Annotated in this window: 40 protein-coding genes, 3 pseudogenes and 1 riboswitch (2 of these 44 only partly in view); of the genes and pseudogenes, 15 read left to right on the plus strand and 28 right to left on the minus strand. The window is 60.1% G+C overall.

What is annotated here, in order from left to right:
• On the minus strand, nt 1–674 hold the start of the coding sequence (gene thiC, locus J3P82_RS23435; protein ID WP_434558923.1) for a phosphomethylpyrimidine synthase ThiC. 1,216 nt of this gene lie to the left of the window's left edge; the window shows 674 of its 1,890 coding nt (coding positions 1–674); its start codon is at nt 672–674; the stop codon falls past the left edge of the window.
• Between the two features lie 174 nt (nt 675–848).
• Nucleotides 849–954, minus strand: a riboswitch (TPP riboswitch).
• A 172-nt stretch (nt 955–1,126) separates the two neighbouring features.
• On the opposite strand from thiC, the gene J3P82_RS23440 reads away from it, so the two are divergent.
• Nucleotides 1,127–2,566 (plus strand): TolC family outer membrane protein, encoded by a 1,440-nt coding sequence (locus J3P82_RS23440; protein ID WP_434558925.1) that lies wholly within the window; start codon nt 1,127–1,129, stop codon nt 2,564–2,566.
• Nucleotides 2,567–2,741: 175 nt separating this feature from the next.
• Here the strand turns inward: J3P82_RS23440 and waaA are convergent, their stop codons facing one another.
• Both waaA and J3P82_RS23450 read right to left on the minus strand, forming a co-directional pair.
• Entirely contained in the window at nt 2,742–4,022 is a 1,281-nt protein-coding gene (gene waaA, locus J3P82_RS23445) for a lipid IV(A) 3-deoxy-D-manno-octulosonic acid transferase (protein ID WP_434558927.1), read from the minus strand.
• A 22-nt stretch (nt 4,023–4,044) separates the two neighbouring features.
• Entirely contained in the window at nt 4,045–4,935 is an 891-nt protein-coding gene (locus J3P82_RS23450; RefSeq protein ID WP_434558929.1) for a LysR family transcriptional regulator, read from the minus strand.
• A gap of 101 nt (nt 4,936–5,036) precedes the next feature.
• On the opposite strand from J3P82_RS23450, the gene J3P82_RS23455 reads away from it, so the two are divergent.
• From J3P82_RS23455 to J3P82_RS23470, 4 genes are all read left to right on the plus strand, one after another.
• The gene (locus tag J3P82_RS23455) at nt 5,037–5,369 is read left to right on the plus strand and encodes a DMT family transporter (protein WP_186611848.1); all 333 of its coding nucleotides are present in this window, start codon (nt 5,037–5,039) and stop codon (nt 5,367–5,369) included.
• Between the two features lie 131 nt (nt 5,370–5,500).
• Nucleotides 5,501–6,676, plus strand: a complete 1,176-nt coding sequence (locus J3P82_RS23460; RefSeq protein ID WP_434558931.1) for an NAD(P)/FAD-dependent oxidoreductase — start codon at nt 5,501–5,503, stop codon at nt 6,674–6,676.
• Nucleotides 6,673–7,485, plus strand: coding sequence for an aldo/keto reductase (locus J3P82_RS23465; RefSeq protein ID WP_434558933.1), 813 nt, complete (start codon nt 6,673–6,675; stop codon nt 7,483–7,485). Before J3P82_RS23460 ends, J3P82_RS23465 begins: the two co-directional genes overlap by 4 nt.
• Nucleotides 7,486–7,519: 34 nt before the next feature.
• Entirely contained in the window at nt 7,520–8,485 is a 966-nt protein-coding gene (locus tag J3P82_RS23470; RefSeq protein ID WP_434558935.1) for a metal ABC transporter ATPase, read from the plus strand.
• A 1-nt stretch (nt 8,486) separates the two neighbouring features.
• Here J3P82_RS23470 and J3P82_RS23475 read toward each other — a convergent pair whose 3' ends face one another.
• The 4 genes and pseudogenes from J3P82_RS23475 to J3P82_RS23490 form a co-directional block, all read right to left on the minus strand.
• Nucleotides 8,487–9,293: a hypothetical protein gene (locus J3P82_RS23475; RefSeq protein ID WP_434558937.1), complete on the minus strand. Its 807-nt coding sequence runs from the start codon at nt 9,291–9,293 to the stop codon at nt 8,487–8,489.
• Between the two features lie 210 nt (nt 9,294–9,503).
• Nucleotides 9,504–10,925 (minus strand): bifunctional D-glycero-beta-D-manno-heptose-7-phosphate kinase/D-glycero-beta-D-manno-heptose 1-phosphate adenylyltransferase HldE, encoded by a 1,422-nt coding sequence (gene hldE / locus J3P82_RS23480; RefSeq protein ID WP_434558939.1) that lies wholly within the window; start codon nt 10,923–10,925, stop codon nt 9,504–9,506.
• 175 nt (nt 10,926–11,100) lie between these two features.
• Nucleotides 11,101–12,906 carry a lipid A export permease/ATP-binding protein MsbA gene (gene msbA, locus J3P82_RS23485; protein WP_434558941.1) on the minus strand — a complete coding sequence of 602 codons (1,806 nt, stop codon included), beginning with the start codon at nt 12,904–12,906 and terminating at the stop codon, nt 11,101–11,103.
• Nucleotides 12,907–12,920: 14 nt separating this feature from the next.
• Nucleotides 12,921–14,092 (minus strand): annotated as a pseudogene (locus J3P82_RS23490) (O-antigen ligase family protein).
• A gap of 105 nt (nt 14,093–14,197) precedes the next feature.
• On the opposite strand from J3P82_RS23490, the gene J3P82_RS23495 reads away from it, so the two are divergent.
• On the plus strand, nt 14,198–14,809 hold the full coding sequence (locus J3P82_RS23495; protein ID WP_434563941.1) for a toluene tolerance protein: 612 nt from the start codon (nt 14,198–14,200) through the stop codon (nt 14,807–14,809).
• Here the strand turns inward: J3P82_RS23495 and J3P82_RS23500 are convergent.
• From J3P82_RS23500 to glnE, 12 genes are all read right to left on the minus strand, one after another.
• Complete coding sequence (locus tag J3P82_RS23500; RefSeq protein WP_434558943.1) at nt 14,789–15,892, minus strand: glycosyltransferase; 1,104 nt, start codon at nt 15,890–15,892, stop codon at nt 14,789–14,791. The two genes, J3P82_RS23495 and J3P82_RS23500, sit on opposite strands and share 21 nt — an antisense overlap.
• A 182-nt stretch (nt 15,893–16,074) precedes the next feature.
• Nucleotides 16,075–17,031 (minus strand): glycosyltransferase family protein, encoded by a 957-nt coding sequence (locus J3P82_RS23505; protein WP_434558945.1) that lies wholly within the window; start codon nt 17,029–17,031, stop codon nt 16,075–16,077.
• A 94-nt stretch (nt 17,032–17,125) separates the two neighbouring features.
• Nucleotides 17,126–18,010 carry a DUF6625 family protein gene (locus J3P82_RS23510; RefSeq protein WP_434558947.1) on the minus strand — a complete coding sequence of 295 codons (885 nt, stop codon included), beginning with the start codon at nt 18,008–18,010 and terminating at the stop codon, nt 17,126–17,128.
• Between the two features lie 200 nt (nt 18,011–18,210).
• On the minus strand, nt 18,211–19,341 hold the full coding sequence (locus J3P82_RS23515; RefSeq protein WP_434558949.1) for a glycosyltransferase: 1,131 nt from the start codon (nt 19,339–19,341) through the stop codon (nt 18,211–18,213).
• Nucleotides 19,325–21,082 (minus strand): carbamoyltransferase family protein, encoded by a 1,758-nt coding sequence (locus tag J3P82_RS23520; protein ID WP_434558951.1) that lies wholly within the window; start codon nt 21,080–21,082, stop codon nt 19,325–19,327. Before J3P82_RS23520 ends, J3P82_RS23515 begins: the two co-directional genes overlap by 17 nt.
• A gap of 215 nt (nt 21,083–21,297) precedes the next feature.
• The gene (locus J3P82_RS23525) at nt 21,298–22,758 is read right to left on the minus strand and encodes a lipopolysaccharide kinase InaA family protein (RefSeq protein WP_434558953.1); all 1,461 of its coding nucleotides are present in this window, start codon (nt 22,756–22,758) and stop codon (nt 21,298–21,300) included.
• Nucleotides 22,759–22,849: 91 nt separating this feature from the next.
• Nucleotides 22,850–23,584, minus strand: coding sequence for a lipopolysaccharide kinase InaA family protein (locus J3P82_RS23530; RefSeq protein WP_434558955.1), 735 nt, complete (start codon nt 23,582–23,584; stop codon nt 22,850–22,852).
• Nucleotides 23,584–24,390 (minus strand): lipopolysaccharide core heptose(I) kinase RfaP, encoded by an 807-nt coding sequence (rfaP, locus tag J3P82_RS23535; RefSeq protein WP_434558957.1) that lies wholly within the window; start codon nt 24,388–24,390, stop codon nt 23,584–23,586. Before rfaP ends, J3P82_RS23530 begins: the two co-directional genes overlap by 1 nt.
• The gene (locus J3P82_RS23540) at nt 24,387–25,511 is read right to left on the minus strand and encodes a glycosyltransferase family 4 protein (protein WP_434558959.1); all 1,125 of its coding nucleotides are present in this window, start codon (nt 25,509–25,511) and stop codon (nt 24,387–24,389) included. The genes rfaP and J3P82_RS23540 overlap by 4 nt, the downstream gene beginning before the upstream one ends.
• A complete protein-coding gene (waaC, locus tag J3P82_RS23545; RefSeq protein ID WP_434558961.1) occupies nt 25,511–26,569 on the minus strand; it encodes a lipopolysaccharide heptosyltransferase I in 1,059 nt (352 codons plus the stop codon). The genes J3P82_RS23540 and waaC overlap by 1 nt, the downstream gene beginning before the upstream one ends.
• Nucleotide 26,570: 1 nt before the next feature.
• Nucleotides 26,571–27,605: a lipopolysaccharide heptosyltransferase II gene (waaF, locus tag J3P82_RS23550; protein WP_434558963.1), complete on the minus strand. Its 1,035-nt coding sequence runs from the start codon at nt 27,603–27,605 to the stop codon at nt 26,571–26,573.
• A 164-nt stretch (nt 27,606–27,769) separates the two neighbouring features.
• A complete protein-coding gene (gene glnE / locus J3P82_RS23555) occupies nt 27,770–30,721 on the minus strand; it encodes a bifunctional [glutamate--ammonia ligase]-adenylyl-L-tyrosine phosphorylase/[glutamate--ammonia-ligase] adenylyltransferase (RefSeq protein WP_434558965.1) in 2,952 nt (983 codons plus the stop codon).
• Nucleotides 30,722–31,103: 382 nt separating this feature from the next.
• Here glnE and aceE point away from each other — a divergent pair, with 382 nt between their 5' ends.
• The 5 genes from aceE (at nt 31,104) to msrA (ending at nt 40,716) form a co-directional block, all read left to right on the plus strand.
• Complete coding sequence (gene aceE, locus J3P82_RS23560; protein WP_434558967.1) at nt 31,104–33,749, plus strand: pyruvate dehydrogenase (acetyl-transferring), homodimeric type; 2,646 nt, start codon at nt 31,104–31,106, stop codon at nt 33,747–33,749.
• An 11-nt stretch (nt 33,750–33,760) separates the two neighbouring features.
• Nucleotides 33,761–35,404: a dihydrolipoyllysine-residue acetyltransferase gene (aceF, locus tag J3P82_RS23565; protein ID WP_434558969.1), complete on the plus strand. Its 1,644-nt coding sequence runs from the start codon at nt 33,761–33,763 to the stop codon at nt 35,402–35,404.
• A 292-nt stretch (nt 35,405–35,696) separates the two neighbouring features.
• Nucleotides 35,697–37,091 (plus strand): alkaline phosphatase D family protein, encoded by a 1,395-nt coding sequence (locus J3P82_RS23570; RefSeq protein ID WP_434558971.1) that lies wholly within the window; start codon nt 35,697–35,699, stop codon nt 37,089–37,091.
• Between the two features lie 193 nt (nt 37,092–37,284).
• Nucleotides 37,285–39,969, plus strand: coding sequence for a putative bifunctional diguanylate cyclase/phosphodiesterase (locus tag J3P82_RS23575; protein WP_434558973.1), 2,685 nt, complete (start codon nt 37,285–37,287; stop codon nt 39,967–39,969).
• 99 nt (nt 39,970–40,068) lie between these two features.
• Nucleotides 40,069–40,716 carry a peptide-methionine (S)-S-oxide reductase MsrA gene (gene msrA, locus J3P82_RS23580; RefSeq protein ID WP_434558975.1) on the plus strand — a complete coding sequence of 216 codons (648 nt, stop codon included), beginning with the start codon at nt 40,069–40,071 and terminating at the stop codon, nt 40,714–40,716.
• 50 nt (nt 40,717–40,766) lie between these two features.
• Here the strand turns inward: msrA and J3P82_RS23585 are convergent, their stop codons facing one another.
• From J3P82_RS23585 to putP, 3 genes are all read right to left on the minus strand, one after another.
• Nucleotides 40,767–41,606 carry a 23S rRNA (adenine(2030)-N(6))-methyltransferase RlmJ gene (locus J3P82_RS23585; RefSeq protein ID WP_434558977.1) on the minus strand — a complete coding sequence of 280 codons (840 nt, stop codon included), beginning with the start codon at nt 41,604–41,606 and terminating at the stop codon, nt 40,767–40,769.
• A gap of 102 nt (nt 41,607–41,708) precedes the next feature.
• On the minus strand, nt 41,709–43,727 hold the full coding sequence (locus J3P82_RS23590; protein ID WP_434558979.1) for a type VI secretion system tip protein VgrG: 2,019 nt from the start codon (nt 43,725–43,727) through the stop codon (nt 41,709–41,711).
• A 297-nt stretch (nt 43,728–44,024) separates the two neighbouring features.
• Nucleotides 44,025–45,509, minus strand: a complete 1,485-nt coding sequence (gene putP / locus J3P82_RS23595) for a sodium/proline symporter PutP (RefSeq protein WP_434558981.1) — start codon at nt 45,507–45,509, stop codon at nt 44,025–44,027.
• Nucleotides 45,510–45,970: 461 nt separating this feature from the next.
• On the opposite strand from putP, the gene putA reads away from it, so the two are divergent.
• Together putA and J3P82_RS23605 are read left to right on the plus strand one after the other, a co-directional pair.
• The gene (gene putA, locus J3P82_RS23600; protein WP_434558983.1) at nt 45,971–49,924 is read left to right on the plus strand and encodes a trifunctional transcriptional regulator/proline dehydrogenase/L-glutamate gamma-semialdehyde dehydrogenase; all 3,954 of its coding nucleotides are present in this window, start codon (nt 45,971–45,973) and stop codon (nt 49,922–49,924) included.
• A gap of 233 nt (nt 49,925–50,157) precedes the next feature.
• Nucleotides 50,158–51,960, plus strand: coding sequence for an acyl-CoA dehydrogenase (locus tag J3P82_RS23605; protein ID WP_434558985.1), 1,803 nt, complete (start codon nt 50,158–50,160; stop codon nt 51,958–51,960).
• Nucleotides 51,961–52,014: 54 nt separating this feature from the next.
• Here J3P82_RS23605 and J3P82_RS23610 read toward each other — a convergent pair whose 3' ends face one another.
• Together J3P82_RS23610 and J3P82_RS23615 are read right to left on the minus strand one after the other, a co-directional pair.
• Nucleotides 52,015–52,317: a cell division protein ZapA gene (locus J3P82_RS23610; protein ID WP_434558987.1), complete on the minus strand. Its 303-nt coding sequence runs from the start codon at nt 52,315–52,317 to the stop codon at nt 52,015–52,017.
• Nucleotides 52,314–52,544, minus strand: a complete 231-nt coding sequence (locus tag J3P82_RS23615) for a hypothetical protein (RefSeq protein ID WP_434558989.1) — start codon at nt 52,542–52,544, stop codon at nt 52,314–52,316. Before J3P82_RS23615 ends, J3P82_RS23610 begins: the two co-directional genes overlap by 4 nt.
• A 323-nt stretch (nt 52,545–52,867) precedes the next feature.
• Here J3P82_RS23615 and J3P82_RS23620 point away from each other — a divergent pair.
• Nucleotides 52,868–53,524 (plus strand): annotated as a pseudogene (locus J3P82_RS23620) (MCP four helix bundle domain-containing protein); the annotation flags it as partial.
• A gap of 303 nt (nt 53,525–53,827) precedes the next feature.
• Nucleotides 53,828–54,427: pseudogene (locus tag J3P82_RS23625) on the plus strand (methyl-accepting chemotaxis protein); the annotation flags it as partial.
• A 195-nt stretch (nt 54,428–54,622) separates the two neighbouring features.
• On the opposite strand, the gene J3P82_RS23630 reads toward J3P82_RS23625, so the two are convergent.
• From J3P82_RS23630 to J3P82_RS23645, 4 genes are all read right to left on the minus strand, one after another.
• Nucleotides 54,623–54,961, minus strand: a complete 339-nt coding sequence (locus J3P82_RS23630; RefSeq protein ID WP_434558991.1) for a DUF6124 family protein — start codon at nt 54,959–54,961, stop codon at nt 54,623–54,625.
• Between the two features lie 384 nt (nt 54,962–55,345).
• On the minus strand, nt 55,346–55,789 hold the full coding sequence (locus J3P82_RS23635; protein ID WP_434558993.1) for a hypothetical protein: 444 nt from the start codon (nt 55,787–55,789) through the stop codon (nt 55,346–55,348).
• A 90-nt stretch (nt 55,790–55,879) separates the two neighbouring features.
• A complete protein-coding gene (locus J3P82_RS23640; RefSeq protein WP_186611807.1) occupies nt 55,880–56,350 on the minus strand; it encodes a DUF2247 family protein in 471 nt (156 codons plus the stop codon).
• A gap of 9 nt (nt 56,351–56,359) precedes the next feature.
• A protein-coding gene (locus J3P82_RS23645) for a DUF637 domain-containing protein (protein WP_434558995.1) crosses the window boundary here: on the minus strand, nt 56,360–57,671 show its end. 6,062 nt of this gene lie beyond the right edge of the window; 1,312 of the gene's 7,374 nt are visible here — the last part of the coding sequence; the start codon falls outside the window, past its right edge; its stop codon occupies nt 56,360–56,362.

Below are 57,671 nucleotides of genomic sequence, written 5' to 3' on the forward strand. Positions count from 1 at the left end.
TTACGGCCGATGATCATCGGTTCCAGTTCGGTGTGGTTGATGTTGGCCGGGATGATCGCGCGGCCACGGGCGATTTCATCGCGCACGAATTCCGGGGTGATGACTTTCGGCACGCTGGCGCCGAAGCTGTGGCCGGCGTGTTGCTGATCCAGCAGGCCGGCGGCACGGGCCACTTCCAGCTTCATGTTTTCGCGGATGGCGACGTATTCCATCTCGGCGGTGATGATGCCTTGGCGCGCGTAGTGCATCTGGCTGACGTTGGCGCCCGGCTTGGCGCGGCGCGGGTTATTCACGTGGGCGAAGCGCAGCTTGGTCAGCTCGGGATCGGCCAGGCGTTCCTGGCCGAAGTTGGAACTCAGGCCGGCCAGGCGCTCGGTGTCGCCACGGGCTTCGATCCACGACGAACGCACATCGGCCAAGCCCTTGCGTACGTCAATGATTACGTTCGGGTCGGTGTAGGGGCCCGAGGTGTCGTATACCACCACCGGCGCGTTGATTTCGCCGCCGAAGTCGGTCGGGGTTACGTCGAGGCTGATTTCGCGCATGGGCACGCGAATATCCGGGCGACTGCCCTGGACGTAGATTTTTTGCGAGCGGGTAAACGGTTGGACCGATTGCTGATCGACTTGAGCCGATTCACTGAGGTTGGTCGCGTTTTTTGGTTTTATCGTCATCACGGGCTCTCCAGACACACATCCAGGCAGTGGATTTTTGTCGGAGCGAACCTGTAACGAATGGACGCGTCCTTGCACGAAAGTGCGGACGCTGTGCTTGCTGCTCGAGCATGTTCGAGGATCGAAAGTCGATATCGAACAACATCCCGGACGAAGCACAAGAGGACTCGCCGGGTGACGAGAAATCTTGTTCCCTACGCAGGCGCTAACCTGATCAGGTTCAACGGGATCCGAAATTATTCGATCTCAGCCTCATAGCAAGGCACCCCGACAAGAACGTGACCAGTCTAGACACAACCACGAGAGAACGCCATCGCCAGGGCAAAAGGCGTGATGAATGGCGTATATACAGGATTGTTGCCGTGCCCAGGCGCAACTACACTCGCTACGCCGCGCGGCTTAATAGCGCACTCTCATTGTGAATTCTCATTTTACGAACTAGGGATAGCCTCATGCTGCGCAAACTTTCACTGGCCCTGGCCGTGTCTTGTGCGTCCAACGCAATGGCCTGGGCCGCCGAAGCGCCTTTAACCACCAAAACCGACCTGGTAAGCGTGTATCAGGAAGCGGTGGACAACAACGCCGACCTGGCCGCTGCCCGCGCCCAGTACGGCGCCCAGAAGGAAGTGGTGCCCCAGGCCCGCGCCGGGTTGCTGCCCAATCTGTCCGGCGGAGCTGAAGTCGCCAACGTGCGCACCGATATCGACCAGCCTGCGGCGGTAGCCAATCGCAGCGCCCGCTCATATCAGGCCACCCTCTCGCAACCGCTGTTTCGTGCCGACCGCTGGTTCCAGTTCCAAGCCGCGAAATCGGTGAACGAACAAGCCTCGCTGCAATTGTCGGCGACCGAACAAAACCTGATCCTGCAAAGCGCCGAAAGCTATTTCAATGTGCTGCGCAGCCAGGACAACCTGGCCTCGACCAAGGCCGAGGAAGCGGCGTTCAAGCGCCAGCTCGACCAATCCAACGAACGCTTCGACGTCGGGCTGTCGGACAAGACCGATGTGCTGCAATCCCAGGCCAGCTACGACACGGCACGCGCCAACCGGATCCTGGCGCAGCGCCAGGTCGACGATGCGTTCGAAGCGCTGATCACCTTGACCAATCGCCAGTACAACTCGCTCCAGGGCGTCGTCCACACCCTGCCGATCCTGCCGCCGGCGCCCAATGACGCCAAGGCCTGGGTCGACACCGCCGCCAAGCAAAACCTGAACCTGTTGGCCAGCAACTATGCTGTGACGGCCGCCGAAGACACCTTGCGCCAACGCAAAGCCGGGCATGCGCCGACGCTGGATGCGGTGGCGAGGTACGAAAAAGGTGACAACGACGCCCTGGGCTTCAGCAACCCGAACGCATTAGGTCGGTCATATAGCGGCGACGTCGAACAGCGCACACTGGCCCTGCAATTGAGCATTCCGATCTACAGCGGCGGGTTGACCAGCTCCCAGGTGCGCGAGTCCTACTCGCAGCTCACCCAGACCGAGCAGCAGCGCGAAGGCCTGCGCCGGCAGGTAGTGGAGAACACCCGTAACCTGCACCGTGCGGTGAACACCGATGTGGAGCAGGTCCAGGCCCGGCGCCAGTCGATCATTTCCAACCAGAGCGCGGTGGAAGCCACGGAAATCGGCTACCAGGTCGGCACCCGCAACATCGTCGATGTGCTGGATGCCCAGCGTCAGCTGTACACCTCGGTGCGCAACTACAACAACGCCCGGTATGACTACATCCTGGATAACCTGCGTCTCAAGCAGGCCGCCGGCACCTTGAGCCCGGAAGACCTGCAGGCCCTGTCACGCTACCTCAAGCCCGACTACAACCCGGACAAGGACTTTTTGCCGCCGGACCTGGCACAAGCAGCGGCGGAGCAACTGCGCTCGCGGCCGGCGCAATAACACACCTGCGACGAATCCCGTGGCGAGGGAGCTTGCTCCCGCTGGCCTGCGAAGCAGGCCCAGAACCCGTCACCGCGTTCTGCCAGCCAGAACTGTAGCGCCGATTTGCGGCTGCTTCGCAGCCGAGCGGGAGCAAGCTCCCTCGCCACAAAAGCGCTCGCCGCATGTGCAGCGATCAGCGTCCGTCGAGCAACCGTCCCAACCCGTCCAGCAACCGCTTCAACGCCCCCTGATTCGTGCGCATCACCGTCAACCCCGCCTCGGCCATGCGCTGGGCATCGCGGGGCAGTTCGAACAAGCGCTGTACAGCCAAGGCCAGGCTCTGGTCGTCATCGACTTCCTGCAACGCCCCGGCCGTACGCAGTTGCGTGGCGATTTCAAGAAAGTTGAACAGGTGCGGTCCACTGAGCACCGGTTTTGCCAGCGCCGCCGGTTCGAGCAGATTGTGCCCGCCGTTGGGCACCAGGCTGCCGCCGACAAAAGCGCTGTCGGCCAACGCGTAGAGAAACAGCAGTTCGCCCATGGTGTCGCCCAGCAGCACCGAGGTTTGCGCGGTGACCGGTTGGGCGCTGGAACGCCGGACCGTGGCAAATCCTTCGCGCTCACACAACTGCGCCACCGAATCGAACCGTTCCGGGTGCCGCGGCACCAGGATCAACAACGCATCGGGATAACTGGCCAGCAACCGCCGGTGAGCGTCGAGCACCACTTCATCCTCACCCTCGTGAGTGCTGGCGGCGATCCACACCGGGCGATCTACCGCTTGCCATTGCTGGCGCAAGGTACTGGCGCTTTCCAGCAGTTGCGGGTCGATGGTCAGGTCGAATTTGATGGAACCGGTCACCTCGACGGTGTCCGTACGGGCGCCCAACTGGCGAAACCGCTCGGCCTCGGCTTCGGTCTGCACGGCGAAGAGGCTCATTTCAACAAGCATCGGCCGGGTCAGCTTGGGGAAACGTGCATAGCCACGCGCCGAACGCTCCGACAGCCGTGCGTTGGCCAACGCCACGGGGATGCCGCGACGGGCGCATTGGTGAATGTGGTTGGGCCACAGCTCGGTTTCCATGATCACCGCCAGTTTCGGGCGAACCTGGTCGAGAAAACGCTTGGCCGCGCAAGGCAGATCATAAGGCAGGTAACAGTGCTGGAGCCGCGGTTCATCGGCGAACAGCGCCTGGATCCGCTCCGAACCGGTGGGCGTCATGCACGTCACGGTGATCGGCAACTGGGGATAACGTTGCAATAAGGCGCGGATCATCGGCGCGGCGGCGATGCTCTCGCCCACCGACACCGCGTGGACCCAAATGCCGCCAGGCCTCATCGCCGGCAAGCCCCAAGCGAAGCGCTCGCCGATGCGTCGGGCATACGCCGGCGCCTTGCGCGCCCGCAGCCAGAGCCGAATCGCTACCAGTGGCAGCCCCAGATAAAACAACGCGCTATAGAGAGTTCTGTTCATGGCGACGGAGTTTATCGGTTTTTCAACCGATCGCCTGCAACTGCACGGCAAAACGTTCCGCCAGCCAACGGGCCGCCGGTCCCAAGGGTTCGTCGCGGCGCCAGACCAGTTCCACCACCAACGCCGGCGGGGTCCATTCGCTGCTGAGTTCGACCATCTCCCCCAGGTAGGCCGGGTATTGCACCACATGTCGTGGCAACCACGCCCAGCCCAGGCCACACCTCAGCCATTCGGCCAGCACATAAAAGCTGTCGGCCCGCCAGACCTGCGGGCTGGCCTGCTCACTGCCCGGATAGACACTCGACTGGGTCGCCATCAACAACTGGCGGTGCCGGGCCATTTCCCGGCAGGTGACATAAGCGTGGTGCGCCAGTGGATGATTCCTTCCGCATACGGTGACCATCTCGACGCTGCCGAGTACCCGGCGTTCCAGCGCCTCGGGGATCTGGTCGTGATAGAACAGCAAGCCAAGATCGGCGCGACGTTCCACCAGTTTGCGCGCCACATCGCCTTGGGCGGCGCTGGCCAGTTGCACTTCGAGCGTAGGGAATTGCTTGGCGAGTGCCGCCAGGCTATCGATCACCGGCTGATAGGGCATGGCCTCGTCCTGGGCCAGGCGCAGCGACGCTTCCTGTCCGCGCATCAGAGCCAGGGCACGACCATTCAGGCGTTCACACTGGCGCAAAACTTCCCTGGCCTCTTCCAGCAGCGCCTCGCCAGCATTGGTGAGCCTGGGCTGGCGGCCACTGCTGCGCTCGAACAGGCTCACCCCCAAGTCGACCTCCAACAAGGCAATTGCGCTGCTGATGGCCGACTGGGCTTTGCGCTGGTCCCGAGCCACGGCGGAAAACGAGCGCTTCTCGGCGACCTCGACGAACAACCGCAGCTGCTCAAGATTCCATTGAACGTTCATGGTCGACCTATCTCTATCTCAGATAGGTAATGACTTTACCGCATCTGCACGATCTCTAGAATGGCCGCAACGAAACACGTAACAGTCAAAGAGGACAGCCTATGAACGCCTACTACTACCTGGCCATCGCCATTTGCGCCGAAGTGATCGCCACCGTTTCAATGAAAGCGGTCAAAGGCCTGAGCACCCCGCTGCCCTTGCTGCTGGTCGTCGCCGGTTACGGCATCGCGTTCTGGATGCTGACGCTGGTGGTACGCACCGTACCGGTGGGCGTGGCCTACGCAGTCTGGGCCGGGATGGGCATCGTCATGGTCAGCGTCGCGGCGCTGTTCATCTATGGGCAGAAACTGGACGTGCCGGCCATTCTGGGGATGGCGTTGATTGTGTTGGGAGTGGTGGTGATCCAGCTGTTTTCCAAGACTGCAGGGCACTGAAGCAGTACAAGCTCCAAGCCTTGAGCTGCAAGCCTTGAGCTGCAAGCAGAAGCGCCACCCTCTCGCTTGTAACTTGTAACTTGAAGCTTGAAGCTTGAAACTTGCCGCTTCATTCCCTCCGAGGTCGCTGCATGCCATCCGTTATTTCCACCGACATCCTGATTGTCGGCGCCGGAGTCGCCGGCCTCTGGCTGAACGCGCGCTTGCGCCGCCTGGGGTTTTCAACCGTGCTGGTGGAAAGCGCCAGTCTCGGCGGCGGGCAGAGCGTCAAATCCCAGGGCATCATCCATGGCGGCGCGAAGTACGCACTGCACGGAGCCCTGACCGGTGCCTCGGAAGCCATTGCCGACATGCCGCTGCGCTGGCGCGAGGCCTTGAAGGGCGACGGCGAGCTGGACCTGTCCGGCGTGCGTCTGTTGTCCGACGCCCATTACCTCTGGTCCCCCGGCACCCTCGCTGGCAACCTCACGAGTTTCTTCGCCAGCAAGGCCGTGCGTGGACGCGTCGACCAAGTCAAGGGCGAGCAACTGCCGCCAGCCCTGCAAGACAAGCGCTTCAAGGGCAAGGTCTATCGCCTGGCCGAGCTGGTGGTGGATGTCCCCAGCCTGATCGCTCGCCTGGCGGAGTTGGCCGGCGGTAGCCTGCTGGCCGGACAGCACATCGAGCCGTTGCGCAACGAAAGCCAGTGGGTCGGCCTGAAGGTCGATGATCGCGAGATCCGCGCCCAACGCATCGTGCTTAGCGCTGGCGGTGGCACCGCCAACCTGCTCGCCGCCCTTGGCCTTGACCAGCCAGCCATGCAAACCCGACCGCTGCACATGGTCTTGGCCAAGGGGCCGGGCCTCAAGCCGCTTTATGCCCATTGCCTGGGCGGCGGACCGAAGCCGCGCGTCACCGTGACCACCCATCCGGCCGCCGATGGCCAGTGGGTCTGGTACTTGGGTGGCGATCTCGCTGAAGGCGATGCCGTCGCCCGCGAGCCCGCCGCGCAGATTGCCGTGGCCCAGAAAGAACTCGGCCAGTTGCTGCCGTGGATAGACCTCAGCACCGCGCAATGGGCAACATTGCGGGTCGACCGCGCCGAACCGCTGCAATCGGGCCTGACCCGACCCGACAACGCCTTTCTCGCCGAACAGGATCGCCTGCTGGTGGGCTGGCCGACCAAGCTGGCCCTGGCCCCGGATTTCGCTGATCGGGTGATTACCGCGCTGCAACGCGATGGCATCCAACCCAGCCACCCCGCCCCGCTCCCGGAGCTGCCAAAGCCCCCGATGGGCATACCCGCGTGGGAGCAATTGCTGCCATGAGCCAACCGACACTGCACGACCTGCGTCGTCCGCTGGGCCATAACGGCCCGATGGTTTCGCCCCTGGGCCTGGGCACGGTCAAGCTCGGACGCGACCAAGGCGTCAAATACCCAAATGGCTTCCGAATCCCGGATGACAGCGAAGCGGGCATGTTGCTCAAGCTGGCGCGCGACCTTGGTATCAATCTGATCGATACCGCGCCGGCCTATGGCCGCAGCGAAGAACGTCTTGGGCCGCTGCTGCGCGGCCAGCGTCACGACTGGGTGATCGTCAGCAAGGTCGGCGAAGAGTTCAGCGACGGCCAATCGCACCATGACTTCAGCGCTGCCCATACGCGGTTCTCGGTAGAGCGCAGCCTCAAGCGCCTGGAAACTGAGTATATCGATCTCGTGCTGGTGCACTCGGACGGCAATGACCTGGCGATCCTCAATGACAGCGAAGTCTACCCAACCCTGGCGGCGCTCAAGCGCGAGGGCAAGATCGGCGGCTACGGGTTCTCCGGCAAGACCGTGGACGGTGGTTTGAAAGCGTTGAAGCAAGGCGACTGCGCGATGGTCACCTACAATCTGAACGAACGAAGCGAAAAGGCTGTCATTGACTACGCCAGCGAGCACGGCAAGGCGATCCTGGTGAAAAAAGCCCTAGCCAGCGGTCATGTCTGCCTGAGCCCCGGGGAGGACCCGGTTCGTGCGAGCTTCGAACTGTTGTTTGAGCACCCAGGGGTTGCCAGTGCTATTGTCGGCACGATTGATCCGCTGCACCTGGCCCATAACGTCGCGACCGTAGCCCGCGTCCTGCGTCAAAACTGAAGCCGCCTCGCGCGGCCATAAGGAAGGAGCCGACATGCCGCGTACGCTCATCAGAAAGAACCCGAGCAACTTCAAGACCCTGCCCCTTTTCGTCGAAGCTACGCCTGAAGGCCTGACGTACCAGAGCGTGGGGATGCCGCTCAACTTCGCCCAGACCTTGCAACGCCGCAAACCCGTCACGGTGGACGACGCCGAGCGCTTTTCCCTGGAGCTGGCGAACCTCGGCGTCTCGGTGCGCCTGACCCTGCATTGGCAAAATCGCGATTATTGGGTGCTCGTGCGTCAACGCCGCCAGGATCGCGGCGATGTGGTCCTCAAGTTGATTTCTGGTTACGTCCCGGCCCATGAATTGAACCTGCCGCTGCTTACCGCCATCAACGAAATTGCCGAAGAATGCCTGCTGGAAACCCCTGAGGGCTGGCTCGGCGGACGTTTCAACGACACTTGGTTGCCCGCGCCGTATTCAAGCGCCCTGCATTACCGTGAAGCCTTGCCGTTTCGCCTGGCTCCGCTCTCCGGTTCGGCCCGCCCAGTGCGTTGTGCCAATTTGCAATTGATCGAACGCCCGAGGGCCTACGTGCATTTGCCCACGGCATCGCTGCAGCTGATTTATGACTTGCGCCTGGACGTGCCCAAGGAAGCCAAATCCCTGAGCCTGTTTCATGTCGATGAACGTCTGGAAGGCGATCAACTGGTGGCGCGCCTGGACCGCAAGCGTCCCGACCTTTACCTGATGCCGCTCGAAGACGGAAAGCCGATCGGTGAGCTCTATACGCTTAAACGCGATCGACTGGTAGCAGCCAGCACCCGAGGTTTGCACTTGGCTGAGAGCTTCGCCAGCCAAGAGGGCTGGGTGGTACGCGACGAACGCATCCGCTGGAAAGACTGGCTTGTCAAACAAGGCCTGAAGGCTCCGGCTCCACATCGCCAAGGCTTCAAAGACTTGCACAAGAAAACCATGGGCTTGATGCGCATGGTTCGTGAGACGTTACACAAATAGGTCAGATGGAAGAGCGCTTATCGAGGTAGGTCCGCCACTGCGCGTACAGACGAAAGTAACGATTCTCGCGCTTGCCCATGCCGCGTTTGGAGGAGAACGACTCTTCCGCAAAATCGCCATTGATCCGTACGCGTGATGCCGTGGTTGGCAGGGTGAAGACCTTGATATGCGCCTGCTGCAGCGCAAATTTGAGTAACCGTTCGGAATGCAACTTTCTGCCGGTCATCTCACAAAAATCGAAAATACGCTCGATCCGCGAGCCATAGGCACGGTAGGCGTCACGCCCGCAGATCGAAAATCGGTCATTCAGGCCGTTCCACCATTGCCAGTCCGGAATATAGGCATTCAACCTGCGAGCTTCGGGGCGAGCAAACACATAGCTTGGAAGCGCCGTGTGGAAGAAGATGTCGGGGCGTACGAACACGACGAAATCCGGATCAAACGGCTCCATCATAGCCGTGACGCTGTTAAGGGAGTTGAGTTGATAAATCAGGTTTCTGAGCGACACATGCTGATCCCCCCATGTATCACCAAGCGCCTTGACCCTCTCAAAGTCCCACCGTTCCAGAACACCCTCGATAGAATCGAGTCGACCCATCATCGTACTGAACGGCGAATAGTTGTCCGCATCCAGTTTGCCTTGTTCACCGGAGCGCGGATTGTGAACTTCATCGATTTTGTACAAATGGTAAAAACACTGCACTTCGCTCCCGGCTGGGATTTGTGCAAGAACATTTTTTTCAATGGACGGGAAACAGACTTCCGAATTCCTTGGGATACCAAAAAATGCCAGCGCAACTTTCAACACGCGTCCCGCCCCTACCCTGATAAATAATTCGCGCCAGCAATAACACGCTAGGTTGCCGGACCTCTTCAACGCAACTGTACGTTCACTACCGACAACATGACGCTCGCAAGTGGGTTACTGCCTAACGAACGAAACAATGCTCACGAGCGGGCCAGGCGACGGGAAAGGTGCGTGCCATACCGCGCTTTCCAAAAGCCTCAGCTAAAGACATCACCGGCCACGAATCTTTTCGACGATTGCTGTCGTCGAGCTGTTTTCCACCAGCCCCAGCACTTTCACCGCGCCGCCATAGGCCGCAACGATGTCGGCGCCCACAACTTGGTCGACGCCATAATCGCCACCCTTGACCAACACATCAGGCTTGACCTGGCGAAGCAGACTTTCCGGCGTGCCTTCGCTGAAACTGATGACCCAGTCCACCGCGCCAAGGCCGGCCAGGACCGCCATGCGTCGATCAACGCTGTTGATCGGCCGGCCTGGCCCTTTGAGGCGGCTCACCGACGCGTCGTCATTGACCGCGACGATCAGGCGATCGCCCTGGGCCCTGGCTTGCTCTAGGTAGGTCACATGACCGGCGTGCAGAATGTCGAAGCAACCATTGGTGAAGACGATTCTTTCGTTGTGGGCACGAGCATCGTCGACGGCCAGCAACAGTTGCTCCAGGCCCAGCACACCGCGCTCGGAGCCTTCTTCGCGTTGAATGGCGCGACGCAGCTCCGGCGCACTGATGGCCGCCGTACCCAGCTTGCCTACGACAATACCCGCCGCCAGGTTGGCCAGGGCGACCGCATGGGGCAGCTCTTCGCCGGCGGCAATCGCTGCGGCCAGGGTGGAGATCACCGTATCACCGGCACCTGTCACGTCGAACACTTCACGGGCGCGGGCCGGCAGGTGCAAGGCTGGATGATCAGGACGCAGCAGGGTCATGCCGTGCTCGCCACGGGTGACCAGCAGCGCTCCGAGATCCAGGTCATGCATCAGCTGGGCGCCTTTACTCACCAGCTCGTGCTCATCGGCGCAACCACCGACGATGGTTTCGAATTCGCTGAGGTTCGGGGTAATCAGGCTCGCGCCACGGTAGATGGAAAAATCCTTGCCCTTGGGATCGGCCAATACGGGAATACGGCGGGCACGAGCAGCCTGGATCAGCATCTGATGGTTCTTCAACGCGCCTTTGCCGTAGTCCGACAACACCAGGACCTTGATACCGTCGAGCAGGTTTTCGACCTCGGCGCCAAGGGACAGCGGGTCGGTGGCGAACGGTTCTTCGAAATCGATTCGCAGCAGTTGCTGATGACGGCTGATGACTCGCAGCTTGACGATGGTCGGCTGGTGCGCAATGCGCTGGAAGATCGCCCGCACGCCAGCGCCTTCAAGGCTGTTGGCGAGGCTCTCCGCAGCTTCATCGTCGCCGGTCACGCCTACCAGCGAGGCCGGCGCGCCGAGGGCAGCAATGTTCAGGGCAACGTTGGCGGCGCCGCCGGGACGGTCCTCGATGTGCTCCACCCTGACCACAGGTACCGGCGCCTCGGGGGAAATCCGTGATGTACCGCCATGCCAGTAGCGGTCGAGCATGACATCGCCGACCACCAATACAGGGGCTTGATCGAATCGCGGCATGGACAACTTCATGGAGCATCCCACATACAAAATGAACAGGGGCGCGATATTAGCACAGGGTTGAGATAGGCTCTTCCATGGCTGTAACACGAAGCATTAGCCGCGCCTTCATTATTAGTTTTGCACCAACGCCGTCATGTAGTCACCGGCCAGGGCCAGCTCCAACTCGCTAGCCTTTGGCTCGTATTCAGGCGATGTCCTGGGCGGGGGCATCCAACCCCATAGCGTGAAGACGCGCGTAGTAGCCGTTTTGCGCGAGAAGTTCGCCATGGGTGCCGCGCTCCACGATACGCCCTTGGTCCATGACCAGGATCAGGTCGGCTTTTTCGATCGTGGACAGGCGATGAGCGATGACCAAGGTCGTGCGGCCTTTCATGACTTGGTCCAGCGCGGCCTGGATATGCCGCTCGGATTCAGTGTCCAGCGCTGAAGTCGCCTCATCGAGTATCAGCAGCGGCGCGTTTTTCAACAACGCCCGGGCAATCGCCAGCCGCTGACGCTGGCCACCGGACAACAGCACGCCATTTTCGCCCACCTCGGTATCCAGGCCTTGAGGAAGCTGCTCAATGAAGTCCATGGCGTACGCGTCTCGGGCGGCTTTTTCGATATCGGCCCGTGGCGCACCGGCCAGGTCGCCATAGGCGATATTGTTGGCCACAGTATCATTGAACAATGTGACGTGCTGGGTCACTTGGGCGACATGGCGACGCAAGTTGCGCAGTCGATAGTCTTCAATTTCCACATCGTCGAGTAGGATCTGGCCGACTTCGTGATGATAAAAACGCGGGATAAGGCTGGCGAGCGTCGATTTGCCACTGCCCGAACGCCCCACCAAGGCAATCATCTGCCCAGGCGCTGCCGTGAAGCTGATGTCCTTGAGCACCTCTCGATCGGCACCTGGGTAGGTAAAACTCAGGTTGCGCACATCGAGACGGCCGCTGACGCGCTCCTGCTCTACCGTGCCGGTGTCGACTTCGGGTTCGACATCCAACTGTTCGAAGATGCTTTCCGCGCCCGCCACCCCTCTCTGGATGGTAGAGCTGACTTCTGAGAGCTGCCGAATCGGCTTGGGGAGCAAACCCGCCGCGGTGATGTAGGCCACCAGGTCACCCGCCGTCGCTTCGCCGCGCAGGAACAACACGAGGAACATCAAGGCCGCCATGGCGGTGTAGATCACCAATTGCAACATCGGCGTATAGACCGCGCTTGTGCGAGTCATGCGCAATTGCTTATCCGTATTGCCCTGGCTGGCGCTGGTAAAGCGTTTCTCTTCATACGCCTCACCGCCGAAGCTGCGCACGACGCGGTAGCCCTGGATGGTCTCGGAGGCCACGTGAGTCACGTCCCCCATGGCCACTTGGATCTTTTTGCTCTGTTTGCGAAATTTCTTGCTGGTACTGCTGACCATCACCGCAATGAGCGGCAGGATAGCCAGCATCACGAGCGTCAGCTTCCAGTTCATCCATACCAGGTAGGTAAATAGAAACACCACGGTGAGACCTTCGCGAATCACCACCTTGATGGCGTCGGTGGCCGCACCGGTGACCATGGTCACGTTGAAGGTAATTCGCGAAATGAGATGCCCTGAGTTATGAGTATCGAAGTATCGGTTGGGCAGGACCAACAGCTTGTTGAACAGCTCAACGCGCAAGTCATGCACCAACCCCAGCGAGACCCTGGCCAGGTAGTAGTTACCCAGGAACGACCCCAGGCCCTGCCAGGCAGCGATCAGGATGATCAGCAACGGCACGGCCATCAGCAGTTTCAGGTCCTGCAGATACGGCACACTGGGGAAAAGTACCGCATCGGGATTGCTCAAGCCGTCGACGAAATACTTGAGGATTCCAGCCAGCATGGGTTGGGTGGACGCGAATATCACGAAGCCCACGATACTCAGCGAGAAAATGCCTATGTAGGGTCTGACGTATCCCAGCAGCCGTAGATAGATCTTCAGGCTGGAATCCTGTTCCGCTTTAGGCGGTGCGTCACTCATCGTCGAGCTCACTGTTAGGAAGAGCGCGGGATTTTATCACAGGCATCGGGCTTGGCCGCGCCCAGGTCAAAACGCTGGCCAGGCCAATCGGCAACCAGCTTATAAACCATTCGGCACGCGGGGTTCCCGTCAGGCTCGCAGCGTCGAACTGCATCGCCAGAAGCGAGAATATCCACATGCCCAATACACCTTGCCCCAGCGGGGTCTCCTTGGTAAGCCAAGCTTCACGCAGCACAGCGAACCAGACAAGGCACCATAGCAGCAAGCCTGGCAAGCCCAGTTGAATGGCAACGTGGGCAAACAGATTATGGGCATGGTCGAATAAAATATCGCCAACGGGGACCCGATATTCACTTGCCAAACCAATGCCACCCCAGGGATGGTTGGCAATCATTTGCAGGCTCGACATAAAAATTTCGGGGCGATAGGAAGCACCACGCGCCATCACCAAGGGTTCCAGCAGCCAAAAGGTCAGCATCGCCAGCACCAGTACCGCAGCGGCGATGACGCGGGTGCGCCGGTCCCGGCGGTAAAGCGGCATGGCCAGTACGCTGAGCAACAAGGCCAGCGCCGCGCCGCGGCTTTGGCTCATGACGACAAATATCCCTAACAATGCCAAGGCCACCCCCCAAAGAATTTGCAGCCCTGTTTGACGCGGCATCCAGTGCAACATCCAGATCGCCGCCAGCCCGGCCACGTATGCTCCAAGAATCGGATGGCCCAACTTGCCCAGCCCTTGCAGGCGCCCCGTCCATTGATGCCCTTCGATACCGTAATATTTTACAAGGCTCATCAACGCGATCAGGGCGAGCCCCAGCCCACCCCACTGCATAACGCGGATCACACGCTCCGGACGACCGTCGGCAAAGATCGTAAAGAACGACAGGAACACCATGATATAGAACAGGCGCTTTATCTCGCGGACGGGTTCGGACGCTTCGGCCCAAGCCAGGGTAATCGATGCCCAGACCGCCAGCGCGAGCAAAGGCAGATAGATAAAGCGTTGCGCACGCCACAGCTCCAGCAGGCGATTGCGGGCGGGCCAAGCGAACAGGATCGCCGGCAACCATACAAAAGCAACCAGACCCTGTTGATAGATTTTATTGGTCGGCGCCAGAGCAATGGCGAGAAAAAACCATAACAAGCCAAATGCCATCCACCCCTGAACCCAACGTAACCCTTGCATCTATCGCTCCTAAATGGCGTTCCAACCAAACTGGCATAGTGAAAACAAAAACTTTTGGGCATCATGACCGTCATGGCACCGTTCTTTAGACAAGGTTTTTCTATGATGCAGTCCTCACGGCTTTCCGAAGGCGCTTTGAATCAAATGATCGAAGGCGCCAGTATTCTGGAAACCGACAGTTACGGCCCAAAAGTCTATCTGCTGCGGGATGGAAATATCCTCAAGCTGTTTCGCCGCAAGCGGCTCATTTCTTCGGCTCTTCTACGGCCTTATTCGCAGCGATTCATTGATAATGCGGCGCGCCTGCGGGAGCTCGACGTACCGACGCTTGACGTCCAAGCTTTCTTCAAATTAGAAAAACCTGGAATAACTGCAGTCCTGTACCGACCACTCCCCGGAAAAACCTTGCGTCAATTATCGAATCAGGAAAGCTTCAGCTGGCAGCCCGTCCTTCCTGCATTGGTCGAGCTCATCCGCCAATTGCACACCAGCGGCATTTATTTCCGCTCGCTGCATCTGGGCAACATAATCGTCACACCTGAAAACAGATTGGGACTGATTGATGTGGCTGACATGCGCTTCCTGCGCTCACCGCTGCCACGTTACCTGGCACGCCGCAATTTGCAGCATTTCGCTCGTTATATTGCCCGAGAGAACCTGAACGGAAGCTTTCCAATGCAGGCATTGGAAGACGCTTTATTTCCCATCCGAGATTAATTCCCTGGCGGTCCGGCAGAAGCTCACCCACGCCTCGTCGGGTGCCAATGCTTGGTATTGCGCCGCCGACACCGCCTCGGCCCGATCCAGGGAGGCTCTGATAATCGCCTCGCTCCAGGCGACTTCGTCGCCAGCAGGCACATACCAGCCGACATCGGCCAATTGTTCACGAAACACGGCCAGATCACTGGCGAGCACCGGAATCCCAGCCAGGACCGCCTCTTGAAGAATGAGGCCAAGCCCCTCTTCAAAAGAGGGGATCATCACCCAATCGAACGCTTTGTAAAGCTTAACAACATCCTCTTGATGCCCAGCCAGCAGCACCTTCCCGGCCAAATCCGGCTTGGTCGCTCTCGCTTCCAGCGACTGGCGGGCAGGCCCTTCGCCGACTATCACCAACCGCCAGTCAGGCTGATCCAACGCCGCTATGGCAAAAGCATCCAACAGGCTGGAGAAGCCTTTTTTATCCACCAACCGCCCTATCGCACCGAATATTCGAATCCCCGCCAGAGGCAACCCCAATCGGGCACGCGCCTCTTCGCGGCTGACGAGGCGAGATCGGAATGCGACGGGGTCGAACGCACTACGCAAGGCAGTGACCGGGATGCCCAACTCATCCTGAAGCGAGGATGCCAGTGTTTCGGAGACCGCCGCCAACACCAGACGGGAGGAAGGAAAGTCGCGCAATAGCTGCCTGTTCCTGGCGTTGAATCGCGTCACGCCGTGGAAAACAACCACCACCCGAACATGCGGCAACGACTTCAGAACGGGTAACAGCGTACGAACCACACCGAGACCGTCGAGCAGCACCACCCGGGTTCCGTCATCGAGCAAAGCCCGGCGAAAACGGTGATGCATCCAGGGCTTGAGCAGACGCCAGAAGCGCCTGCCCTTGAGCCGGGCTGAAGTCAGGTTCCATTCCCGTGCCGGGCCCACATCTTCCTGACAAGCGGATGCCGAGCCTTGCAAGAGCCACGTCTTGACGGGCATCGCAGAATCGATCTGTGAAAGTATCTGACAATGGACCTTATGGACCGAAGCAAATGGCAAACCGCCTGCCCACATAACATTAACAATGCTCATTGAGCAGCAATCCTTCTAACTCGGACCGGGATCTACGCTTCGAGATACTCAATCGTTGAAAAGCAACCAACTCGGACTCCGAGCAAAGGGATGACTACAGGCATGATTTGCCCACGCCTCGAACCCGCACTGAAACACCATTTAGTCAAATGTCACCCGGTATCGGACGGCGTCTCGATTTTTTATATACCCAGCTTCTGACGCCATTTCTCAAGCCAACTCAACGGCTCTCGCGGCCGCAGCGGTGGCTCCAATGCCTCCACCACCTTTTCCCCGATACGCGCAAAACTAAACTGCTCCAGCGCAATAGCCTTGCCGTTACGAGCGATACTGTGCGCCAGATCTGGGTCGGCACGCAGTCTTGAAAGTTTTTCCTGGAGTTGCGGGACATCCCGATATAACACAACGTTATGCATATCTTGCAACCCCAGCGCACGTGTTTCTTTAGCACCCTGATCGAACGCCAACAGCACGCAGCCGCAAGCCATGGCCTCGAAATTCTTGATCATGAACTCGCCCATGCCTACATCGGCGCTGACGAAAAAGCGGACACGATTCAAGGTGTCACAGTACTCTTCGCCGGATTGGGTCCGAGTCACGACCAAAGGTTCAACACGTGCCAGTTCATCCAGCAGCAGCTTGCGACCGCTATAGGCAGCGCTTTTGACGCTTCCGACAAAGGCTAACTCGATATCCCGTTCTCGGCCTTGGTCCCGCAATAACGATTGATCGTAGCCCTTGGGCACGAAAACCGCATCGAAACCCTCACCGCGCAGACGCTCAGCAACCATGAAGCCGGAACTGATCACCCGCGCCCAAGGCAAACGACGGTAATGCGCACTGAACTTGCCCGTATATTTGCAGGGAATGTAATTCTGATAGGCATCGTGCTCGAGTATCACCAGATGGGGGATCGTGCGAATAAAGCCAGCCTGACGAATTTCCTGCTTGAAGCGTAGGAAAAATACGATCCGGTCATAGCGTGTGACGTCAACATGGCGCCGGAAATATCCCCGCAGGTTGCGTTGTTCCTTGCTGTCGAGCCAGCGTACGTCGCATTCGCAATGAGCGGCCACGCCTTCGTAGAGTCGGTCCAGGATGGCCCGCTGTTCTTTCTGCACCAGAAACAGAACTTTCATCATTTTCCTTGCGGCACTGAACGACTTGACAAACATCCGGAGGCCGATCCGGTGCGCCCAGTCAGCATGATCATCGGACCGCAGTAGCGCACACTCATAACGCCCCTGGGTGGAAACCCTTCGCGTCGATTTCCCAGGCAGGCGATGCCGCCAATTGCTTTAACCATGCTGGATCCGGCACGGGCAAGGCAGGCCACTCGTTGTGCTTCCAGGTTATGAAATGGAAGTATGGGAACGCACGGTCACCGTCCCTATCATTGGTCAGGCGGCCGTTGCGCCAATACCAGCGCTGGGGGAAGTTCTTCGTACCGTCATGCCATTTTATGCAGCCGCCCGGAGTGCTGAACGCTTCGGTGAATTCGCTGCGTCGACGCCACGGATTGAATTTACCTACCAAGGTAAACAGAGGTTTGGGGAAATTCTTTCGCCACAAGAAAATGCGGCTGAACGCCCCTTCATCCAGCGCATGATGCTGGTCATCGGCGAAGCGTTCTTTCCAATTCTTGATCAGCTTGAAGACTTCGCGTGTGCGTGCAGTGTTGCGCATCAAGCACAAATGCCCGGCGACACGTCGCTCATGCGTTGAGAAGAGATCATGAGCGGCCAGCCGTTGCGCCGTGAAATACTCACGAAGATTGCCGTACAGCAAGTCGATGTCGCCATAACCCCAAAAATCATAGCCTTCGAGACGGTCGACATGGATATAGCCAAGAGCAGGTTTGATATCGCACAGCTTGTAGGCCTGCGCAGGCCTGAAGTCGATCTCGAGTCGCTGGGAAACCAACCGGCAATACGCCTCGAAGGTCATGGTTTCGACGGTCACGTTGGGCGGCAGGTTTTCCGGCACCCCACAATCGCTGAACAAAAGCCAATCAATATCAGCGTTACGTCGGCAGGTTTCCAGGAACAACGGCATCCAGAATGGCCAGCGTCCAAAATAGGGAATGACAAAAAGAATACGCGGGCAAGGATTGATCACAATGAACTCACATTCACTAACGAGAAAGACATAAGCTCCCCTCTAGGTGCTGGTGTGCTCGGCAGATGATAACAGTCAGCAAAGCGCGTGGCGCCTGATTGCCGAGCGAAAAAACAGCCTCACAGTAGACGGACCGTCCGTTTCTGGCCAGCGGGGCACTTGCCTTGGTGCGCTCGCACAAGCCTTGAACCGGGCGACCATCAGCTGTTCGGCGCCAGTTCAAGAACTTGGGGCAAACGCCAAAATGCCTTGCGCACAGCGTGGTCCGAAAAGCGTTCACGCAAACGCTCAAGCATCAGCTCGGTACACTGGCGACGCTGTAGATCATCCATCGCCGCCAAGTGTTGTAGCCCTTGGGCCATATGTTCGGCGTCGCCGAGCGGAAACAGAATACCGACCCCCTCGACTACCTCCTCCGCTCCGCCGCACGCTGTAGCCAGCAACGGAACGCCCGCAGCCATGGCCTCGAGCAGTACCATGCCGAACGGCTCATGATCGGAGCTCAGGACAAACGCATCGAAGGCTCGGAAATAACGGCGCGCGTCAGGCACCTGACCTAGGAATAACACCCGATCGGCAACACCCAGCTCCCGGGAGAGAGCCTTAAGGTTTTGTTCCAGACGCCCCTTCCCCAAGATTGCCAACTGGCTATTGGCCGGCAAGTAGGGCAGCGCGGCGGCAAAACCTCGTAGCAGCGTTGCCTGGTCCTTGTCCGGATGCAGGCGACCGACATTACCGACAATCCAGGCGTCCAGGTCGAGTCCGAGGGTGTGCCGCGCTTCGTCCCTTGGGACTTGGTGGGCTTGCAAAGCATCGGGATCGATGCGGTTGTAGAGGGTCTGGATTCGGCTGGCCGGCCATTTAGGCAAGCAGTGGCGAATGTCGTCACGCACCGCATCGGAGACCGCGAGCAGGCCCAGCCGCTTGCGAAAAACATGGGCGAACAGCCGGCGCGTACGCCGCTGGTAGTCACCGAAGGCATGGTGCACGCCTATTACCGGCAAGCGGCTACCGAGCAGAGCGATATAGACCGGCTTGAAGCGATGGGCGATACAAAAACTGAAGTTACGCGAGGCGACGATCTTGCGCAGATCGGCAATAGCACCCAACTTCAAGCTTCTGATTTCGCTGGAGCTGTACTCCATGAACAACACCTCGTCCGAGGCGCAACCGGCGGCGACCTCAGCGTCGGCGATGCCGGTCAGAAATACCGTGGTCACACGATACCCAGTGCCCTCGAACAGACTGGCGTATTGACGGGCGCAGTCCAGGAACGGCCCGTCATAACCGTGGCAGAACTGCAGCACATGTCGCTCAGCCGAGCGTGTCATAAGCGTCCACGCCGTCTTTGACCACCAGGATGTCTTCCATGATCAGATACTGTAGGTCGGAACCGAAGAACATGTTCAGCGCGTCGGTCGGCGAGCAGATCATCGGTTCGCCGCGACGGTTGAGCGAGGTATTCAGCGACACGCCGTTGCCGGTCAGTACTTCCAGGGCCTTCATCATGTCGTAGTAGCGTGGGTTGTATTCGCGCTTGAGCACCTGGGCTCGCGACGTACCGTCTTCATGGACGACTTCCGGCACGCGGGTTTTCCATTCTTCGGCCACTTCGAAAGTGAACGTCATGAACGGTGCCGGGTGATCGACCTTGATCATCTGCCGCGCCACGGTGTCGAGCATCGACGGGCAGAAAGGCCTCCAGCGCTCGCGGAACTTGATTTGTTCGTTGATCCGGTCAGCTACGCCACTGGCGCTCGGGCAGCCAATGATCGAACGACCGCCCAAGGCACGCGGACCAAACTCCATGCGGCCCTGGAACCAGGCCACCGGGTTGCCGTCGACCATGATCTTGGCGATGCGCTCGGGGGTGTTGTCGATCTTGCGCCACGCAGGCTTGCTTGGATGACGGGCGCACGCGGCGATCACGTCTTCGTTGCTGTAGGCCGGGCCGAGGTAGACGTGTTCCATCTTCTCCACCGGCACGCCGCGGGCATGGGACACATACGCCGCCGCGCCCACCGCGGTACCGGCGTCGCCGGAGGCCGGCTGTACGAATAGCTCCTTGACGTCGTCGCGGGCGATGATTTTCTGGTTCAGCTTGACGTTCAGTGCACAGCCGCCGGCGAAGGCCAGCTTGCCGGTTTCCTTGAGCACGTCGCCCAAGTAGTGGTCGATCATCTGCAGCGCCAGCTTCTCGAACAGCGCTTGCATGCTCGCCGCGTAGTGAATGTACGGCTCGTCGGCGATATCGCCTTCGCGTTTCGGGCCGAGCCATTCGATCAGCTTCGGCGAGAAATAGAAGCCCTTGCCCTTCTCTTTATAGCGACGCAGGCCGATCACGTTGGCGTAGTCGGTGTTGATCACTAGCTCGCCGTTTTCGAACGAGGCCAGGCGCGAGAAGTCGTACTTGCTGGCATCGCCATAAGGCGCCATGCCCATGACCTTGAATTCGCCGTCGAGCATTTCAAAACCGAGGAACTCAGTGATTGCACCGTACAGGCCGCCCAGGGAATCCGGGTCGAAGAATTCCTTGATCTTGTGGATCTTGCCGTTTTCACCGTAGCCAAAGAACGTCGTGGCGTATTCGCCCTTGCCGTCGATGCCCAGGATCGCGGTTTTTTCCTCGAAGCCCGAGCAGTGGTAGGCACTGGAGGCGTGCGCCAAATGGTGCTCGACCGGCTCGATCTTGATCTTTTTCGGATCGAAGCCCAGTTGCTCCAGGCACCAGACGATTTTGCGGCGATAGCGCTTGTAGCGACGGTTGCCCATCAGGATCGCGTCAAGGGCGCGGTCCGGGGCGTACCAGTAACGCTTGGCGTAGTGCCAACGCGCTTCGCCGAACAGGCTGATCGGGGCAAAGGGGATCGCCACCACGTCAACGTCGGACGGCTTGATGCCAGCCTGTTCCAGACAGAACTTCGCCGACTCGTAGGGCATGCGGTTCTTTGCATGTTTATCGCGTACGAAGCGCTCTTCCTCGGCCGCCGCGATCAGCTTGCCGTCGATGTACAGCGCTGCGGAAGGATCATGGCTAAGGGCGCCGGACAGGCCAAGAATCGTCAATGCCACAGGGTCTAGCCTCTTATGTCTGCATACGTGCGACAAGCGCCGCGAAAAATTGATGTGCCACGCATCATGGGGACGGGGCAGCTAAAGGGCGGGATTATATCTTAAAAGCGGCTTTAAGCCTCTAGCGGAGAGCAGGGAGTGTTCGCGGCGGTTATCTGAGGGACCTGAACACCACATCCGTGCGAGGGAGTTTGCCCCCTCGCCACAATTGCCGATTAAGAGACAGGCTGCGCGCTTTCGACATTCTTGGGCAACCTCCCATCGATCACTCGATACAACGCACTCTCTTCAGGCCAGTTACGCATGAACCGCGCCCGATCCCGCGCGTAGGCAGGCGCGAAGCTGGCTTGGGTGCGATGCTGGCACATCGAGTCCAGGTCGATGAGCATCCAGCGGTCGTCCTGCCAGAGCAGGTTGTGCCCCTTGAAGTCACCGTGACTGATACGTTCGCGTATCAGATCGGCGAACAACCGATCCAGCGCCAGCAACTCCGCCTCAGGAATCTCCCCGTTTTCGACGTAGGGGGCCAGGCGCTTGATGATGTCTGGCCCTGACAGGTGCTCAGTCACCAAGTAAGCGCCGCAGCGTAGCCACAGGAAACGCTTTTCCAGCAATGCCAGCGGTCTGGGCGTGGCGATGCCGAGAAAAGTCAGACGATGGGCCTCTCGCCAGGCATGCCAGGCCCGGCTCGGGCGCCAGAAACGCTTGAGCCAGTGGGCAAAATTCTTGATGTTGTAGCGCTTGATCAACAGGGAGCGCCCGCCCACATCCACCTTACCAACGCTCGCCGACCCACCGGTCTTGTACATGTGACCTTGGTCAAGCAGGCTATCAGCCTGATCCAGCACGCTCGTCATGACCGCTTCTTCATCACGACAAATCGCCCGCAGACCGAAGGGACCACGCTGAACACTGAACAGACTGCACTCACGCCCGACTTTCTTGAGAAAATCGTTCAGGCGCCAGGCATGCACCTTGTCGATCTGTTTTTGCAGCGCTTCCATGGGCAACGCATGTTCGGCGTTTCCAAGCAGGTAATGCACCAGCAACTCTTCGTTGAATGGCTCGATGGACTTGGGAAGCTGAGCAAAAAACACTCCTAGGTTCTCCAGCACTTTTTGCCGAGCCAAGGGCTGCCCCGGAGTCTCGGCGCGAATGCCGGCACCATCGATCAGGTAGAGCTTGCCGCCATGGCGCAATAGATTGTCCAGGTGCAGGTCTTCCTGCCACAGGCCTTTGCCGTGCAATTGCGCAATCGCTTCCAAGGCCTCGGCCAGTACCGCCGCTTGCTCATCCGCCAGCATTGGCAAGTGCTCGACCTGCTTCCAGGCATCGCCCAGGCTCTCGGCGCCTTCCAGCAACTCGAACAGCAGCCAGCCGCCTTCGCCTTCCTTCAGGCCATCGGCCAACAGCAGTGGCGTCGTCAGCCCCTGCTCGGCCAGCAGGCGAACGCCTTGCAGCTCTCGCTGAAAATGCCGTGGCGCCTTGCTGCCTACCAACAACTTGGCCAGCACTGGCCGACCACGCCAGATACCGGCACCGACGTAGCGATGCCCTGGTAATACTCTCAGCAGTGAAAGCAATTGCAGTTGCGCCGGGCCGGCCGCGTCCGCCAGCTCCAGGCTCAGGGGCAGGCTCGGGCTGCGTCCGGCGTTTTTCAGTTCGGACAAATACATCAGCGGGCCTCCTTGTGGCTGCGGCGAGCGCTTAGGCGAGTTATCCAGTAGCGCTCCAGCAGCGGCCGGCCTTCAGCGGCCAAGAAATAAGTCATTCCCGCCCCTCGAAAAATCTCACCACGTGACGGATACGTTTTTTGTCGCACGCATTGAGACGGGCGCGCTGGCAATACTGCAAATAAAACCTCAGGCGCTGAGTGGCCGACAAATGATACTTCGCGACTTTATCGAGGCATGCCAAGTCCTTGGTTATGCGGTACTTGAGCCAGAAGCCACGCCAAAAATCACCGTTCGGGCAGTCGATCAGGAACAGCCGCGCCTGATCATCGATCAGCAGATTGCGCCACTTCAGGTCGTTATGGGTAAAACGGTGATCGTGCATGGTACGAGTGTATCCGGCCAGTTGCCGACTAACGCCATCGACCCACGCCCGATTCGCCAGTCTTGGATCGTGACGCGTGGCCAATGCGGAGAGATCCTCGGTACGAGGCAGCTCTCGCGTGATCATTGCGCCACGGGCGTAGGCTGCACCGTGACGCTCCAACCCCCAGGCGACAACCTCAGCCGTGGGAATGCCCCACTTGGCGAAACGCTTGAGATTCTGCCATTCGGACTTGACCCGCGGCCTGCCCAGATAACGCCGAAGCCCCTTGCCTGCCCCGGTGTAGCGCTTGACGTAATAATTCACCCCGTTGCGCTGCACCCGGATGACCTCTGACAACGGGTCGCGAGTAAGGCGCTCTCCCTCAAGGGCGAACACCGCGTCGAGACTGCCAAAGTCCTCCGCCAGCTCGGAATAGGAAGGCTCCAGTACCCAACCCGCCATCAGAGCGCCCCCCCGTAACGCACCTTGCGAGCGTAAAGCCTGTCAGCCTTCCCCTCTAGCCAAATCAGCAAGGCAGCTTGCTCGGCCAGGACCTGGCGCAACGGTTGTTGAAAATAGCCCTTGAGAAAACGCAGCTTGTCGCGCCGAGTCAGGCCAATGTCCATTATTGAAAAATACAGTGCCGCCAAGTCCTTGTTACGCCAGCGACTGGGCAGGGTTTCCCGGACCTGGGCACGGTGCAGGTCAATCACCGAGAGCTTGAAATCCCCGGGCGTCACCGGCTTGTCGGTGTGCAGCAGGAAGTGACAGATGTAGCAGTCGCGATGATTGACCCCGGCGCGATGCATCATGCCGGTCATGCGCGCCACTTCGGCGATCAGCGCACGCTTGAGCGTCGGCCGCGGCGGCTGCTTGACCCAGTCGATGCTGAAATCTTCGAGGCTGACGGTCGGCGCCAACTCTTCGGTGACGATGAACGAGTGCTGGTCCGCCGGGTTGCTGCCCTTTTCGCCGTAGGCGACCGCCGTCATGGTCGGCACGCCCGCTTCCTGCAAGCGCTGTATCGCCTTCCACTCCTGGCCTGCGCCGAGTACCGGCAGCTTGGCAGTGAACAGGTTCTTGAAGATCTCGCCCCAGCCGATGCCACGGTGGATCTTCACGAAAAAGCCGCGACCGTCCACCTCCGTGCGCAAGGTGCGCCGGGCTTCCAGTTCGCGATAGACCTCGCCCTTGAGCGCTTCGACTTCGGCGAACGCATCGCGTCCGGCCCAAAGGCTCTTGAACGGTTCGGCCAGCATCAATTTCATTCTGCGTGCTCCGCCAATATCACATCGGCCGCGTGCTGCGGCATGCTGTAGAGGTCGGCCGTCTCGGCGAAGGCCAGACCGTTGCGGCTCCAGGCCGCCCGCGCGCCAGCATCATTCAACATCCGGCCCAGGTAATCGGTGAGCTGTGCCTGTTCGAACGGCTCGTCCAGCACCAGGCCACTGTCGGCCTCGGCGATGTAGTGGGCGTACCCGCACACCGCGCTGACCAGCACCGGCAATCCGGCCACCAGCGCTTCGAGCAGTACCGTGCCGGTGTTTTCGTTGTAGGCCGGATGTATCAACAGGTCGGCGCCCAGCAGGAAACGCGGGATGTCGCTACGGCCCTTGAGGAACCGTACGTTGTCGCCCAGCCCCAGCGTAGCGCTCTGCATTTGGAATACTTTGGGGTCGTCTTGCCCGATTACAAACAGCCGGGTGCGCTTTTTCAGCTCCGCCGGCAACGCGGCCAGGGCCTTGAGGCTTCGGTCCACGCCCTTGGTCTTGAACCCCGAGCCGATCTGAACCAGCAGCAGGTCGTCGTCGGCCAGCTCGAATTCGGCCCGGAACGCGGCGCGGATCTCGTCGGCGTCGGCGGGCCGGCGACGGTCCTGGGCGATGCCCGGCGGCAGCAGGTGAAAACGTTCCAGCGGGGTGCCGTAGTGCTTGATGAACAACGGTTGCTGGACTTCGGAGATCATCAGGACTTCGGTCTTGGCATCCTTGGCGAACACGGCCCGCTCGTACTCGGCAAAATGCCGGTAGCGGCCCCAGCGCCGGTACAGCGAATTGCGCAGGTTCTGCGCCTTGTCTTCGAAGCAGCCGTCGGCGGCGTAGTACACGTCCAGGCCGGGCATTTTGTTGAAGCCGATCAAGCGGTCCACGGGGCGCTTGGCCAGGTCGGCCTCCATCCACGCGCTGAGCTTCTCGTTGCGGCGATGATTGAACAGCGCCTTGACCGGCGCCACCAATACTTCGAAGCCTGGCGGGACGTCATCTTCCCAGATCAGCGTGTAGACACGGATCTGGTGGCCGCGTCGCTGGCATTCCAGGGCGATGCGCATGAAATCGCGCTGCAGGCCGCCGAAGGGGAAGTATTTATAAAGAACAAAAGCCAATTGCATCAGCGCGGCTCCTCAGCCAATAACGTGCTCAGGTGGCTGGCAACACGCTCAGGGTTTACACGGGTGAAGCACAGGGGCTGCTCGCGTTTCAGGTCAAACCGACGGGCATCTTCGGCGCTCGGTGGATACGTACATTGTTTTTGCATGCAGGGCGCGCAGGGAAAGTCGCTGGCGAGATGAATCTGGCCCTTGCCGTACGCCCCGGTCAGTACCGGGTTGGTGGGGCCGAGTAGCGAAATGGTCGGCACGTCCAACGCGGCAGCCAGATGACCGAGGCCCGTGTCCACGGCCACGCACGCCTGGGCGCCGGCGAGCACCTTGCCCATCCCGCCCAGGTTCAGTTTCGGTAACACCAGGGCATTGCGCAGCCCGCTGGCGATGCGCTCGGCCCGGGCCTTCTCGGCGGGGTTGCCCCACGGCAGCTTCACCACCACGCCGAACTGGCCCATGCGCTCGGTGAGCTGGCGCCAGTAAAGTTCGGGCCAGTGCTTGGACTCCCAGGTCGTGCCATGCAGGAATACTACGTAGGGGTAGGCACGCGGCAGCTCCACCAACCGGTCGACGCTCAGGCCGTAGCTGCCCTGGGTCTTGGGCAGGTCATACCCCAGCGCCAAAGCGAACAGCTGCCGCACGCGCTCGACTGCATGTTGACCACGGGCCACCGCCAGACGCCGGGAGTAAAAACGCGCAGCCATTGGCTCACGGGCCGAGTGCTTATCCAGGCCGGCCACCGGTGCCTTGACGTAGCGAGTCAGCCAGGCGCTTTTCAGCAGGCCCTGGGCATCGATCACCAAGTCATATTTTTCGGCGCGCACGCTTTGTTTGAAGCGTCGCCATTCGCCACTCTTGATGGTTTGCCAGAGGTTCTTGCGCCAGCGCCGGATCGCCACCGGGATGACCTTGCCCACAGCCGGGTGCCAGGTTGCAATTTCGGCGAAACCCTCTTCCACCACCCAATCGAACCGGATACCAGGAATCGCTCGCGCCGCATCGGTCAGCGCCGGCAAGGTGTGGACCACATCCCCCAGCGACGAGGTCTTGATCAGCAATACCCGCAAGTTAACGGACCTCCACGGGGGTGCCCTGCAAACGTTCCAGGGCATCGTTCACCGACGGCGGCATAAGCTGGCGCAGGCAATTGTAATGACCGAAGCGGCAGGTGCGATCGAAGCATGGGCTGCACTCGATGCCCAGGCGCACGACTTCGACCCTGTCGGCCAAGGGCGGCGTGAAGCCTGGCGAGGTAGAGCCGTAGACGGCCACCAACGGACGGTTCAGGGCCGCCGCCACATGCATGAGACCGGAGTCATTGGAGACCACCGAATCGGCGCAGGACAACAAATCGATGGCCTCGGCCAGGGAGGTGTCGCCGCTGAGATTGACCGACTCCTCCCGCAGGCCGGGGATCAGCCGCGAACGGATGTCCTCACCCACCGAGTGATCGTTTTTCGAGCCGAACAGCCAGACCTGCCAGCCTTCACGAATCTTCGCCTCGGCCACCTGGGCGTAATGCTCTGCCGGCCAGCGCTTGGACTCGCCGAACTCGGCGCCTGGGCACAGGGCCAATACCGGACGATCCAGGCTCAGGCCGAACTTGGCCAGGGCCGCGTCGCGGGTCACCGGGTCGATCGCAAGGCTCGGTCGCGGATAGGGCTCGGGCAACTGCGCCCCAGGCTCGTAGGCCAGCGCCATGAAGCGCTCGATCATCAACGGATAACGTTCTTTGTCCAACGTGCGCACGTCGTTGAGCAGACCGTAGCGAAACTCGCCGCGCCAGCCGGTGCGCTTGGGAATGCCGGCAAAGAACGGCACCAGCGCCGACTTCAACGAGTTGGGCAACAGGATCGCCTGGTCGTACTGGCCAGCCAGGGACTTGCCGATGCGTCGACGGGTCGCCAGTTCCAGCACGCCGTGACCGAGCGGAAAGCTCAAGGCCTTGCGCACTTCGGGCATGCGCTCAAGGATCGGCCGACTCCATTCCGGAGCCAGGACATCGATTTCGCATTGCGGGTGACGCTGCTTGAGGCACTGGAACAGTGTCTGCGCCATCACCATGTCACCGACCCAACTGGGCCCAACGATCAGAATATTCATGAGCTTTCCAAAAACGATACGGGGAGGCCTACGCCTCCCCGCCTCGAGAATCACTGTGGCTTAGGTCGTTGCCTGCTGCCTTCAATCTACAACCGCGGGAGCAACCCTGCTCAACGATGTCGTCGCAGTTCAACCTCGCGACTCTGCGCTCCTACATTCAATACTCAGCTCAGCCCCAGCTCTCGCCAGATCCGCAGCACCTGCTGACGCTCATCGACGAACTGGTCGCCGGTGATTACCCCAGTGTCTTTCTGCAGGGCCTGGCGGTGAGCGGCGGAGCGGTAGGCCTTGTAGGCCTCGCGCAACAGCGAGGCATCTTCGGCCGGCATCAACCCGACCTCCTGCAACCCGTCCAGGATGCGGATGTTATCGGTGTAGCGCACCAGCGTGGGATGCTCCTCGGACCACGCCAGGGCCGCGTATTGCACCATAAATTCAATATCGACGATACCTCCGGCATCCTGCTTGAGGTCGAAGGGCGCCGTGGCCTCGAAGGCATTCGGTGCGGTCCCGGCGGCGGTGGCCTTGCTGCCGAGGTTGTCGCGCATCTTGGCGCGCATCTCGCTGACCTCCTGACGCAGCGTCGGCAGATCGCGCTTGCGCCCCAGCACCTGGACGCGAACCTTCTCGAACGCCTGGCCCACGTCCTGACTGCCAACCAGAACCCGGGCGCGCACCAGCGCCTGATGCTCCCAGGTCCATGCTTCATTTTCCTGGTAGCGGGCAAATGCCCCAAGCGAACTGACCAGCAGGCCGGACGCCCCGGACGGTCGCAGGCGCATATCGACTTCATATAACTGCCCGGAGTTGGTCTGGGCCGTCAGCAAGTGAATGATCCTCTGGCCAAGCCGGGTGAAGAACTGCGCCCCATCGATGGGTTTCGCGCCGTCGGTTTCCGCCTGCGGGTCACCGTCATGGATGAACACCAGGTCCAGGTCCGACCCATGCCCCAATTCCAGGCCGCCGACTTTCCCGTAGCCGATAATAATGAACCCCGGATCGCACAGGCTGCCATCGGCGCGCAACGGCACGCCGTGCTTGGCGACCGTCTGGCGCCAAGCCAGGGCCAGCACCTGTTCGAGAATCGCCTCGGCCAGCCAGGTCAGGTAATCGCTGACCTTCATCAGCGGCAGGCTCCCGGCAATCTCCGAGGCGGCCACCCGCAAGCGGTGGGCCAGTTTGAAATGGCGCAGGGCTTCCATTTGTTGCTCGAGGTCATCCTCGGGGATGCGCGTCAGGCGCTCACGCAATTCCGCTGCCAGCTCCGGCGCGAGGGGCGGCTTGAACAAGCGACCTTCATTGAGCAATTCGTCGAGCAGCAGTGGGAAGCGGGTGATCTGCTCGGCGATCCACGGGCTCGCTGCGCACAGCGTCAGCAAACGTCGCAGGGCGCCGGGGTTTTCCGTCAACAACACCAGATAGGCCGAACGGCGGGCCACGGCCTCTACCAGCGGCAACACCCGCTCAAGGACCAGATCCGGATTCGCATGCTCCACGGCCTGGGCCAGCAAGCGCGGAATGAAAGCATCCAGACGCTCGCGCCCCAGGCGCTGCATGGCACGCAGTTGCGGGCTGGCACGCAGGGCAGCCAGGGCCTTCAGGGCCTTGGGCGCATCGACAAAGCCGCCCTCCTCCAATTGACGACACGCGGCCTCTTCATCCTGGCTGTCTTCCCACAACGGCAACCACTCGCCACCCACCGCGACTTCGCCTTCGCTGCCGTCTTCCTCATCCGGATCGGCAATGACCTGGCCAAAATGCCATGCCACGCGGCCGCGCCAGTACATCAGCTGCTCATGGAACGTCGACCAATCAGCGAAACCCAGCATGAACGCAATGCGCGCCTGATCTTGCGGGCCGTCCGGCAACATCTGCGTCTGGCGGTCGGCGATGGCCTGGATCGCATGCTCGGTGTAACGCAGGAACTCATAGCCTTGGCGCAGTTCGTCAACCACCTTGGCCGGCAGATAGCCCTGGCCTTCCAGGGTACTCAGCACTTTAAGCAGCGGGCGCTGCTGCAAGCTCAAGTCGCGACCGCCATGGATCAGCTGGAACGCCTGGGCAATGAACTCCACCTCGCGAATGCCGCCCGAGCCCAGCTTGATGTTGTCGGCCAAACCCTTGCGCCGCACTTCCTGCTGGATCAGCTGCTTCATGGTACGCAGCGCTTCGATGGCGGAAAAATCCAGGTAACGGCGATAAACGAACGGGCGCAGCATGTCGAGCAATTGCGCACCGGCCACCTGGTCGCCCGCCACGACGCGCGCCTTGATCATGGCGTAGCGCTCCCAGTCGCGCCCCTGGTCCTGGTAATACTGTTCCAACGCGTTGAAGCTCAACACCAGCGCGCCAGCCGAACCATAAGGACGCAGGCGCATGTCGACGCGAAACACAAAGCCGTCGACCGTCATCGGGTCCAAGGCTTTTATCAGGCGCTGACCGACCCGAATGAAAAACTCCTGGTTATCCAGCGGTCGCTTCACTCCAGCGGTTTCCCCTCCTTCGGGGTAAGCGAAAATCAGGTCGATGTCCGACGACAGGTTCAGCTCCACCGCACCGAGCTTGCCCATGCCCAGGATGACCATGTGCTGTGGTTCGCCGCTGCGTCGCCCGGTGGGCGTGCCGAACTGCTGGCTGAGGCGCTTGTATAGCCATTGATAGGCCTGGTCGATGCAGGTATCGGCCATGTCCGAGAGATCGCGACAGGTCTGGACCAGATCCGCCTGGCGGTTCAGGTCGCGCCAGATGATCCGCACTTGCTGGCGGGTACGCTGGCGGCGCAGGACGCGACCCAGTTCGTCCTCGGTCTCGGCGGCCTGCACGGCAGCGGCAATCTGCGCGCGCATCTCTCCCGGGGCGAAGCTGCGGTCCAGTTCACCGCTGCGCACCAGTTCCAATAGCATCGAAGGGTCTCGTACACTTTGCTCGATGACAAAGTCACTGGCGGCGGCGATGCGGTGGAACTCGGCCCAACGCTGCGCCGTCCAGGCCGATAGCCCGTGGTCGTCATCCAGAGAGGCGACCGCTGCACGGAACGACTGCTCGGCACGACTGACCAATGACTGGAGAATCGCCGGTACGGTTTCCGATATTGGGGCAAGCGAGGGCAGGCTCATGGTCTATCCTTGATCGGCGCGGGAAAGGCTGGATGTAGTGTTTTTTCAAAAGCCACTACCTGATCGACTGTCGAACAAAGATGATAAATAGCTGATTTTCTGGTTTTATTGGCAGCCGGCATCAAGTTTTTACCTGTTCGAGTTGGCTAAAGACCAACAGTAACGATTATTCTCACAACGAAACGAGGGGCCATCAGCCGCTCGGGTGTAGTTTTACTACTCGTCTATACATTCGAAAGGCTGAAACGACCGACGATTTGTAGTAAAACTACACGCCGCCGAGACAACCTTCGGCAATCCAAGAATTTATATCGTCTGCCCACAAGGCCAGTCGCAAACTCAGGCAACCGATTCTGGTAGCCTTTCCGCCCTGGAGCAAGCCATGCAAGACCTCGATCCCGTCGAAACCCAGGAATGGCTGGACGCCCTGGAATCGGTTCTCGACAAAGAAGGCGAAGACCGTGCTCATTACCTGATGACCCGTATGGGTGAACTCGCAACCCGCAGCGGTTCGCAACTGCCCTACGCCATCACCACGCCGTACCGGAACACGATCCCCGTTACCCACGAAGCACGCATGCCTGGCGACCTGTTCATGGAACGCCGCATTCGCTCGCTGGTACGCTGGAACGCGTTGGCCATGGTCATGCGTACCAACCTGAAAGATTCTGACCTGGGCGGTCACATCTCCAGCTTCGCCTCCAGCGCGACGCTGTATGACATCGGCTTCAACTACTTCTTCCAGGCCCCGACCGATGAACACGGCGGCGACCTGATCTACTTCCAGGGTCACGCATCGCCAGGCGTCTACGCCCGTGCGTTCATGGAAGGCCGCATCACCGAAGACCAGATGAACAACTTCCGCCAGGAAGTGGACGGCAATGGCCTGTCCTCGTATCCGCACCCTTGGCTGATGCCGGACTTCTGGCAGTTCCCGACTGTTTCCATGGGCCTGGGCCCGATCCAGGCGATCTACCAGGCGCGCTTCATGAAGTACCTGGAAGCGCGTGGCTTCATCCCGGCCGGCAAGCAGAAAGTCTGGTGCTTCATGGGTGATGGCGAGTGCGACGAACCGGAATCCCTGGGCGCGATCTCACTGGCCGGCCGCGAGAAGCTGGACAACCTGATCTTCGTCATCAACTGCAACCTGCAGCGCCTCGACGGCCCGGTTCGCGGCAACGCCAAGATCATCCAGGAACTCGAAGGCGTGTTCCGTGGCGCCCAGTGGAACGTCAACAAAGTCATCTGGGGCCGCTTCTGGGACCCACTGCTGGCCAAGGACGTCGACGGCATCCTGCAACGCCGCATGGATGAAGTCATCGACGGCGAGTACCAAAACTACAAGGCCAAGGACGGCGCGTTCGTCCGTGAGCACTTCTTCAACTCGCCTGAACTCAAGGCGATGGTTGCAGACCTGTCCGACGACGAGATCTGGAAGCTCAACCGTGGCGGCCACGACCCCTACAAGGTCTATGCGGCATACCACCAGGCGGTCAACCACAAAGAGCAACCGACCGTCATCCTGGCCAAGACCATCAAGGGTTATGGCACCGGTGCCGGCGAAGCGAAGAACACCGCGCACAACACCAAGAAAGTCGACGTCGACAGCCTGAAGTTGTTCCGCGACCGCTTCGACATTCCGGTCAAGGACAGCGAGCTGGAAAACCTGCCGTTCTTCAAGCCGGAAGAAGGCAGCGCCGAAGCCCGTTACCTGGCCGAGCGCCGTGCCGCGCTGGGCGGTTTCGTACCTCAGCGCCGCGCCAAGAGCTTCAGCCTCCCGACGCCGCCACTGGAAACCCTCAAGGCTATCCTGGACGGCTCGGGCGACCGTGAAATCTCCACCACCATGGCCTTCGTGCGGATCCTCGCGCAGCTGGTCAAGGACAAGGAAATCGGCTCGCGCATCGTCCCGATCATCCCCGACGAAGCTCGTACCTTCGGTATGGAAGGCATGTTCCGCCAGCTGGGCATCTACTCGTCCGTCGGCCAGCTCTACGAGCCAGTCGATAAAGACCAGGTGATGTTCTACCGCGAAGACAAGAAGGGCCAGATCCTTGAGGAAGGCATCAACGAAGCGGGCGCCATGAGTTCCTTCATTGCTGCCGGCACTTCGTATTCCAGCCACAACCAGCCGATGCTGCCGTTCTACATCTTCTACTCGATGTTCGGCTTCCAACGTATTGGCGACCTGGCCTGGGCCGCTGGCGACAGCCGTACCCGTGGCTTCCTGATCGGCGGCACCGCCGGCCGGACCACGCTGAACGGCGAAGGCCTGCAGCACGAAGACGGCCACAGCCACATGCTGGCCGGGACCATCCCGAACTGCCGCACCTATGATCCGACCTACGGCTACGAGCTGGCGGTGATCATCCAGGACGGCATGAGGAAGATGACCGAAGAGCAAGAGGACGTCTTCTACTACATCACCGTGATGAACGAGTCCTACCAGCAGCCAGCCATGCCGGCCGGTGTCGAGGCAGGCATCGTCAAGGGCATGTACCTGCTCGAGGAAGACACCCGCGAAGCGGCGCACCACGTCCAGCTGATGGGCTCCGGCACCATCCTGCGCGAAGTGCGTGAAGCGGCGAAGATCCTGCGTGAAGAGTTCAACGTCGGCGCCGACGTCTGGAGCGTCACCAGCTTCAACGAACTGCGTCGCGACGGCCTCGCCGTAGAGCGTAGCAATCGCCTGCACCCTGGCCAGAAGCCAAAACTGAGCTACGTCGAAGAATGCCTGAACGGCCGCAAAGGCCCGGTCATCGCGTCCACCGACTACATGAAGCTGTTCGCCGAGCAGATCCGCCAGTGGGTTCCTTCCAAGGAATTCAAAGTGCTGGGCACCGACGGTTTCGGCCGTAGCGACAGCCGCAAGAAGCTGCGTCACTTCTTCGAAGTCGACCGTAAGTTCGTTGTGTTGGCAGCCCTGGAAGCCTTGGCTGACCGTGGCGATATCGAACCTAAAGTGGTGGCCGAAGCCATCGCCAAGTTCGGCATCGATCCGGAAAAACGCAACCCACTGGACTGCTGAGGAGAATTTCCGTGAGCGAACTCATTCGCGTACCTGACATCGGCAGCGGTGAAGGTGAAGTAATTGAACTGTTTGTGAAGGTCGGCGACCGTATCGAAGCCGAGCAGAGCATCCTGACGCTTGAATCGGACAAGGCCAGCATGGAAGTGCCCGCGCCGAAGGCCGGTATCATCAAGAGCCTGAAAGTGAAGCTGGGCGATCGCCTGAAAGAAGGCGACGAACTGCTGGAGCTGGAAGTCGAGGGCGCCGCCAAGGCGCCTGAAGCGCCAGCCCCTGCTGCTGCCCCGGCCCCGGCTGAAAAGCCTGTCGCCGCACCGGCTGCCGAGGCGGCTCCCGCGCCCGCTGCTGCGCCTGCCGCTGCCAGCGTCCAGGACATTCATGTCCCGGACATCGGTTCGTCGGGCAAGGCCAAGATCATCGAAGTGCTGGTCAAGGCCGGCGACACCGTCGAAGCCGACCAGTCGCTGATCACCCTGGAATCCGACAAGGCCAGCATGGAAATCCCATCGCCGGCCGCCGGCGTGGTGGAAAGCGTCGAGGTCAAGCTGGACGACGAAGTCGGTACCGGTGACCTGATCCTGAAGCTGAAAGTAGCGGGCGCCTCGGCCCCTGCCGCGCCAGCCCCGGCTGCTGCGCCTGCTACCAAGGCTGAGCCTGCCCCGGCTCCGGCTCCAGCCGCCGCGCCTGCCGCCAAGGCCGAGGCTGCCCCAGCCCCAGCCGCCGCACCTGCGCCAAGCGGTGCCAAGGTGCACGCCGGCCCTGCCGTGCGTCAGCTGGCCCGTGAATTCGGCGTCGAGCTGTCCGCCGTCGGCCCAAGCGGCCCTCACGGCCGTGTGCTGAAGGAAGACGTGCAAGCCTACGTCAAGGCCATGATGCAGAAGGCCAAGAACGCACCGGCCGAAGGCGCCAGCGGTGGCGCGGGTATTCCGCCCATCCCGGCAGTGGACTTCAGCCGCTTCGGCGAAACCGAAGAAGTGGCCATGACTCGCCTGATGCAGATCGGCGCGTCGAGCCTGCATCGCAGCTGGCTGAACATCCCGCACGTGACTCAGTTCGACCAGGCCGACATCACCGAGCTGGAAGCTTTCCGCGTTGCGCAGAAAGCCGTGGCCGAAAAAGCCGGCGTGAAGCTGACCGTGCTGCCACTGCTGCTCAAGGCCTGTGCGCACCTGCTCAAGGAACTGCCGGATTTCAACGCCTCCCTGGCGCCAAGTGGCAAGGCTGTGATCCGCAAGAAATACGTGCACATCGGCTTTGCCGTCGACACCCCGGAAGGCCTGCTGGTACCGGTCATCCGCAACGTCGACCAAAAGAGCCTGCTGCAACTGGCTGGCGAAGCCGCTGCCCTGGCCGAAAAGGCCCGGAACAAGAAGCTCACCGCCGACGACATGCAGGGCGCCTGCTTCACGATTTCCAGCCTCGGTCACATTGGCGGCACCGGCTTCACGCCGATCGTCAACGCGCCGGAAGTGGCGATCCTGGGTGTTTCCAAGGCCACCATCCAGCCTGTCTGGGATGGTAAAGCCTTCCAGCCGAAGCTGATGCTGCCCCTGTCGCTGTCCTACGATCACCGAGTGATCAACGGCGCTGCCGCTGCGCGCTTCACCAAGCGCTTGAGCGACTTGCTGGGCGACATCCGCACCATCCTGCTGTAACACCGAACGGCCCTCCTCGCGGAGGGCCTTTCGGGATTCGTTTCCGAGCGCCACGCTCGTACCTCAACCCCGCCCATTTGGCGGGGCTTTTTTTTGCGTGGAATAAAACAGTTTTGTGCTAAACGACTTTTCCTACTCGTTACGCAACAAAAACCATATGTTCTGTTAGTAATTGCCCACAGCAACTGCCGCCTCCGCTATCAATATTTATCGCCTCTCGAGCTATAGCATAAGTTCAGCGCACCCCCTGACGGCTCGCCCTGAACTTATATAACTTCGAATGGATTCGAACATGCTAAAGCCCACTGTCGGCCCTATTGTCGGCCACACAACAACCGACCACACACGCATACTTCTGCGCGGCGAAGAAAACAACAATAATCCGACATTTGCCGGTATTCGCTATAGGCGAAAAGGTGATACGAGCTGGTCAAAAGCACAATTCGTCCAACTGAAACCGCGCCGCGACATGTCCGAAGTCGTCGTTCTAAAGGACCTCCAGGCCGACACCGCCTATGAATATCAGGCCGGCTGGAAAACCCTCATGAATCCAACCCATACGGTGGAAACCATCCAGGAGCTGCCGTTGCAGTGGCCCAGGGAAATTCATGAACTGAAAACACCCTCCGGCAAGCCTTACGCGGCCCGCAGCTATATTGTTGGCTCCTGCCGATACCTGCGAATGACCGCAGGCGTACCGTCAAGACCAGAACAGGGGGATCGCACATTCGCGGGTATCAATCGAATCATGGAGCAGGCCAATCCGCCGATCAGTGCGGTATTGATGATCGGGGATCAGGTATATCTCGATGACTTGAACATTATTGCCCCGGATCGCGCTTTCAAGGAAATCCTGCTCAAGTATCGCAGCGCTTTTTCCCAACCCCATATTAAAAAAGTGATGTCCGGCGCACCGACGTACATGATGCTCGACGACCATGAAATAGAAGACAACTGGCCTGCCAATAAGAACCAAGGGGATGAAATCCTTTATGTAAATGCTCTTCAAGCCTATGAACTTTATCAGGCCAGCCACAGCCCGGCGCGCGAACTTTTAAATGACGGTACGCTCAGTCGCTCCTTGAAGCGTTACTGGTATCAGTTCGCTCATGGCGATATCGAGTGGTTCGTTACCGACAGCCGGACCCGACGCAACCTGTCGGCGCACGCTCGGCGCATCCTCGATGAAGAACAGGAACAGTCGTTGCTCAAATGGCTGATCAACAGCCCCGCCCGAGTCAAATTTGTCGTGACCGGCGTCATGTTTTACCCCGACCGCAAATTCAATGGTGGGGATGCCTGGCAAGCCTTCCCGGAACAGCGTCTGCGCTTGCTCGAAGCCATCCGCGACCATCGGGTCAAAAACGTCATTTTCGTGTCGGGTGACGTACATGGCTCGTTGACCAGCCGCCTGGCTCATAGCCAGGATCCGGACTTCCAGGTGCATACCATCGTTTCGTCGCCGTTCTGCAACAGCAAACTGCTGCCTTACGCCACGGCTTCGACTTTCATTTTTGGCAAGCCCATGGCCAAGGCGCCAAGCGGCGACTATCACTATGAACTGACCAGCAAGGTAATCAGCCAGGACAATTTCGCCCACCTGAACGTCACGGCTCAGAGCGTTCAAGTGACGTTTCATGACCGTGACGGCAACCCGCTGGAGATCGTCGATATACCGTTGCGCTGAGCGGCCAAGGCACAACAAGTGCCTCTGATCGGCTGACAACTGGAGAAATCTCATTGTCAGCCGATAAAAGGTTTATAGCACTTGGCCTTCATGTCTCTTGTCAGCCGGTGCCGCAATGATGCAACCTTGCGGGAATCCGTAATAACGAGGGCGTCAGCCCGGCGCGATCAGCATTTTCGAAGCGAGTTTCCCCATGAAAAGCCAACCCGATGCCGCCAGCCGTATGGCGGCCGAGGTAGTGACGCAGTTACCGGTGCCCTCGCGGCTCGGTATGCTGCGTTTCGAACGGCTGAATGAAGCAAGCTGGGCGCTGCTATTTCTTGATCCCAATTGCGAACGTTACTTCGGTGTGCCGGCGGTTGAGCTGTGCTCGCTGGTCAGCTCCCCTTACGCCAGCCTGATGGAGCCTGAAGCGCGCTATCAGCTGCATGACGCGATCCAGCAGCAGCTGGCCCAGGCGTCGCACTACCTGATCCGCTATACGCTGCACACCGCCCAGGGACCGATGAACCTGCTGGAAACCGGTGAGGCTTACAAGCAGCACAATCGTCATCTGCTGCGCGGCTATCTGATCGCCGTGGACAACTTGCTGCAGGACGGTCCATCCCTACCGGCCCTAGACCTGGAAACCCAGAATTCAAGGCTGCAAATAGCGCTTGAACTGAACCAGCGCGCCCAACAGGAGCAGCTCCAGCACCTGGATCGGGTCCGCGCCCAACAAGACCTGATCCTGCTGCTGACCCGCCAGCGCTACAGTGCCAACAATTCGCTACAAGAAGCCGCCGAGCTGATTACCCGCAGCGCCTGCGACATCTATGAGATCGACTCCGCGAGCATCTGGAACCTGGACGACGGCAAGCTGGTGCCGATCTCGGCCTACAACCGAGCGTCCCAGGCTTATTACTTGCCGGCAGTGATCAATGCCGATGAATACCCGGATTACATGGAAGCATTGCAGACCTGCCGGGCCATCGACGCCCACAATGCAATGCGCGACCCACGCACGCGGGAAATGGCCGAGAACCTGCGCGCCCGCGACGTCAATGCGATCCTCGATGCCAGCATCCGGATCGACGGCCAGGTGGTCGGCGTGCTGTGCCTGGAGCAAGTGGGCGCCACGCGTGCCTGGCAGTCGGACGAGATCGCCTTCGCCGGCGAACTGGCGGACCAATTCGCCCAGGTCATCAACAACCACAACCGCCGCACAGCCACCAGCGCCCTGCACCTGTTCCAGCGCGCCGTGGAACAAAGCGCCAACGCCTTCCTGCTGGTCAACTGCGACGGTGTGGTGGAGTACGTCAACCCGAGCTTCACCGCCATTACCCAGTACACCACCGAAGAAGTCCACGGCCAGCGCCTGTCCGAGCTGCCCGCCCTGGAAAATCTCAGCGAACTGCTGTTCGACGCGCCGTCGGCCCTGGCCCAGAGCAACAGTTGGCAGGGCGAATTCAAGAGTCGACGCAAAAACCTCGAGCCCTACTGGGGCCAGCTGTCGATTTCAAAGGTCTATGGCGACAACCGCGAACTGACCCACTACATCGGCATCTACGAAGACATCACCCAGACCAAGCTCGCCCAACAGCGCATCGAGCGCCTGGCCTATACCGATAACTTGACCAACCTGGGCAACCGTCCGGCCTTCATTCGCAACCTTGATGAGCGCTTCGCCCGAGACAGCGACTCGCCTATCAGCCTGCTGTTGGTGGACATCGACAACTTCAAGCGCATCAACGACAGCCTTGGCCACCAGACCGGCGACAAGTTGCTGATCAGCCTGGCCCGGCGTTTGCGCAACAGCCTGAGCCCCAGCGGTAGCCTGGCACGATTCGCCAGTAATGAATTCGCGGTACTGCTGGACGATACCGACCTTGAAGCCGGCCAGCAGATCGCCAGCCAGTTGCTGATGACGCTCGACAAGCCGATGTTCGTCGACAACCAGTTGATCAGCGTGACGGGCTCCGTAGGCCTGGCCTGCGCACCTTTGCATGGGCGCGACCCCCAGACGCTGATGCGCAACGCCGGGCTGGCCCTGCACAAGGCCAAGGCCAACGGCAAGCATCAGGTCCAGGTGTTCACCGAAGCGCTGAACGCCGAGGCCAGCTACAAGCTGTTCGTGGAAAACAACCTGCGCCGCGCCCTGACCCAGAATGAGCTCGACGTGTTCTACCAGCCCAAGCTGTGCCTGCGCAGCGGCCGCCTGCTGGGCATGGAGGCGCTATTGCGCTGGAACCATCCGGAAAAAGGCATGATCCGTCCGGACCAGTTCATCAGCGTGGCCGAGGAAACCGGGCTGATCATCCCCATCGGCAAATGGATCGCCCGCCAGGCCTGTCGCATGAGCAAGCAATTGACCGCCGCCGGCCTGGGCAACCTGCAAGTGGCGATCAACCTGTCGCCCAAGCAGTTCTCCGACCCGGACCTGGTAGCCTCGATCGCCAGCATCCTCAAGGAAGAACAGCTGCCGGCCCGATTGCTGGAACTGGAGTTGACCGAAGGCTTGCTGCTCGAAGCCACCGAGGACACGCACCTGCAACTCGACCAGCTCAAGCGCCTGGGCCTGACCCTGGCCATGGATGATTTCGGTACCGGCTACTCCTCCCTGAGCTACCTGAAGAAATTCCCGATCGACATCATTAAGATCGATCGCAGCTTCATCCATGAGATCCCGGACAACCAGGACGACATGGAAATCACCTCCGCCGTGATCGCCATGGCCCACAACCTGAAACTCAAGGTTGTCGCCGAAGGCATCGAGACCGCCCAGCAATTGGCCTTCCTGCGTCGCCACCGTTGCGACGTCGGCCAGGGCTACCTGTTTGACCGGCCGATCCCTGGCGCAGAGCTTATCGAGAAGCTCAAGCGCTATCCGTGCCGCTAGCTTCAAGCTTCAAGCTTCAAGCTTACGATGGCACACTCTCACCACTTGCAGCTTGCAGCTTGCAGCTTGTAACTTGTAACTTGTAACTTAGCTGCCCCAATGATCTTACGCTCGGAAATCCTGGTGAACAAAAACGTGCTTCCTACTCCTGATCAAGCTCTGCCTGGCCGTGAAACCCCGATGACCGTGCCGGAGAAACACTTCGTCCACGACGCACCACTGCTGGGCCCGTTTGCCATGGACGTGGATTTCGCGATCTTCGGCCTGGGTTGTTTCTGGGGCGCGGAGCGCAAGTTCTGGCAACGCGAGGGCGTGGTCAGTACGGCGGTGGGTTATGCGGGCGGCTTTACGCCAAACCCGACGTATGAAGAGGTCTGCTCGGGCCTGACCGGCCACAGCGAAGTGGTGCTGGTGGTCTACGAGCCGGAGAAAGTCAGCTACAACGAACTGTTGGCAATGTTCTGGGAACTGCACAACCCGACCCAGGGCATGCGCCAGGGCAACGACATCGGCACCCAGTATCGCTCGGTGATCTACTGCACCACCCCCGAACAACTGGAAGCGGCGAAGAAAAGCAAAGACGTGTTCCAGGCTGAACTGGGCAAGGCCGGCCTTGGCGACATCACCACCGAAATCGACGAAGCGCCGACGTTTTACTTTGCCGAGGCGTATCACCAGCAATACCTGGCTAAGAATCCTGAAGGCTATTGCGGGATTGGTGGTACGGGCGTGACTTGCCCAATCTGACTTTCGGGTCTTGCCCCCATGATGGCGCCCTTCCAGGCGCCATCAATGCCTCAACTTTCAGCGATCAACCAATCCATCTGCCACCCACCCTGGGTCTGCCCAAGCTTCTTGGATAACCACGGCAGCAGTTCGCGCAACTCTTCCTCAAGCCCCCATGGCGGATTGGCAATCGCCAGGCCGGAGCCGTTCAGGCTGTTGGGCGTTGCCAATGGATGCACCAGCAACTCTACCCGCAACAGCTTCGGTGCGCCGGTGCCGGCCAAGTCTTGGTAGAAGCGACGCAACATCCGCTGGTCCTTCACCGGGTACCAGATTGCCGCCACGGTCTGGCGCATCCGGCCAATAGCCTCCTTGAGGGACGCGGCGCAGCGCTGCATCTCATCGAGCTGTTCGAACGGCGGATCGATCAACATCAAGGCACGCTTCTCGGTCACTGGCAGCAGCGCGCGGGGCACATGCCAGCCTTCGCCTAAATGCACCGCCACGCGACGGTCACCCTTCATGTTGTCCTTGAGGAGCACGCCGTCCTCCGGATGCTTCTCATTGAGCAAGACCCGGTCCTGGGCACGTGTCAGGCGCCGCGCCAATTCCGGCGAGCCTGGGTAATAGCGCAACTGGCCGTCCGGGTTCATGTCGCGCAGCACCTTCATGTAATCGGCGGTCAGCGGCGGCAGATCTTCCTGGCCCCACAACCGCGCGATGCCTTCCAGGTATTCACCGGTACGATTGGCCTGGTCGCCCTGCAAATCGTACAGCCCTATGCCCGCGTGAGAATCGAGGTAGGCGAAAGGCTGCTCCTTGCGCGACATCAAGGCGATGAGGCGGGTCAAGACCAGGTGTTTGAACACGTCGGCGTGATTGCCGGCGTGGAAGGCGTGGCGATAATTCATGGCGGCTCCTGCGAAGGCCGCCGAGTTTACCTTGAAGCGCGCCGAACGTCAGGGGTTCGCGGCCGAGCGGACGAACAGTCGTCAGCCCGGCCCCGTGGCGAGCTACGACCAACCACAAGCGCCGTCCTTGCACCGCTCGCATTCCTCGCAGAAGGGCGCCGGACTTCTCAAGCTCAGTATTTGCGCGAGGGAAAGGTGAGGGGCCAGGGCTGCGGTGAGCTTTTCCGGGGCGCCGGGGGCGATGGGTGCGGCGCCTTTTACGACCATTGCGGCGCCGCCCACCTGGATCGGCACGCTGCTGAAGATCCCGCCCGGTCCGATGTTGATCCAGTGCCCCCCCGCCTGGATGGTCGCGCTGGCGCCCGCCTCCAACACAACCTGCTGGCCGGCGCTGATATGAAATCCTCCAGCGGCGCTGACAGCCTGGTTGGCGACGCGGATGTGCCGGTCGCCCGTGACCAGCAAGTGATCGTCCTGGCGAATTTCAACCTGGCGCCGGCCCTGAGTGATGCGCTGTTCGTCAGCCTTGAGCTCATGCCGCGCCAGACCGGTGACGACGATGCTGCGCTGGTGGTCGACCTGCACGCGCTGGTCATGCAGTACGTGCTGGGTCCAGTTGCGCTGGGCCCGCAGGTAGATTTCCTCGGCGCCCTTGCGGTCTTCGATGCGCAATTCGTTGTAGCCGCCACCACCCGGGCTGCTTTGGCTGCGCAGGATGCTGCGAGTCTTGTCCGCTGGCAAATCGAGCGGAACCGGGTTGGCACCATTCGGCAGACAGCCAACCACCAACGGCTTGTCGACGTCGCCCTCCATGAACCCCACCAGGACTTCCATGCCGACCCGAGGAATCATCACGCTGCCATAACGATCATGAGCCCAACCGGTGGCCACGCGCAGCCAGCAGCTGGAGTGTTCGTCACGCTCACCGTCGCGGTCCCAGACCAGTTGCACCTTGACCCGCCCGAACGCATCGCAATGGATCTCACTGTCCTGCGGACCCGTCACCACGGCAGGCTGATAGCCGTTAACGGTCGGCTTCTTGTGCTGCAAGGGCGGACGAAAGAACACATCCCACGGCGTTGCGAGAAAGGTATTACGGTAGCCTTGGAACTCTTCCGGGCCAATCGAGGCGGTTTCTTCAAGCACTTGCGGCTGGCGGCCATGGTGGTCAATGTGCGTCAGCAACCAGAGGTCATTCCATTGCGCCCGTGGGTGCTCCTTGATGCACATGAAATGCCCGCTGGCAAAGGCACTGTCGTCACCGCCACCCTCCGCCACGCGATAGTCGGCGCCATGGCGTTCGAGGGTGCGCCGGGCCAAGAGCTTGCCATCCTCACGGTCGATGAACTGGCCCGGGTAGTGATAGCTCTCAAGCGATGGTAATCGCTGGTTGTCGAGGCCAGCCTGAAGCTGCAGGCCGGGCTTGCGAAAGTCATAATCGTGCAGTGCCACCGCGGTGGTACGGGTCTGCAGGCGCACCGCCAGGCGTTTGATCGCCGGCTCGTCGGCAGCCATGCCGCTGCCCGGCAGGTACAGCGTCGACTCAGGCAAGCGAGGAAACATCGTCTGGTCGTCGCCGAACACCAGCAGGTGGCCGCCAAGGCTGTGCTGGAAGTGATAGTGAATGCCGACCTCGGCGCAAATCCGCTCGATAAAGGCCAGGTCGCTTTCACCGTACTGCACACAATATTCACGTTCGGGGTATTGCCCGCCAAGGCTGAACTGGTAGGCGTCGGCGAAGATGCCGTGGTCCTTCAAGATACGGGCGACGATATCCGGCACGCTCAGGTGCTGGAAAACCCGCCGGTTGATGCGATGGCGCAAGTACGCCAGGCGCGGCACCAGGCTGATCTGGTAGCGGGACAAGCGCTTGCCCGAATCGCCTTGGGCCACGCTGTAGACCTGGCCATGTATTCCACCACCTCGATCATCGAAGCTCAGGTACGCCTGACGATGCAGTAGATCTTCAAGCGCCAGGTCGGGCCGCTCACAGACCAGCTCCAGGTCAACGCAGTAGGGCTGGCTGATAGCTTCCTTGCCCTTGAACTCAAGCACCCTGAGCTCATTTGGCCCGCTGTCGAACGTCAGCGTGAAACGTGGTTGGTTGGCAGGCGCGAACATCCGATGTGTCTCTGCTTAATGAAGACGGGCGATTCTGCATCAGCTATTCGGAGCCTGGATCGGACGTCGTGAAAAACAGATTTGCCTTACATCTGATAAGCCAAAAACTTCAGGGCGCGCTGTACTTTCTGACAGACAAATTTTGCGTCGTGGCCGCTAACGCTTTCCGCACGGCGCGCTGATTGTTTACAACCGGCCCGACGATTCGGACGGACGCCCATGAAAAACGGCCCGCCTCCAAGGGAGGCGGGCCGTTTTTTGATGCCAGGGACGAGCCGTACGGGCCTCGCCAAAAGCTTACTGGTTCAAGCGGAAATCTTTCTCGGCCGCGTCGAAGCGCTGCAGCATACCGGCGGTAGGCGAGCCCATCTTGCTGACGAAATAGATAGCCAGGCTGGCGAAGATGAAGCCCGGAATGATTTCGTACAGGCCCAGCAGTTCGAAATGTTTCCAGACAACGACGGTGATCGCGCCAACCAGGATACCGGCCAGGGCGCCATTGCGCGTCATGTTCTTCCAGATCACCGAGATCAGGACCACCGGACCAAACGCGGCACCGAAACCGGCCCAGGCGTAGCTCACCAGGCCCAGTACACGGTTTTCCGGGTTAGCGGCCAGGGCGATGGCGATCAAGGCCACCAACAACACCATGGCACGACCGACCCAGACCAGTTCCAGCTGGGAGGCGCTCTTACGCAGGAAAGTCTTGTAGAAGTCTTCGGTCAGGGCGCTCGAGCACACCAGCAACTGGCAGCTCAGGGTGCTCATCACCGCGGCCAGGATGGCCGACAGCAGTACCCCGGCAACCCAAGGGTTGAACAGGATCTTGGCCAGTTCGATGAACACTCGCTCAGGGTTTTCGGTGACCGGGCCCGCGACTTCAGGATGCGCCGAGAAGTAGGCGATACCGAAGAAACCGACGGCAACGGTGCCGCCCAGGCACAGGATCATCCAGGCCATGGAGATGCGACGCGCCTTGGCGATCGACTTGACCGAATCCGCCGCCATGAAGCGCGCCAGGATGTGCGGTTGGCCGAAGTAGCCCAGGCCCCAGCCCATCAGCGAGATGATCCCGATGAAGGTGGTGTTTTTCAGCATGTCGAACGAAGTAGGATCTTTCGCTTCGATGGCCAGGAAAGTGGTGTCGACGCCGCCAGTGGCCAGCAGCACGATAATCGGCGTAAGGATCAACGCGAAGATCATCAGGGTGGCTTGTACGGTATCGGTCCAGCTCACGGCCAGGAAACCACCAATGAAGGTGTAGGCGATGGTCGCGGCGGCACCGGCCCACAGCGCGGTCTCGTAGGACATGCCGAAGGTGCTTTCGAACAGACGGGCACCGGCGACAATGCCGGAAGCGCAGTAGATGGTGAAGAACACCAGGATGACGACCGCCGAGATGATTCGCAGCAAACCGCTGGTGTCTTCAAAACGGCTGGAGAAATAGTCTGGCAGCGTCAGCGCATCGCCGTTGTGCTCGGTCTGGACCCGCAGGCGACCGGCCACGAACAGCCAGTTCAGGTAGGCACCGATGATCAGGCCGATGGCGATCCAGCTTTCCGACAGGCCGGACATGTAGATAGCACCGGGCAAACCCATCAACAACCAGCCGCTCATGTCGGAGGCACCGGCAGAAAGCGCCGTCACGACACTGCCCAGGCTGCGACCGCCGAGGATGTAATCGGAAAGATTATTGGTGGAGCGATAAGCCATCAGGCCGATCAGGACCATGGCTGCGATGTAGATCACGAAGGTGATCAGGGTGGGGTTGCTAACACTCATGAGTTACGCCCTGGCTTTGTTTTTATGGTGCGGTGGCAGTTGAAAGCGCCGACAACGCAGACGTTGTACCGACGTTTTGCAGACCCGCAAATTTATGACTGATGTTTCCCCAGGAAAGCCATCAGCCGATGCCCCTCGACTTGAGCCGGTTGCACCTTGGCCGCGAATGCTATTCAACAAATCAAATAAGGTGCAACCAGTTTCGTTCGAATCAGTTGCACCCAGTCGGTTTTTTCGCCGAACCGGCCGTTTTTGCTCCCTTTTAGTGCAGTACCGGCGATTTGCTAGAAGCCAAAGCACTAAGCGGGTGCAGTTAAATGAACAGAGGAATTCTTTTCCTGACAAGCTGCGGAATATTCCGACAAAAAAAGGGTTGCACCCGGTTGCACCTCATTCAGCTCGCAGCTAATCTTGCCGCCAGCTGATGCCACGCGGTACGTGGCAAACATGAGGATAAAAATATGGCTACCACCACCCTTGGGGTCAAACTCGACGACCCGACCCGCGAACGCCTCAAGGCGGCCGCGTCCTCGATTGATCGCACGCCGCACTGGCTGATCAAGCAGGCAATCTTCAATTACCTGGAGAAACTCGAGGGTGGTGCAACCCTGACCGAACTGAACGGTTCGATCCGCGCCGACAGCGACGACGCTGGCGAGGTCCAGGCCGATCACGCTCACCAGTGCTTCCTGGAGTTCGCCGAGAGCATCCTTCCACAATCGGTCCTGCGCGCGTCCATTACCGCCGCTTACCGCCGCCCGGAACCGGAAGTGGTGCCGATGCTCATCGAGCAAGCGCGCCTGCCGGCGCAAATGGCCGAGGCCACCAACAAGCTGGCCGCGTCGATTGCTGAAAAATTGCGCAACCAGAAGAGTGCCGGCGGCCGTGCCGGGATTGTTCAGGGCCTGCTGCAGGAATTTTCCCTGTCCTCCCAGGAAGGCGTGGCGCTGATGTGCCTGGCCGAGGCGCTACTGCGCATCCCGGATAAAGGTACCCGCGATGCCCTGATTCGCGACAAAATCAGCACCGGCAACTGGCACCCACACCTGGGCAACAGCCCGTCGCTATTCGTCAACGCCGCCACCTGGGGCTTGTTGCTGACCGGCAAACTGGTCGCCACCCACAACGAAGCGGGCCTGACCTCCTCCCTGAGCCGTATTATCGGCAAGAGCGGCGAGCCGATGATCCGCAAGGGCGTCGACATGGCCATGCGCCTGATGGGCGAACAGTTCGTCACCGGCGAAACCATCGCCGAAGCCCTGGCCAACGCCAGCAAGTTCGAAGCCAAGGGTTTCCGTTATTCCTACGACATGCTGGGTGAAGCCGCGCTCACCGAACATGACGCCCAGAAGTACCTGGCCTCGTACGAACAAGCCATCCACTCCATCGGCAAAGCGTCCCATGGCCGTGGGATCTACGAAGGCCCAGGCATATCCATCAAGCTCTCGGCCCTGCACCCGCGTTATAGCCGCGCCCAGTACGAGCGCGTCATGGAAGAGCTTTACCCACGCCTGCTGTCGCTGACGCTGTTGGCCAAGCAATATGACATCGGCTTGAACATCGACGCCGAAGAGGCCGACCGTCTCGAGTTGTCCCTGGACCTGCTCGAGCGCCTGTGCTTCGAGCCGCAATTGACTGGCTGGAACGGCATCGGCTTTGTTATCCAGGCCTACCAGAAGCGTTGCCCTTATGTGATCGACTACGTTATTGATCTTGCCCGTCGCAGCCGCCACCGCCTGATGATCCGCCTGGTGAAAGGCGCGTACTGGGACAGCGAGATCAAGCGCGCCCAGGTCGAAGGCCTGGAAGGCTATCCGGTGTATACCCGCAAGGTTTACACCGACGTTTCCTACATCGCATGCGCGCGCAAATTGCTGTCGGTACCGGAAGTCATCTATCCGCAATTCGCCACGCACAACGCCCATACCCTGTCGGCCATTTACCATATCGCCGGTCAGAACTATTACCCGGGCCAGTACGAATTCCAGTGCCTGCACGGCATGGGCGAACCTCTGTACGAACAGGTTGTAGGCAAGGTCTCCGAAGGCAAGCTGAACCGTCCGTGCCGTGTGTACGCCCCGGTCGGCACCCACGAAACACTGCTCGCCTACCTCGTACGCCGCTTGCTGGAAAACGGCGCGAACACCTCGTTCGTCAACCGCATCGCCGACCAATCCATTTCCATTCAGGAATTGGTGGCCGACCCGGTAGCAAGCATCGAGCAGATGGCGACGCTGGAAGGTGGTTTCGGCCTGCCGCACCCACGCATCCCACTGCCACGCGACCTTTATGGCAGCGAGCGCGCCAACTCCAGCGGCATCGACCTGGCCAACGAACATCGCCTGGCCTCGTTGTCCTGCGCCCTGCTGGCCACTGCTCATAACGACTGGAAAGCCGCGCCGATGCTCGGTTGCGCTGCCAGCGAAGAGTCCCCGGCACCCGTACTGAACCCGTCCGATCACCGCGACGTGGTCGGCCATGTGCAGGAAGCCACCGTCACCGACGTCGACAACGCCATCCAGTGCGCCCTCAACGCCGCACCGATCTGGCAGGCCACGCCACCGGCCGAGCGCGCCGCGATCCTCGAACGCGCCGCCGACCTGATGGAAGGCGAGATCCAGCCGCTGATGGGCCTGCTGGCCCGCGAAGCCGGCAAGACCTTCGCCAATGCCATCGCCGAAGTGCGCGAAGCCGTGGATTTCCTGCGCTATTACGCGGTGCAGGCGCGCAACGATTTCACCAACGACGCTCACCGTCCATTAGGCCCAGTGGTCTGCATCAGCCCGTGGAACTTCCCGCTGGCAATTTTCAGCGGCCAGGTCGCCGCCGCATTGGCCGCCGGCAACCCGGTATTGGCCAAACCCGCCGAGCAGACGCCGCTGGTGGCTGCCCAGGCGGTGCGCCTGATGCTCGAAGCTGGCATTCCGGAAGGCGTCCTGCAATTGCTGCCGGGCCGTGGCGAAACCGTCGGTGCCCGCCTGGTGGGTGACGAGCGGGTCAAAGGCGTCATGTTCACCGGTTCCACCGAAGTCGCGCGTCTGCTGCAACGCAACATCGCCGGACGCCTGGACAACCAGGGCCGACCGATTCCGCTGATCGCCGAAACCGGTGGCCAGAACGCCATGATCGTCGACTCCTCGGCGCTGACCGAACAAGTGGTCATCGACGTGGTGTCCTCCGCCTTCGACAGCGCTGGTCAACGCTGCTCGGCCCTGCGCGTACTGTGCTTGCAGGAAGATTCCGCCGACCGCGTCATTGAAATGCTCAAGGGCGCCATGGCCGAATCGCGCCTCGGCAACCCCGAACGCCTGTCGGTGGATATCGGCCCGGTGATCGACGCCGAGGCCAAGGCCGGCATCGAGAAACACATCCAGGCCATGCGCGACAAAGGCCGCACCGTGTACCAGATGGCAATCGCCGACAGCGAGGAATGCAAGCGCGGCACCTTTGTGATGCCGACCTTGATCGAGCTGGAAAGCTTCGATGAGCTGCAGCGCGAAATCTTCGGCCCGGTGCTGCACGTGGTGCGCTACAAGCGCAAGGAGCTGGACCTGTTGATCAACCAGATCAACGCTTCCGGCTATGGCCTGACCCTGGGCGTGCACACCCGCATCGACGAGACCATCGCCAAGGTGATCGACAACGTTCACGCCGGTAACGTCTATGTGAACCGCAACATCGTCGGCGCCGTGGTCGGTGTGCAGCCGTTCGGCGGCGAAGGCCTGTCGGGCACCGGTCCGAAAGCCGGTGGTCCGCTGTACCTGTACCGCCTGCTGTCGACCCGCCCTACCGATGCGATCCAACAATCGTTCGTGCGCGGCGATGCCCTCGCGGCGCCGGACCTGCGTTTGCGCGACGCCATGAGCAAACCGCTGACGGCGCTGCAAGCCTGGGCCGACAGCCAGAAACTCGCCGAGCTGAGCGCCCTGTGCGTGCAATTCGCGGCCCAGTCGCAAAGCGGTATCACTCGCCAACTCACCGGCCCGACCGGCGAACGCAACAGCTACGCCATCCTGCCGCGTGAGCACGTGTTGTGCCTGGCCGACGTGGAAGGCGATCTGCTGACGCAACTGGCGGCCGTACTGGCTGTAGGCGGCTCGGCCGTCTGGCCGGAAACCGACGCCAGCAAGGCTCTGTTCGCACGCTTGCCGAAGGACATTCAGGCGCGCATCCAGCGGGTGGCCGACTGGACCAAGGACGATGTGCTGTTCGACGCGGTCTTGCATCACGGCGACTCGGATCAACTGCGTGGCGTTTGCCAGCAAGTGGCCAAGCGTGCCGGGGCTATCGTCGGGGTGCATGGTTTGTCTCAGGGCGAAACCAATATTGCCTTGGAACGCCTGGTGATCGAACGTGCGCTGAGCGTTAACACCGCCGCAGCGGGTGGTAACGCCAGCCTGATGACGATAGGTTAAGGGCAGTTGTAAGTTTCGAGCTGCAAGCTGCAAGTAAAAGCAAAGCAAAAGCAAAAGCAAAAGCTTGCTCTTGCTCTTGCTTGTAGCTTGTAGCTTGTAGCTTGTAGCTTGTAGCTTGCAGCTTGCAGCTTGCAACCCGCCGCTTGTACTGCTTTATCAACCCCATCAATCATCCTGTTCAGCCTTTATCAGCCCGCCTAGACTCGGCCCACTTCCAAAAAAGGTAGGCCGCCATGTCCGAGACGTTGCTCAGTTCCCGCAATCTGGCTTTCGAGCTGTATGAAGTCCTTGATGCCGAAGGCCTGACCCAGCGCGACCGGTTTGCCGAGCACAATCGCGAAACCTTCGACGCAGCCCTTGGCACCGCCCGCAGCATTGCCGAGAAATTTTTCGCGCCTCACAACCGCAAGAATGATGAGAACGAACCGCGCTACGAGAACGGCGAGGCGATCCTGATTCCCGAGGTGAAACCGGCGGTGGATGCCTTTTTGGAGGCCGGTTTTCTCAACGCCGCGCGCAGCTTCGACGCCGGCGGAATGCAACTGCCGACATTGCTGTCCCAGGCCTGCTTCGCGCATTTCCAATCGGCCAATGCCGCTTCGACCTCTTATCCGTTCTTGACCATGGGCGCGGCGAACCTGATCGAGAGCTTTGGCAGCGACGAGCAGAAACAACGCTTCCTGCAACCGATGATTGACGGTCGCTTCTTCGGCACCATGGCCCTGACCGAACCTCACGCAGGCTCGTCGCTGGCGGATATTCGTACGCGCGCAGAGCCGGCTTCCGACGGTACCTATCGACTCAAGGGCAACAAGATCTTTATCTCCGGCGGCGATCATCCGCTGTCGGAAAACATCGTGCACATGGTCTTGGCGAAATTGCCGGATGCACCGCCAGGTGTGAAAGGCATTTCGCTGTTCATCGTGCCCAAGTTTTTGGTCAACGACGACGGCAGCCTCGGCCCGCGTAACGACGTGCTGTTGGCCGGGCTGTTCCACAAGATGGGCTGGCGCGGCACCACGTCTACCGCGCTCAACTTCGGTGACAACGGCGAATGTGTCGGTTATCTCGTAGGAAAACCGCACCACGGCCTGAGCTATATGTTCCAGATGATGAATGAGGCGCGAATCGGCGTGGGTATGGGCGCGGTGATGCTGGGCTATGCCGGCTACCTGTACTCCCTCGAATACGCCCGCGAACGTCCGCAGGGTCGGGTACCCGACAGCAAGGACCCGACCGCCGCGCCCGTGGCGATCATCCAGCACGCCGACGTGCGCCGCATGTTGCTGACGCAAAAAGCCTACGTGGAAGGCTCATTTGACCTGGGCCTGTACGCGGCACGGCTGTTCGACGACACCACCACCCTTGAAAGCGAGGCCGAGCGCCGCAGGGCCCATGAGCTGTTGGACCTGCTGACGCCGGTCGTCAAATCCTGGCCATCGGAGTTCTGCCTGAAGGCCAACGAGTTGGCGATTCAAATCCTGGGCGGCCACGGCTACACCCGCGAATATCCGGTGGAGCAGTATTACCGCGACAACCGCTTGAACCCGATTCATGAGGGCACCCACGGTATCCAGTCGCTGGACTTGCTGGGGCGCAAACTGGCGCAAAACGGCGGTGCCGGGCTTAAACAACTGATTCGCCTGGTGGCCGACACCACCGAACGTGCCCAGCCCTATGAATCGCTGACGTCCTTGCGTCAGCCGCTGGAAGCCCTGGTGGCGCGCCTGCAATCGGTCACCCTCGGCCTGCTGACAGACCTGGCCCAAGGCAAGGTCAACAGCAGCCTGGCCAACTCAGCGCTGTACTTGAAGGTCTTTGGGCACTTGGTGATCGGCTGGCGCTGGCTGGAACAGGCGATCCGTGCCGAGGAAGGACTTGCCAGGGGCAATGCAGCGGACAGCGACTTCTATCACGGCAAGCTGCAGGCCGCGCGTTACTTCCTGACTTGGGAAGTGCCAGGCTGCCATCACGAACTGACAATTCTAGAGACGCGAGACGATACGTGCCTGGCGATGCGGGACGAGTGGTTCTAAGCCAAGACATTCAACACGGCTCAAATCCAATCGCGAGAAAGCTCGCGATGGGCTTCACGCCTGCTGAATAGTCTTGGCAATCACCTCGACCGTGGCGTTGACCTGTTCCTGGCATCGGTCGAGTTCCGCCCGGTGCTGCTTTTGCATCTCGATCTGCTGCGAGCACAGGTTCATGGCCGCCAGCACCAGCAGGCGGTCACCGATCAGGGTCGGGTATTTGCGCTTGGTATCGGCCAGGGCGGACTTGAGCATCGAAGCGGCGTCCAGCAAGGCCTGCTCCTGCCCGGCCGGTGCCTTGATCGAATAATCCTCCCCGAGAATCGAGACGACTGTTACCCCGTCGGCCCCGGGTTTCATGCGCTGGCCGTTGCGTTGCTGGCGCGCTCGACCAGAGCCTGGATACGCGCGGTGGTAGCGCCATGCAATTCTTCCTGCTCCATGAGGTTCAACTGCAGGTTTTCGTTTTCATCCTTGGCCTTGGCCAGTTCAGCGCTCAGGGTTTCATTCAGCCCGGCGAGGTGGCGGTTCTGTTGCACCAGGTCGTTGACCAGTTGCTCCAACTGACTGAGGGATGCTTCCAACATATTGATTTCCAGGCTTTTTCAAGGGGCGCGTACGATAAAGAAAAGTCACCGCCGACGCCATGGTTCATAGGCGGCAGTGCTTCGCTCGCGAGCTGTAGAGACTGCGCGCTCAGAATCTGGTTCCTACCCTTCGTCGCACCGCCGGCCACGGACTGCGACAAAAGCACGCAGCGCCCTCAAGACTTGACAGGCCAGACCGATAAGTCAGTGAAACCAGTCATAGCCCAGCACGGACGCGCTTCTTCACGGTAACTTCCATGTCCCTACGTAATATGAACATCGCGCCGCGGGCGTTCCTGGGGTTCGCCCTTATCGGTGCCCTGATGCTGGCCCTGGGCGTGTTTGCCTTGAGCCAGATGAGCAAGATCCGTGAATCGGGCGAAACCATCGTCCAGAACAGCGTACCCAGCATCAAGGCCCTGGACGAGTTCACCCAGCTCGCCCTGCGCCTGCGTGTGTTGTCCTATCGCCTGCTGACCAACCGCGAATCGGACGTCCAGCAAAAAACCTACGAGCTGTTCGAGCAGCGCAACCAGCAGATCCGCGAAGCGCAGACCGAATATGAAAAACTCATCAGCGCCCCTGACGAACGAGCCGCCTACGACCAGTACGTACAGCTGCTGAACCAGTACCGCCAGCTTGAAGAGCGGATGAAAACCCTTTCGCGCAATAATCAGCTCGACCAGCTGCAAGCGCTGCTCAACACCGAGTTGCTGAGCAACTCCGACGCCGTCAACGCGGCGATCACCCGTCTTACCGAGATCAACAACCGGCAAGCCGAGACGCTCAACCAGGACGCGGCACACCAGTACTCAACAGCGTTCACCTGGGTCGTCACGCTGCTGGCCATCGCCACCGGCCTGACCCTGCTGTTCGCCTGGCTGCTGACCAACAGCATCACCAAGCCGATTGCAAACGCCTTGGACGCCGCCGAAGAAATCGCCAAGGGCAACCTGACGCGGCCGATCACCGTTGATGGCAGCGACGAAGCCGGCCGCCTGCTGCGAGCGATGGCGACCATGCAAGACAAATTGCGCGACACCCTGCAGCGGATCTCCGGCTCGGCCACGCAACTGGCCTCCGCCGCCGAAGAGCTCAACAGCGTCACCGACGAAAGCGCCCGTGGCCTGACCCAGCAGAACAACGAAATCGAACAAGCCGCCACGGCGGTCAACGAGATGACCAGCGCCGTGGAAGAAGTTGCGCGCAACGCCGTCAGCACCTCCGAAGCCTCGAAAAACGCCACCACATCGGCGGGCGACGGCCGCGACCTGGTGCAGGAAACGGTCGGCGCCATCGAGCGCATGAGCGCCGATGTACAGAGCACCGCGACGCTGATCGGCAATCTCGCCAACGAATCCCGCGATATCGGCAAGGTGCTCGATGTGATCCGTGGCCTGGCCGACCAGACCAACCTGTTGGCCCTGAACGCGGCGATCGAGGCAGCCCGTGCCGGTGAAGCAGGTCGTGGTTTTGCCGTGGTCGCCGACGAAGTGCGCGCCCTGGCTCATCGCACCCAGCAGTCGACCAGCGAGATCGAACGCATGATCGGCAGCATCCAGAGCGGCACCGAACACGCCGTGGATTCGATGCGCAACAGCACCGAGCGCGCCGAGTCGACGCTGAACATCGCTCGCGGTGCCGGGATGTCCCTGGACACGATCAACACGGCCATCGTCGAAATCAACGAACGCAACCTGGTCATCGCCAGCGCCGCCGAAGAACAGGCCCAAGTGGCCCGTGAAGTGGACCGCAACCTGGTGAACATCCGCGACCTGTCGGTGCAATCGGCCACCGGCGCCAACCAGACCAGCGCCGCGAGTGCAGAGCTGTCGCGTTTGGCGGTGGATCTGAACAGCATGGTTGGGCGGTTCAGCCTTTAAACCGCGCATTGGTTGATTGCTCACAAACAGTGAGTAACCAACCCTCTGGCTTTCGTGGCGAGGGAGCTTGCTCCCGCTTGGCCGCGCAGCGGCCGCTGCCCTTAAAAGCGGCGACTGCTTCGCAGCCGAGCGGGAGCAAGCTCCCTCGCCACGGTGTTTCCACTCTGGAATCCGCCCTTTTTTCAAACTTCCGGCTTACCTGGGATCGACGGTATCCAACGCCCGGTTTGCCAATAGCTCCCCTATCTCGATCAACTGTTGCAGCCCCAACGCAACGTGCCGTCGCGAGCCTTTCAGGTCGAACGCCAGGTCACTGGCCATCGCATTGGCCGAGGCCAGGGTTTCGCTGAGGTTGGCCAACAGGCTTTCAACATCGACGCCCTCCACGACGGTGAACAGCTGGTCCGGCGCCTTCTTCTTGGGCTGGGCGGTTTTAGGGTTCAGATAGGAATCGATGACCTGCTCGGTGTTGGCGTCGGCCGCGATATCCAGATGCAGCGGTGGAACGGGTGGGTCTGGGATGAGTTTGTCCATGGAATGCTCCTAACGTAAATGGGAGCCGCCACGTTCGCTGCTAAACGAGGGGGTGGCAGCCGTACGCAGGTTAGCAGACCGGTACGTTAGGAAACCGGCGCACCCGAGGATGCCCTGCGCACAGCCGCCATAAGAATTCGGGCAATAAAAATGCCCGCACTGAATGGCAGTTGCCATGCGCCTAACGTGACTCCGAGCTGCTAAACCCGACCGCTGATGGGCAGCGGTGGACGAAGACTAGGCACCGAAATCAGCAGGCGCAAGAGGCTGGGATTTTCTAGGAAATGTCCTGCAAGTCAATGGGGAATATTCTTTGCGCCGATTCCTACGGCGAGCCTGTTTAGACATTTTCCGAAACGAACCCTGCCTGCAAACCCACCATGACTATTGAAGCGGCTGCTCGACTGGATCAGAAGGCGCAGCTGTACCGGCCGAGTCCATCACCTTCGCGGAACGCCCTGTCTCGAGATCCCGAACCTCGTAATACCACCACTTCATCGAAGACCTGCCATAAAGACCGTAGGTATGACCGCCGACCAGATCAACCGTCATCTCCACGGGCCTACTGTATTCAGTTCCAATGGCGTGCTTGACGGAAAGCTTGTGCCGTCCTGCTCCGAGTCGATATTCAGTTTGACGGGCTAGCCAATATAACGACGTATCGTCATCGATCTTGGATATCGACAGACTTTTGTCGAACTGCCGAATTGTCGCGACCTCATCCCAAGGTTTTCCTTCTGCGCTTTTATGCTCGTAGTGAATGCAACCGGTCAAGGTGAAGCAAGTCAAACCCATTGCAATAAAGCGTGAAACAACATCATGTCTCATCAATGGCCCTCCAAGGCACTTTATTTCGATCTAGCGAAAAAATGGCGCAGTTTTATTTAACACCTCAGCGATACGCACCCCTTCCTCCTTTTAATTGAATCCGCTCCCGCCCCCTGAAAGCAAAAAACACCCCTTCAGTTTTTGCACAACTTTACTCATCTCCGCAAGCGGAGGAGTATCGCCCGAGGAATATATACTACACAGCGACATATCTTCAGGATAATCAAAATCCGCATATATCTCTTGAAGCCTACGCAACTTGCTTTCATCGCTCTCAGTGGATTCTTCGATACAAAGCAAAAATGCTAGGCGCCATTTATCTATACCGAAAGCAACGTCCTCTCCTTGCAGTTGCCCCTCGATCAACGAGAGAAGTTCTTCATCAGATAAGTAGTCGCCGCCCGCGATTAAAACGACATCCTGACTGTCCTCACCATCTTCAAGCTTATCGATAGCATATTTAAAAACATCATTTCTTTTCACCCACCCCTTCTTGAGCCCTAAATGGATGGTCGACCAGCACACCAATCCTAACTTCGACAGCATGTTGAATGGTGACATAAATTGTTCCTACCTTCTGGGAGTCTGGTTAGGTCTTCCAGTCACCTGACCGCCGGGAATAAAACGCCGATGGGTCACATTTCCCTCATCAACAATCCACTCAAACACGCCACTAACTCCATTGTTACTGCCTTCAATTTGCCTTAGCTCGGAAACTCTTAGCACAACCCCGCCAGCACCCTTGGTTGGTATTTCGAACTTTGCAGCAGCACCAGCGTAATTATCGATAATATCGTTGAAGCCGTGCTGTCCATCAGGAAGCTTATTAGCGCTCCCAACCCTTGGCTTGCCTAGAACTGAGTTATCAATCCCTTTAGGACCATCCCCAACAACCCCAACCTTAACCCCGGTTGTACCACCCTTACCCCCAGCCGTCGACGAGAACAAATCCCTATCCGGATTCAACCCATCCGCCGCAAGCTCCGTCAAAAACGCCGCAGCATCGCCTTTATCGGTACGCGTCTTCTCGGTGATACCGGTATTGATAGCTCGCTCGTTACTTCGAGTAATTTCCCAAAGTGCTGCCGAGCGATCGAACCCGGCGCCACGACCGTCATGCAGCAATTTCTCATTGGTCGGAATCTCATCCGCCAGTTGCTTGGTCACTTGCAAGCAAGCCGCCGGGTTAGTCCGGCAGTACTGGCCGAACTCTTTATTCCGAGTCGCATCCAGGTTGTTGTAGTGGTCCCTGACGGCTTGGCAATCCGCCGGGGAGGCGCAGGTGTTGAGTTTCTGTTCTCTTTCGAGCAGCTCGGCATGGAACAGGTAGTTAAAGGCGGTCGCTTTCTCGGCGATCTTCGAGCCTGTATTCAGATTGCCATCGACCGCAGCCGCGGCCAATAGGCCCGTTAGCTGCGACAGCATCAGCTGCAGATGTTCGTTTCCATCCGCAACTTTGGCCATGTTCGGAATCAGCGCTTCGTTCAGGCCGGCGGCTACCGCGCCGGTCTTGAAGTCGCTGCCCGTCAGTTCAGCCAACAGGCCACCCATGATCGCGTGGGCAACAATTTTCTGAGGGCCGCCATCTGGGAACTTGATGGTATCACCCACCCAGTTAAAGCCAGTCGCCATCGCCACATTGCCGGCTTCTCCCAGCAGGGCGGCATTGAAGTTGCTGCCGAAGCTGCCGCCGCCGATCGCGGTGGAGATGCCACTGGAAATCACCGCCCGCCCGGTCGTACGAATTGCCGTGTCAGTCGCGTTACTCCAACGGAAGATGTCCTTGGAGGAGTTGCTGGCGCTCGATGCCGAACCTGCTGAACCCGCCGAACCTGCGGACGGCTCGACGCCTTGCGTGGTTGACCCTGCGCTGTCGGCACCG

Origin of the sequence: Pseudomonas sp. Z4-20, from assembly GCF_051131955.1 — a bacterium.
Taxonomy (GTDB): Bacteria; Pseudomonadota; Gammaproteobacteria; order Pseudomonadales; family Pseudomonadaceae; genus Aquipseudomonas; species Aquipseudomonas marvdashtae.

Excerpts from the sequence above, each read along its gene's own strand:
- waaF (WP_434558963.1), bottom strand. The coding sequence starts at position 27,605 with ATGAATATTCTGATCGTTGGGCCCAGTTGGGTCGGTGACATGGTGATG.
- putA (WP_434558983.1), top strand. The coding sequence starts at position 45,971 with ATGGCTACCACCACCCTTGGGGTCAAACTCGACGACCCGACCCGCGAA.
- putP (WP_434558981.1), bottom strand. The coding sequence starts at position 45,509 with ATGAGTGTTAGCAACCCCACCCTGATCACCTTCGTGATCTACATCGCA.
- J3P82_RS23590 (WP_434558979.1), bottom strand. The coding sequence starts at position 43,727 with ATGTTCGCGCCTGCCAACCAACCACGTTTCACGCTGACGTTCGACAGC.
- hldE (WP_434558939.1), bottom strand. The coding sequence starts at position 10,925 with ATGAAGTTGTCCATGCCGCGATTCGATCAAGCCCCTGTATTGGTGGTC.
- J3P82_RS23605 (WP_434558985.1), top strand. The coding sequence starts at position 50,158 with ATGTCCGAGACGTTGCTCAGTTCCCGCAATCTGGCTTTCGAGCTGTAT.
- J3P82_RS23575 (WP_434558973.1), top strand. The coding sequence starts at position 37,285 with ATGAAAAGCCAACCCGATGCCGCCAGCCGTATGGCGGCCGAGGTAGTG.
- J3P82_RS23455 (WP_186611848.1), top strand. The coding sequence starts at position 5,037 with ATGAACGCCTACTACTACCTGGCCATCGCCATTTGCGCCGAAGTGATC.
- J3P82_RS23570 (WP_434558971.1), top strand. The coding sequence starts at position 35,697 with ATGCTAAAGCCCACTGTCGGCCCTATTGTCGGCCACACAACAACCGAC.
- J3P82_RS23525 (WP_434558953.1), bottom strand. The coding sequence starts at position 22,758 with ATGTATTTGTCCGAACTGAAAAACGCCGGACGCAGCCCGAGCCTGCCC.
- aceE (WP_434558967.1), top strand. The coding sequence starts at position 31,104 with ATGCAAGACCTCGATCCCGTCGAAACCCAGGAATGGCTGGACGCCCTG.
- J3P82_RS23465 (WP_434558933.1), top strand. The coding sequence starts at position 6,673 with ATGAGCCAACCGACACTGCACGACCTGCGTCGTCCGCTGGGCCATAAC.
- J3P82_RS23610 (WP_434558987.1), bottom strand. The coding sequence starts at position 52,317 with ATGAAACCCGGGGCCGACGGGGTAACAGTCGTCTCGATTCTCGGGGAG.
- J3P82_RS23450 (WP_434558929.1), bottom strand. The coding sequence starts at position 4,935 with ATGAACGTTCAATGGAATCTTGAGCAGCTGCGGTTGTTCGTCGAGGTC.
- J3P82_RS23635 (WP_434558993.1), bottom strand. The coding sequence starts at position 55,789 with ATGAGACATGATGTTGTTTCACGCTTTATTGCAATGGGTTTGACTTGC.
- J3P82_RS23470 (WP_434558935.1), top strand. The coding sequence starts at position 7,520 with ATGCCGCGTACGCTCATCAGAAAGAACCCGAGCAACTTCAAGACCCTG.
- J3P82_RS23500 (WP_434558943.1), bottom strand. The coding sequence starts at position 15,892 with ATGAGCATTGTTAATGTTATGTGGGCAGGCGGTTTGCCATTTGCTTCG.
- msbA (WP_434558941.1), bottom strand. The coding sequence starts at position 12,906 with ATGAGTGACGCACCGCCTAAAGCGGAACAGGATTCCAGCCTGAAGATC.
- J3P82_RS23585 (WP_434558977.1), bottom strand. The coding sequence starts at position 41,606 with ATGAATTATCGCCACGCCTTCCACGCCGGCAATCACGCCGACGTGTTC.
- J3P82_RS23540 (WP_434558959.1), bottom strand. The coding sequence starts at position 25,511 with ATGCAATTGGCTTTTGTTCTTTATAAATACTTCCCCTTCGGCGGCCTG.
- rfaP (WP_434558957.1), bottom strand. The coding sequence starts at position 24,390 with ATGAAATTGATGCTGGCCGAACCGTTCAAGAGCCTTTGGGCCGGACGC.
- J3P82_RS23630 (WP_434558991.1), bottom strand. The coding sequence starts at position 54,961 with ATGGACAAACTCATCCCAGACCCACCCGTTCCACCGCTGCATCTGGAT.
- J3P82_RS23495 (WP_434563941.1), top strand. The coding sequence starts at position 14,198 with ATGCAGTCCTCACGGCTTTCCGAAGGCGCTTTGAATCAAATGATCGAA.
- J3P82_RS23515 (WP_434558949.1), bottom strand. The coding sequence starts at position 19,341 with ATGACACGCTCGGCTGAGCGACATGTGCTGCAGTTCTGCCACGGTTAT.
- J3P82_RS23505 (WP_434558945.1), bottom strand. The coding sequence starts at position 17,031 with ATGAAAGTTCTGTTTCTGGTGCAGAAAGAACAGCGGGCCATCCTGGAC.
- J3P82_RS23615 (WP_434558989.1), bottom strand. The coding sequence starts at position 52,544 with ATGTTGGAAGCATCCCTCAGTCAGTTGGAGCAACTGGTCAACGACCTG.
- J3P82_RS23640 (WP_186611807.1), bottom strand. The coding sequence starts at position 56,350 with ATGTCACCATTCAACATGCTGTCGAAGTTAGGATTGGTGTGCTGGTCG.
- waaA (WP_434558927.1), bottom strand. The coding sequence starts at position 4,022 with ATGAACAGAACTCTCTATAGCGCGTTGTTTTATCTGGGGCTGCCACTG.
- J3P82_RS23440 (WP_434558925.1), top strand. The coding sequence starts at position 1,127 with ATGCTGCGCAAACTTTCACTGGCCCTGGCCGTGTCTTGTGCGTCCAAC.
- J3P82_RS23530 (WP_434558955.1), bottom strand. The coding sequence starts at position 23,584 with ATGGCGGGTTGGGTACTGGAGCCTTCCTATTCCGAGCTGGCGGAGGAC.
- J3P82_RS23460 (WP_434558931.1), top strand. The coding sequence starts at position 5,501 with ATGCCATCCGTTATTTCCACCGACATCCTGATTGTCGGCGCCGGAGTC.
- glnE (WP_434558965.1), bottom strand. The coding sequence starts at position 30,721 with ATGAGCCTGCCCTCGCTTGCCCCAATATCGGAAACCGTACCGGCGATT.
- msrA (WP_434558975.1), top strand. The coding sequence starts at position 40,069 with ATGATCTTACGCTCGGAAATCCTGGTGAACAAAAACGTGCTTCCTACT.